Genomic DNA, 57671 nt, shown 5'->3' with positions numbered 1-57671 from the left:
GAAGCCGGTGTCCCAGGCGAGCCACTTCCATAGCATCACGTAGATGACGACAGGGGTGATGCGCGGCAGCAGCCAGATGCCGCGGAAGATCGAGGCTGGCGTCGGCGGCATGTAATGCGTCCAGATGGCCAGTAGCAGCGCATAGCCGACATTGAACAGCATCAGCACCAGCGCGACGTAGAGCACGGTATTCAAGAGCACGCGTGCCATGTCGGGTGAGGTGGTCATGCGCGAGAAATTGTCGGTCGTCCAGACCCAGCCGGTATACGTGGCCTTGGCGACCGTTTCCTTCTGCTCGGGTGTGAGTTTGAACCCCAGACCGTCCAGCGCCGAAAAGAGCTGCTCCTTGCTGTCGAAACGGGTGTTGAGAACAGAGCGGTTGAACTGTTCGGAAATCTGTTTGACGTCGCGCGTCGAAGGCCGGTCGGCGAGATCCTTGAGCATGCGCTCGACGTCGCGGCGTGCCGTGAACACCTCACCTGCATGTTTGGCGCGCAATTCCCCAGCAATCCCCGGCGCAAGCCCGAGTCCTTCGACGGCCTTGAGGCCCGCCTCGTCGATCGTGTAGCGCGGTTCGGCCATCTCGGCGGCAATGTCCGGTATTGCCGATTTTAGCGCAATCATGGAGTTGGGTGCGATCTGATAGACACCGCCGGAAATACCGGTCGCCGTCGTCATGCTGGTCATCGAAAAGACCGCCGTCAGAACGACCGGCATCAGGAAGAAAAGAACGATCATGATCGCCGCAGGCGCGATCATCACCAGTCCGAGCGTTCTGGACGATTTCATGGAAGCCTCCTCGCGGACCGACCGGGCAGCGTTGCCGCCGCCCGGAAGAGTGCTTCGATCCTAGAGCATGATGCCGAAAAGTGTGATCGGTTTTCGGACGACATCATGCTCTAACCCTTTAATTTAGAACAGGATTCAGATTTCAGGCCGCGTCGGCCTGACATCATCCTGTTCTAACGGATGACGATCTTGTCGCCGAGCGTGCTCTTCAGCTCGCTCTCTGCATCACCGACCGCGGCATCGACGGTCTTGGCGCCGGTCCAGGATGCCTCGAGGTTCTTCCACATGATGTTCCAATATTTGCCGAAATCGGAATTGTTCGGCATCGCATTGGCATGCGGCAGCAGGCGCTCGGTGGCTTCGCGCGTCCAGCGGTCTGCCGAGTAGAAGTCGACCGTCGATTCCGACTTGGAGATGCCGAGATGGGCCGATTTGACCGCATGCAGCGCGTTGGTGCGCGGCTCGGAAGCGATCTTGACCAGCTGGGCGGCGATCTCGGTGTCTTCCTGGTCGTGACCTGCAGTCAGCAGGTAGACGAGCGGATGGGTCAGCGTGTTGGCCTTGCCGCCCTCACCGGCGGGAATCAGCGTGAAGATCACGTTGCCGAAGAAGTCCTTCAGGCCTTCCTGGTTGACGAGGCGGGCATAGTGCCAGGTGCCGCCGTCCCAGATGCCGGCCTTGCCGGTGGCGACTTCCTTCCACCACTGGTCGCCCGGCATGCCGATGTGGTTCTTCTTGGTAACACCGGTCTTCACGGCATCGGCGAAGAACTGATAGGTGCGGGTCATCGCGGCCTTGTCGAAAACAAGCTTGCCGCCTTCTTCCATCGTGCCGCCGAAGCTGGTGTAGAACTGCCAGTAATCAGGGCCGTTGCTGGTGCGCGGATAAAAACCGTAGCCGGCCTGAACGAGGCCCTTGTCCTGCATCTTCTTGGCGTCTTCGAGCAGGTTCTTCATGGTGTACTTGCCGTCCTGGACACTCTGCGGCAGCGCATCCAGATCGGCGTCGCTGTAGCCGATCGCCTTCATGTAAGGCTTCCAGAAGAACATCGGACGGGATTCGGCGTCCTGCGGGATACCGTAGACGGTGCCGTTGTAGGAGGCGATCTGCAACAGGTTTTCATAGATGTCGCTGAGCGGCCAAGAGTCGAGATCGACATAATCCTCGATCGGTACGATCAGCCCGGCCTGCGACCAGGGTGCTATGTCTTCATGGCCGCTGACGACGATATTCGGAGCGGTCTTGGCTTCGGCGGCAAGGGTCAGCGCCTGCTTGAAGTCCTCCCAGGCCGAATAGGGCTTCTTCTCGACGGTGATCTTCAGCTCTTCGCCCTTGAGAGCGGCTTCACGCTGCAGCTGCTGGGCTGCGATCTCGATGGCGTCGAGGCGATAGACGTCGTTCGGGCCGGTGCCGCCGGCCCAGACGCTGATGTGAACGTCCTTGGCGAGTGCAATTGCGGAGGTCGACGCCAGGATGGCGGCTGCGACGGCAAGGGATTTCAATGTCGGCAAAATAGTCATCTTCTTCGTCTCCCTGGAAGAGCAGTGTGAGGCCTCTTGACGGGTCAGCACTGCTGATGATGACCGCTCCGAAACCCCACGAAAACGTGGCGTATCCCGCTCTAGGGGTTGAACGTAACGGCCGAATGACAAAATTGAGCACGTGTGCAAAATTATTATGACGATGTCCGCGCGACTTGCAAGCGGCGGTTTTTGACAAGCGTCTTTTACGCTTCAAATTGCGTATTTCCTGGGCTAGCATTGCGTCATGAGCCTTGAATCCGTCCGCGCTTTCCTCAGCGCCCACGCACCCGATATCGAAATCATCGAAACCGCCGAGAGTTCCTCGACGGTGGCGCTTGCCGCCGAAGCCCATGGCGTCGAGCCGGCCCAGATCGCCAAGACGATCTGTCTGCGTGTCGGCGAGCAGATGATGCTGGTCGTTGCCGGCGGCACGGCACGGCTCGACAATCGCAAGTTCAAGGACACGTTCGGAGCCAAGGGGCGCATGCTCGATGCCGAAGAGGTTGTGGCCGTCACCAGCCATCCGGTCGGCGGCGTCTGCCCCTTCGGCCTGCCTTCGCCGCTGCCTATCTATTGTGACATCTCGCTGAAACGCTTCGATGAAGTCGTGCCGGCGGCCGGCTCGACGAACTCGGCCGTGCGCATCGAAACCGGACGGCTGGCGGAGCTGACCGGCGCCAGCTGGGTCGACGTCTGCCAGTAATGGAGGCGAGGAGCTTCACACGGCGGAAAGAGTCCCTATATTACATCTCGACATGCCGTGATTGCGCATGACAGGAGATCAGGAATGCCGAGTGCCGTTTCGCGTTTTGCCAAGATCGCGGCCATCGCCGCTCTGACGAGCGCTACCGTTTTTGCTTCCCTTGACGATGCCGAGGCGCGCCGTGCCGGCAGCGGCGGTTTTGGCAGCCGCGGCACGCGCACCTTCCAGGCACCGCCTGTCACCAGCACCGCGCCTGGGACCGCAGCGCCGATCGAAAGGTCGATGACGCCACGTCAGACCACCGCACCTGCTACCGCGCAGCAGCCTCTCGGTGCCCAGCGCCCCGGTTTCTTCGGCGGCTTCGGCCGTTCGATGATCGGCGGCCTGATTGCCGGCGGCCTTCTCGGCATGCTGCTCGGCCACGGTTTCGGCGGCGGCTTCGGCTTGCTCGGCATGTTGCTGCAGATCGCGCTGATCGGCGGCGCTGTCATGCTCGCCATGCGTTATTTCGCCAACCGCCGCCAGCCTTCCTACGGCGTCGGAGGCCAGAGCCGGTCCTATAATATGTCGCCCACGAACAATTCGTCCTTCCAGATCCCGACGATCGGTTCGGGCGGCGGATTCGGCGGGCAGTCGCGCGGCAATCGGCCAAGCGACGAGATCGGGCTGGCGCAGGCCGATCTCGATCAGTTCGAGGAATTGCTGACCCAAGTGCAGACCGCTTACGGCGCAGAGGATTACGGCACCTTGCGCCGGCTGACGACGCCCGAGGCGATGTCCTATCTCGCCGAGGAGCTTGGCGAAAACGCCACCAACGGTGTGCGCAACAGCGTCTCCGACGTCAAGCTGCTGCAGGGCGATATTGCCGAGGCCTGGCGCGAGGACGGCCAGGAATATGCGACGCTTGCCATGCGTTATTCCTCGATCGACGCGATGGTCGAACGCGACAGCGGCCGCGTCGTTTCCGGCGACGACCGCCGTCCGAGCGAAAGCACCGAGGTTTGGACCTTCGTGCGCAAGTCCGGCGCCGACTGGAAGCTTGCGGCGATCCAGGGTGCCGAGCAGCGCGCCGCCTGAGGCGGCGCGTCACGTCGGCATTCTGTACTAATTCACTTCGACCGGTTTGGAACGCATGCGGGAAACCGTCTCGCGTTCCGCCCGCTTGCAGCGCATCGGCGGCAGGCCGCGATCCATCAGGTCCATGTCTTCGAGCACCATGTCGCCCATTTTCTTGAAGGCGCTGTCGAGCGCGCCAGCCCTATGCGCCGAGCGGATGAAACCTTTCAGCCCCCGCACCGGATGATCGGGCGGCAGCGGTTCCTCAGGGTAGACGTCGCTCGCTGCGACGATATGGCCTGACGAGACCGCCGCCATCAGCGCATCAAAATCGACGACATCGGCGCGGCTGAGCAGGATGAAGGCCGCGCCCCTGCGCATGCTGGCGAAGGCCTCGGCACCGAGAAATCTTCTGTTCTCGCTGGTGACGGCGGCGACAACGAAGACGAAATCACTCCTCGTCAGGACGTCCTCCATGCTTGCCGGCTCGACACCGTTTTCCTCAAGGATCGATTGCGGCAGCCAGGGGTCGAATACCCTGATGCGGGATCTGAAGCCGGAAAGCACCCGGCGCAGCGCCTTGCCGAGATCGCCGAAGCCGACGATGCCGATCTCTGAACCGGCGATCAGCCGCGCATTTGCATTCCCCTCCCCTCCCCAGAGTTCTTTGCCTTGGCGAAACGCGACATCCGCGTCGACGATGCCGCGCGCCAAGGCCAGGGCGAAACCGAGACCGATTTCGGCGACCGGTTCGGCAAAGACCTGCCCCGTCGTCACGACGTGGATACCGCGCTGGAAGAGCACCTGATAAGGCATGTTGTTGAGAAGATTGCTTTCGACGTTGAGGATGGAGCGCAAGGCCGGCATACGTCCCAGGGTTTCCACCGAAAGTGGCGGCTGGCCGATGATGTAACGCGCCTTGCCGAGGATTTCGTCGCCGAGACCGGCGATGTTCTCGGGATCGGCCTCGACGATCTCGTATTTGGCGTGCAATTCTGCGCGCGCCTTGTCGCTGAAAATCAGATCGAGCGTGCGCGGCTCGGGCGCGCTGATCGCCAGCGGCCGTTCGGTATTCGTCATGGGCGTCTCCTCCATCGCGGCGGCCTGCACCGTTTCTGCCGGACGATTGATAGCCCCTGTGCGGAGTTGTTTCCAGTGCGATCGTGAGGCGCGGCGCGTCGGGAGAAGCTATCGAAAGCGGCATCTGCCTATCAGATAAGCAGTTGAATTAGCTCGGTATTTCGTGGAGTTTTCGTTGACGGCGCGAATTCTTTGAACTAGCGTGATGCCCGCGACTTGGAACCATGAACGTGTTCTGCGGCCGCAGGATATTCGAAAACTCACGAGGGGAATGAGCAATGAAATCAGCACTCAAGAGCGGCCTGCTTGCCTTGGCTGCCGCAGCGCTTCCAGCCGTCGCCTCCGCCCATCCCGCGATCGGCGAAGCTGCCGGCTTCAGCCATGGTTTTGCCCATCCGATCTCTGGCCTCGATCATGTTCTCGCCATGGTGATGGTTGGTGTTTTCGCATTTCAGCTCGGCGGCCGCGCCACCTGGCTCGTGCCGACGACCTTCGTTCTGGTGATGGCGCTCGGCGGTGCCCTCGGCGTTGCCGGCATCAATGTTCCCTTCGTTGAAATCGGCATCGCGCTTTCCGTCGTCGTTCTCGGCGCCGTCGTCGCACTCAACGTCAAGGCGCCGCTGGCCGCAGCACTCGGCGTCGTCGGCCTCTTCGCCATCTTCCACGGTCATGCACATGGCGCCGAAATGCCGGAAAAAGCCGCCGGTGTCGCCTATGCCGCCGGCTTCATGATCGCAACCGCACTGCTGCATGTCGCCGGCCTAGCGCTTGGTTACCTCATCGGCCGCGCCGGTGAACGGCAGGGCATATTCGTGACGCGCACGGCTGGCGGCATTGCCGCCGTTGCCGGTGTCGGCCTTCTGGCCGGCTTGATCTGAACCTGACGGCAGTTCTGAGCAAAAACCAGGCAGCGGCCTAGGCATCTCAATTCGACAGAACGCCCGGCATGCGTAACGCATCGCCGGGCGTTTTTGCGTTGTCGCCGCAAAGCGCCACGGATTTGACCTAAGTCAAATTCAGCCACGTCGCGTCCGGCTATATCTAGCCAACGATCAACGAAGGGACATCCAAATTGACGCAGGCCAGCCTTGCCGATTGCCGGAGGAACGCGAAGGTCAGTATAGTGATTTCAGAAATATCTGAAATCACAGACGCAACGGAAACGACCATGAACCTCCCCCCTCTCGTCCAGTCCTTCGTTCTCCACTTCGGCGAAATGGGGTCGCGCTGGGGGATCAACCGCACGGTCGGCCAGATCTACGCCCTGCTCTTCGTCTCGCCCGCGTCGCTCTGCGCCGAGGAGATCGCCGAGTCGCTCGGCATCTCGCGCTCCAATGTGTCGATGAGCCTGCGCGAGTTGCAGGCCTGGAACCTTGTCATCCTGAAACACAAGCCGGACGACCGCCGCGATTTTTTCACCACGCCTGATGATGTCTGGCAGATATTGAGGACGCTTGCCGAGGAGCGAAAGAAGCGTGAAGTCGATCCGACGCTGTCGGTTCTGCGTGAGATCCTGATGCAGCGGCCGGCCAGCGACGCTGAGCGACATGCGCAGCAACGGATGAGCGAGATGCACACGCTGATCGAGCAGCTGACGCATTGGTATGAAGACGTAAAACAACTTGAAACAGAAAGGCTCGCAACGCTACTCTCGCTTGGCGCGAAAGTTACCAAGCTTCTGGAGGCCAAGGACCGGGTCGTTTCGCTCGGCCGCAGCCGCCGGCCAAATCCTGCGAACAAGAGTTAGCGCCATGGGCATTGCTTTCTTCGACGCGACGGACGGACGGGGCGCCGAGCCGATGCCGGTCGGCGATACAGTCTCGCCTGTCACCGGCCCCGATAATGTCAAAGGCGGGCTGCGCAGGGCGGCAATACTACAAGCGCTGGCCGCCGCCGTCTGGATCCCGCAGGCCGGGTTGCTGGCCGTCTCGGTCGGCCGCGTCGCCAATGGCGGCGGATTGCATGACGTTCTCTGGCCAGCTCTCGGCATCCTCGTCCTCGGATTTGCAAGAAGCTGTCTCGACGCGGCTGGCGGCCGCCTAGCCTTTCACGCCGCCCGCGCCGAGCTCAGCCGCAGGCGGCAGATTGCCGCCGCGGCACTTTCCATGTCGTCGCCCATCGATCGCGGCCGGCCTGCCTCCGGCAAAGCCGCAAGCGTGCTTGGCGAACAGGCCGAACTGATCGTGCCCTATCTCGCCCGTTTCCAGCCGGCACGGATGAAGGCGAGCCTCGTGCCGCTCATCATCCTTGCCTTCATCCTGCCGGTCTCCTGGATCGCCGCGCTGGTTTTGCTGTTTGTCGCGCCGCTGATTCCTATCTTCATGGCGCTGATCGGCTGGCGCGCCCAGGCGGCGAGCGAAAGGCAACTCGTCGCGACCGGCGGCCTAAACGGCTTCCTGCTCGATCGGCTGCGCGGACTGGCGACCATCCGTGCGCTCGACGCCGTCGATGCAACGGCACTGCGCCTGCGGTCGGAGGCGGAGTCGCTGCGTACGCGCACCATGGCGGTGCTGAAGATCGCCTTTCTGTCCTCGGCGGTGCTCGAGCTTTTCGCCGCACTCGGCGTGGCGATGATTGCCGTCTATGTCGGTTTCAGCCTGCTCGGTGAGATCCGCTTCGGCACCTGGGTCGGCCGGCTCGACCTGACCGAGGGGCTGTTCATCCTGCTGCTGGCACCGGCCTTCTTCGAGCCCCTGCGCGAACTCTCGGCCGTCTGGCACGATCGGGCGGCCGGCGAAGCGGCGCTGAAAGCGCTGGACTCCCTCGTTGGTGGTGGGGTGTCGATCCGAGGAACAGCCGAGGTCGCGCCAGCGGTATCTGCCGTCGCCGAGGCGCCGGCCATTCGTCTTGAGAATGTCGATTTCCGCTACAACGCCGACGAACCGTTGATCCTCGACGGTTTCAACCTCGATATCGCGGCCGGTGAACATCTGGCGCTTCTCGGCGCCAGCGGCTCCGGCAAGTCGACGCTTCTTTCGCTGATTTCAGGGCTGGCGCCCTGCACCGGTGGCCGCATCGTCATCGGCGGCATCGAACTTGTGGATGACAGCGCCCACGCCTTGCGCGCCAGCATGGCATGGATCGGCCAGAGACCGCATATTTTTGCTGGGACCATCGCCGGCAATATCGCGCTCGGCAGGCCCGGTATCCTGCGCGGCGATATCGAAGATGCGCTTGACGCCGCCAGGCTCGGAAAAGTCGCCGCCGCCTATGGCAACCGGCCGCTCGGCGAAGGCGGGATCGGACTTTCCGGCGGCGAGACGTTGCGGCTTGCGATCGCGCGGGCGGCCTGCAATCCGCATCTCCGGATCATCCTGGCCGACGAGCCGACCGCACATCTCGACGCTGCTACCGCCGCCGAGGTGACCGAGAGCCTGCTTTCGCTCGCCAGGGGTCGCACTTTGATCGTTGCGACCCACGATCCGCTGCTTGCTGCCCGCATGCATCGCGCCAAGCGCGTCGATGCCGGCATCGTTATGAGGGAGGCCGCCGAATGAGCAGATCTGTTGCGGACCTCAAGCCGATCCTGCGCCTGTTCCTTGCCGAGCGCCGGCATGCGCTGTTGCTCGGCGCAGCACTTTCAGCGGCGACGGTGACCGCCGGCATCGCCCTGCTCGGCCTGTCCGGCTGGTTCATCACCGCCACTTCGCTCGCCGGCCTTTCAGCCGCTGCCGCCATCACCTTCGACGTCTTTGCGCCGTCAGCCGGCATTCGCCTGCTCGCCATCGTCCGTACGGCCGCGCGCTACGGCGAAAGGCTTGCGACCCATGACGCAACGCTCGGCGTGCTCGCCGCGCTGCGCGAAAGGCTGTTTCGCGGCTTTGCCGAACCGGGTGCGGCTCGCATCCTGTTGCATCGTCCCGCACGGCTGCTTTTCCGGTTGACGGCCGATATCGATGCGCTCGATTCCCTCTACCTGCGAATCCTCGTGCCGGCTGCGGTGGCGATTGGCGCAGCACTGGCGGCAAGCCTCGTGCTGGGGCTGATGCATCCCGTGTTCGGCCTGTGTTTCGGCCTTTTTCTCGCCGGTGCCGGCCTCGGCCTGCCTGTCATCGCCGGGCGAGCGGCGCGCAAACATGCCCGCAGACGCGCCCATGGCATCGAGGCGCTGCGGTCGCGAACGATTGATCTCGTTGCCGGCCAGACCGATCTGCTGATGGCCGGTCGCCTTGCCGTGCAGAGGGAGACGATTGCCGCGGCAGACCATTACGCCGCCCGCGCCGACAATCGGTTGAACCGCGTCGAAACCGGCCTGACATTCGGCTTCGGCCTTGTCTCGACTCTGCTGCTGACCGCATCACTGCTTGCCGTTGCGGCACTTGCGGAAACGAAGGTAATTACCGCTCCTGTCGCCGCACTCGGCCTGCTCGTCGCCTTTGCGGCAGTCGAACCCTTCACAGCGCTACGCCGTGGTGCCTTGGAGCTCGGCAGGACGCTGCTTGCGGCACGGCGCATCGCGCCGCGGCTAGCCGTCGCGGCGGCACCCGAACCATTGCCGGCGCCGTTGCCGGGATGCGCTTTTTCGCTGGTGAAGGTGTCAGCTTTCCATGAAAATTCCGCCGTGCCGGCACTCGAGGATATCGAACTTACGCTTCAACAGGGCGACCACCTCGCCGTCATCGGCAGCAGCGGCGCCGGCAAGTCGAGCCTGCTTGCTCTCCTTTCCGGTGAATTGCCGGCAAAGACGGGAGATGTTGCCGCGCTGACGGCGACGCTGTTGACGCAACGGACGGAGCTCTTCGAGGACAGCCTGCGCGGCAACCTGCTCCTTGCGAACCCGGATGCGAACGAGGCCCGTCTTCGCGAAGCGCTCGCCGCCGCCGGCCTGCTTGCCGATATCGAGGCCATGCCGCGGGGGATCGATACGCGGCTTGGCGAAGGCGGGCTCGGTCTTTCGGGCGGCCAGTCGCGCCGGCTGGCGCTTGCCCGGCTCTTCCTGCGCGATACGCCGCTCTGGCTGCTCGATGAGCCGACCGAGGGACTTGACGGCGTCACCGCCCGCGACGTGCTCAGCCGGCTGTCGGCCATGGCGGCGGGCCGCTCGCTGGTGATCGCCACGCATATCCGCCGCGAGGCGGCGATCGCAGACCGCATCGCCGTCATCAACGGCGGTCGCATCACAGAGATTTCGCGCCGCGGAGAGGCGGCGTTCGAAAAGGCGCTCGACCGGCTTCGGCCGGACTAGAGCAAGATTGCATACCCTCACGCGCCGGCCGGTGCTGAGGAACGCCCTGTACCCCGTGGGACCGTGGGAGAAAGACAATGGAACTAGATATCGTCGCGTTATCGCGCTTCCAATTTGCGCTGACGGCGCTTTACCACTTCCTGTTCGTGCCTCTGACGCTCGGCTTGTCCGTGCTCTTGGCGATCATGGAAACCGTCTATGTCATGACCGGCCGCCAGATCTGGCGGCAGATGACCAAATTCTGGGGCGGGCTGTTCGGCATCAATTTCGTGCTCGGCGTCGCCACCGGCATCGTCATGGAATTCCAGTTCGGCATGAACTGGAGCTATTACAGCTATTATGTCGGCGACATCTTCGGCGCGCCGCTGGCGATCGAAGGCCTGATGGCCTTCTTCCTGGAGGCGACCTTCGTCGGGCTGTTTTTCTTCGGCTGGGACAAGCTCTCGAAGGTCGGCCATCTGGTCGCCACCTGGGCGGTGGCGCTCGGCTCGAACTTTTCCGCACTCTGGATCCTGATCGCCAATGGCTGGATGCAGAACCCTGTGGGATCGGCGCTCAATCCGCAGACGATGCGCATGGAGATCACAAGCTTCTTCGACGTGGTCTTCAATCCTGTGGCCCAGGCGAAATTCGTCCATACTGTATCGGCGGGCTATGTCTGCGCCTCGATCTTCGTGCTCGGCGTCTCGGCTTGGTATATCCTAAAGGGCCGGCACATCGAGCTTGCCAAGCGCTCGATGACGGTCGCCGCCTCCTTCGGCCTCGCTTCGGCTCTATCAGTCGTCGTGCTTGGCGACGAAAGCGGATATCTCGCCACCGAGAACCAGAAGATGAAGCTCGCCGCGATCGAGGGCATGTGGAAGACGGAACCGGCGCCGGCGGCCTTCACCGCCTTCGGCTTCCCCGATCAGGAGGCGCGCGAAACGCATTTTGCCGTGCACATTCCCTGGGTCATGGGACTGATCGGCACGCGGTCGCTGACGACCGAAATCCCCGGCATCGACAAGCTCGAACAGCAGGCCGAAACCCGGATCCGCGACGGCATCAAGGCTTACGACGCGCTTATGCAGATCCGTTCGGCACCGGCGCAGAACCAGGTTGCGCAGGTAGTGCGCAGCTCCTTCGAGGATCTCGGCCATGATCTCGGTTATGCTCTTCTTCTGAAGCGCTACGTCGACGATCCGCGCCAGGCGACCGACGAGCAGATCGTTCAGGCAGCACGCGATACGATCCCGCATGTGCCGACGCTCTTCTGGTCCTTCCGCATCATGGTTGCTCTCGGCATCTTCTTCATCCTGCTGACCGCCACCTTCTTCTGGCTGTCGGCGCGCCGCCACCTCGACAAATATCCGCTGCTTCTGCGGATCGCCGTGCTGGCGATCCCCCTGCCCTGGGTCGCCATAGAGCTCGGCTGGGTCGTCGCCGAGTTCGGCCGCCAGCCCTGGGTGATCGAAGGCGTGCTGCCGACGGCAGCAGCCGTCTCTAGCCTCGGCGCCGGCACCGTGCTTCTGACCATCATCGGTTTTGGCGCACTTTATACTGTGTTGATCGTCATCGAGATGGGCCTGATGATCAAGGCGATCAATCAAGGACCGGAGCCGGACGACGAGCCGGAAGCGATTCTGATTTCCGAAACCCTCGTCCCTGCCGCGGAGTGACCTGCCATGATCCTTCACGAACTCATCGACTATGAAACCCTGCGTCTCATCTGGTGGCTGCTGCTCGGCGTCCTGCTGATCGCTTTTGCGACGACCGGCGGCTTCGATCTCGGCGTCGGCACACTTCTACCTTTCGTTGCCCGGACCGATACGGAACGGCGCGTGGCGATCAACACCATCGGCGCCACCTGGGAAGGCAACCAGGTCTGGCTGATCCTCGGGGGCGGCGCCATCTTCGCCGCCTGGCCGCCGCTTTACGCTGTCTCCTTTTCGGGCTTCTATCTGGCGATGTTCGCGATCCTCTTCGCGCTCATCCTGCGTCCGGTCGGTTTCAAATATCGCTCGAAGCGGGAAAGCGCCCGCTGGCGCAACGGCTGGGACTGGGCGCTGTTCATCGGCGGTTTCGTGCCGTCGCTGATCTTCGGCGTTGCAGTTGGCAATGTGCTGCAGGGCGTGCCCTTCCGCTTCGCCGACGATATGCGGATCTTCTACGAAGGTTCGTTCTTCGCCCTGCTCAACCCCTATGCGCTGCTCTGCGGCCTGCTCTCGGTCGCCATGCTGACGATGCACGGTGCGGCCTGGCTGGTGCTGAAGGCGAGCGGTCCGGTCGCCGAGCGCGCCAGAAGCTACGGCGGCATTGCCGCCCTTGCCGTCATCGTGCTTTTCGCGCTTGGCGGCCTCTTTCTCTGGATCGGCGTCGGCGGCTATCGCATCACCAGCGATATCAGTCCGATCGGCCCCTCCAACCCGCTCTTGAAAACCGTGGCGCTTGAGAAGGGCGCATGGCTCACCAATTACGGCGCCCACTCGTGGATGATCATCGCGCCCGTCCTCGGCTTCGCAGGCGCAGCACTGGCCTTCCTTGCCATGCGGGCAAAACGCGAGATCATGACGCTGCTCTTCAGCAAACTCGCAATCTTCGGCATCATCTCGACGGTCGGCCTGTCGATGTTCCCGTTCATCCTGCCCTCTTCGCTTGATCCGCGATCGAGCCTGACGGTCTGGGATGCATCTTCCAGCCACATGACGCTGTTCATCATGCTTGTCGTGACGGTCATTTTCCTGCCGATCATCCTTGCCTACACAGCCTGGGTCTACAAGGTCCTGTGGGGCAAGGTCGACGAGAAATCCGTCACCGACAAGAACAGTCACGCCTACTAGAGCGATTCAGTAGAACCGCTCTAACCTTTTGTTTTACGCAATTCCGGACGGAAAACCGCTTCGCACTTTTGCTGGAATTGCTCTGAGGAGACGAAATGATGTGGTATTTTGCATGGATCCTCGGCCTGCCGCTGGCCGCCGCGTTCGCTGTCCTCAACGCCATGTGGTACGAACTGATGGACGACGCAGCCAGGAAGAAAGCTTCCGAGCCGCGCAAGTAGAAATGCAGGGGGCGCGGCTCAAACCGCGCCCCTTACCTAAATGTGTCATCGGCGGAATGGGCAGCATCGTCCTTCTCAGAACTTGGTGCCGCTGAAGCATCGCGCTACCGCGAGGCTCAAGGCGTCTTGACTTCGCCTGGGTTTGGGTTACCGTGTAATTCGCTGTATTACGGAGCGATAAATCATGCTGAACAGTGAAAAATCTCAGGTTTCTCTGAGGCTGCCCACGTCCCTGGTTTCGGAGTTCGATCGTATCGCCGCAATTCTCGAACGTGATCGTACCTGGGTAATGCAGAAGGCGCTCAGTCAATATCTTGCAATTGAAGGGGCCGAAATCCTTGCAGATGCTCAAGGTCTCGATGAACTGGATCGAGGGGACAGCGTCGATCTGGAGGACGTGCTTGAGAAGGCTCGCGCAATCGTCGATGCCGCCGAATATCGACGCCGTATGCGGGTGGGTTGATGCCTCGCATTCGCCTTTCCAAAAGTGCAGAACGTTGGTTTTTGAGCAGGATTGCTGAACTCGCAGAGGTTAACCCAGCTGCCGCAAAGAAACTCGTTGAACGCCTGGAAAGGCAAAGAGAGCTTCTTTCATCGTTTCCCCAAATGACCGAAAGGGGAACCCTGGAAGGAACGCGCAAGGTAAGTATGCCTCCCTTCGTGCTGACTATTCGCTCGCGAGACGGCGTTGTTGAAATTGCGGCAATCAGAGATGCACGGCAGAAGGATGCTTACGCTCCAGTCGAGATGCTGTCCGTAGACGACGATGATGAAATCCACCATGCGAAACACCCCTGATAACCGAGGTTACAAGGGGTGTTGATGAAGCAATGGCTAAGAGGGCTGCCGGCTCGCACCGCGCCCTTTGCCTGTCTCGTCAGCCTTCCAGCCACTTCACCTGCTCAGGCGTCAGCCTGACGTCGAGCGCCGAGAGGCTGTCTTCCAATTCGGCGACGGTGCGTGGCCCGATCAGCGGAATGACCGGGAAAGGCTGGGCGATCACATAGGCGAGCGCGATGTGGATCGGATTGCGGCCGAGTTTGTTGGCAAGCTCGATAGCGCGGTCGCGGCGTCCGAAGTTGCGCTCGGAATACCAGACCCGCACGATCTCCTCGTCATCTCGCTTGTCGCGACCGGCGCGGTCGGTAAAGAAGCCGCGGCCCTGGCTCGACCAGGCAAAGTTCGGGACCTGCTTCTCGTTCAGCCACTTTTTCCAGTCGTCATCAGAAGCGGCAACGCAGCCGGCCCAGATCGGGTCGAGCATCTCGGCGAGCGAGAAGTTGTTGGAGAGTGCTGCCGGCGCCGTCTTGCCCGTCTTTTCGGCATAGGCGATCGCCTCGTCGAAGCGCGCCCGCGTCCAGTTCGAGCCACCGAATATGCCGCGGATGCGCCCGCGCTTGACCTCGGCATCCATGGCGTCGACGAACTCGCCGACGGGCACGCCGGTATTGTCGCGATGCATGAAATAGATATCGACATAGTCGGTCTTCAGTCGGGAAAGCGACTGGTCGAGCTGCTTTGCGATCATATCGGGATAGCAGAGCGGCGAATGGGCGCCCTTGCCGATCAGCACGATCTCCTCGCGCGGCACCTTGCGGCTCGTGTGCCAGTCGCCGAAGATCGCTTCCGTCTTGCCGCCGCCATAGACATAGGCCGTGTCGAAGGCATTGCCGCCGGCTTCGTAGAAGGCGTCGAGCGTCAGCGAGGCAGAGGCAAAATTCGGGAAGAACTCGAAGCCGAGCGTCACCACCGAGGCCGGCTTGGAAATGCCGGGAATCTGACGCTGCGGAACGCTGTTGCCGCGCGCGACCGTGCCGCCGGCAATGTTTGCCGTGCGCTTGCTGGCTTTTTCCACGCCGTATTCGAGGCCGACCGAGGCACGCCACTGGTCGAGCACGCGCAGGTTACCGATCGAATCTGCCCAGCTCATGCCAGGAGAGCTGAATTCGGTCTTGCCGGCGCGGATGGCATCACCTGCCGCATCCACCTCGAACGAATAGAGCCAGCGATCCTCCCTGAGTTCGACGGTCTCCTGCTTGCCGCCCTTGAAGATCTCGATCTTGCCGACGCCGCCCTTGTGACCGGAGGCAAACCAGAAGTCCTGGACCTCGATACGGCCTTCCGAGCCGATGATGCGCAGCACATTGTCCTGCTGGGCCATGATCGAGCAGGAGACTTCGGCGATGATCTCGTTCGGGAATTTGAGCACGGCAGATGCCCATTCGTCGACGCCACTCTGGCCGAGATGGGCGACGCCCGAGACCTTCTCCGGTTCGAGGAAGGCCTTGCCCGCCGCGGCGCCTGATATCAGTCTGGCCATCGAGACCGGATAACCGCCGACATCGAGAATGCCGCCGCCGGCGGTGTCGTTGGCGAAAAGCCGGTGTTCCGGCTTGTAGCTGCCCATGTTGAAGCCGAAGCTCGAGCGGATGATGCGAACGGTGCCGATGACGCCGCTTTTGACGAGTTCGACCAGCTTCTCCGTCTGCGGATGCACGCGGTACATGAAGGCCTCGCCGGCGAAGACGCCGGCCTTTTTCGCCTCGTAATAAACCGCTTCGGCATCATAGGCCGAGAGCGCGATCGGCTTTTCCACCAGGATGTGCTTGCCGGCGCGTGCCGCCTTGATTGCCCATTCGGCATGGCCGGTGTGAGGGACGGCGATATAGATCGCATCGATCTCCTTGTCGGAGAGCAGCGCCTCGTAACCATCGACGATGCGGGCGCCGGGGAAACCTTCGGCAAGGCCCGGCTTTGCCGGATTGCGGGTGGCAATCGCCACCAGCTTCCCCGTGCGTGAATGAGCGACGCCGTCTGCAAAGGTGCGGGCGATGGTGCCGGGGCCGATGATGCCCCAGCGGATCGGTTGATCTGAAGTCATGGAAAATCCTCTTTCGTCTTTCTGTCCTGGGATTTGGTTCAGCGAAGCCGTTTACCGGCGCCGTCGAAAAGGAATGTGCGGTTGGCGGGAAGGCCGACCGTCAGCGTTTCGCGATTGCCGGCGACGCGCGATTCCGGCCGCTCGATGATCAGTTGCTCGGGGCCAATGGTGGCGTAGATGTAACTTGTATTGCCGAGATGTTCGGCGACGTCGATGGTGACGGTGAGGTCGGCATCGCCGGTGCCGGCATCGACGAAATGTTCGGGACGAATGCCGAGCGTCACCTTTGCGCCGGCTTCGATGGGATCGGCGACCGGCAGCGTCAGACGCGTATTGGCGTCACTTTCCAGCGCGATCACCGCCCTGCCCGGCTGCGTCTCCACCACCACGGCCTTGAGGAAATTCATCTTCGGCGAGCCGACGAAGCCGGCGACGAACTGATTGGCGGGATCGTCGTAGAGGTCGAGCGGCGCGCCGATCTGCTCGATATTGCCGGCGCGCAGCACGACAATCCTGTCGGCGAGCGTCATCGCTTCCGTCTGGTCGTGGGTGACGTAGATCATCGTCGTGCCGAGCTGTTTGTGCAGCCTGGAGATTTCGACACGCATCTGCACGCGCAGTTCGGCATCGAGATTCGATAAAGGTTCGTCGAACAGGAAGACCTGTGGTTCGCGGACGATGGCGCGGCCGATCGCGACACGCTGGCGCTGGCCGCCAGAAAGCTGCTTCGGCCGGCGCTTCATCAACTCGGTGATCTGCAGGATCTCGGCGACATGGCGCACGCGCCGCTCGGTGTCGGCCTTGGGATTGCCGTTCATGCGCAGGCCGAAGCTCAAATTTTCCTCGACGGTCAGGTGCGGATAGAGCGCATAGGACTGGAAGACCATAGCGATGCCGCGATCGGCCGGCTCGACGTCGTTGACGACCCTGCCGCCGATCTGAAGCTCGCCTGACGTAATATCCTCGAGGCCGGCGATCATCCTGAGCAGCGTGGACTTGCCGCAGCCGGAGGGGCCGACGAAGACAACGAATTCGCCGTCCTTCACCTCCAGATTGGCGCCGTGGATGATCTCAAAGCCGCCGAAGCGCTTGACGATGTTGCTGAGTGAAAGCTCTGCCATGCAGCCTCCCGATTATTTGATTGCGCCGGCCGCGATGCCGGCGATGAAATGGCGCTGAAGAGCCACGAAGATGACGAGGATCGGCGCCGTCAGCAGTACCGCGCCGGCCATGATGCCGCCCCAGGAGACCTTGGTGAGGCCGATCAGCGTTCCCAATGCCACAGGCGCCGTCATCATCCCTGGTCTGGAATTGATCAGCAGCGGCCAGAGGTAATTGTTCCACGAGTGCAGGAAGAGAATGATCGCCAATGCCGCCATGGTCGGGCGCGCCAGCGGCAAGGCGATGCGCAGGAAGATCTGCCATTCCTTGACGCCCTCGACCCGGGCCGCATCGAAGAGCTCGCCCGGCATCATCGAGAAGGATTGCCGCATGAACAGCACGCCGAGCGAATTGAACAGCGGCGGCACGATCAGAGCTACCCAGGTGTTTGCCAGCTTGAACTCGCGCGCCACCATGATGAATTGCGGGATGACGACCACGGAGAAGGGAAGTGTGATCGTGCCGAGGATGATGGCGATGACGACGGAGCGGCCGACGAAACGGTAACGTGCCAGTGCCCAGCCGGCCATCGAAGTCAGCAGCACCGAGAGCACTGTATAGATCAGCGCCACGCCGATGGAGATCACCATTGCCCCTATGAAATCGGTATCGGCCTGCAGGTTTTTGAAATTCTCGACGAAGTTGGTCGATGGCCAGAGCACGATGTCAGGGCTGAAGATGCCGTTGTCGGGCATGGTCGAGAAGACGAACATCATCCAGAGCGGAAACAACCAGATGAGAGCAAGGGGCGCCAGTGCAGCGTGCAACGCGATCTGGCGCAGCAGAAGCGATTGGGATTTGGATTTCATTTCGGATCCCTCCCGACCCAGAGATTGAGAAGCGAGATAGCCACGGCAAGGGCCGCCATCGTGTAGGCGATCGCCGAGGCATAGCCGAAGTTCAGCGAGGTGAAGCCCTGGCGATAAAGCAGCAGGCCGAGGGTCTCGGTGCCGCCGCCAGGACCGCCGCGATTGGTGATGAGGAAGGGCTCGGTGAAGAGCTGCATGGTGCCGATCACCGAGAGCACCACGCAAAATAGGATGATCGGTTTCAGGAGTGGCAGGGTGATGTGGAAGAACTGCTGGACCTTGCTCACCCGGTCGAGCGTCGCCGCCTCGTAGACATCATCGGGAATCGACTGCAGACCGGCGAGGATGATGATGGCGTTGTAGCCCGCCCAGCGCCATGTGACGGCGAGGATGATCAGCGCCATGGCGGCATTGGCATTGTCGAACCAGGAGACCGGGCTGAGACCGACGGCGGAGATCAGCTTGTTGATGATCCCGAAATCGAGGCTGAACATCAGCCGGAAGACGGCAGCATAGGCGACCTCGCCGACGACGACAGGCGCAAAGAAGGCAAAGCGGAAGAGCGGCCGCGCTTTCAGCAGCGGCGAATTGAGCATTACGGCCATGACCGTCGCGAGCGCGATCATGACAGGTACCTGGATCACCAGGATGATCAGCGTGTTGTAGAGGGCATTGTAGAAGGCCGGGTCGTAGAAGAGCCGGCCCCAATTGGCCTGGAAACTATATTTCCACGGGTTGATGCGGGTGTTCTGAAAGGAAATCAGGAACGAATTGATGATCGGCCAGACCCAGAAGGTGGCAAAGATCAGCAGATAAGGGGCGAGGAACGCATAAGCGCTCCGGGTTCTGAACGGCATCGAGCCTCCTCCTCACAAAAACCAATGAATGGTCGCCCGCCTCGCACGGCGGGGGGAAAGCCGGGCGCGCCAAGCGCCCGGCTTCGTCATTCACTGCGCGATCGGAAGGCCGGTCGCCGAAGCGATCTGGTTGGCGGCATCGTCGAGAGCCGCCTTCGCATCGGGATAGCCGCCGGAGAAGAACTTCGTCTGCGTCGCCTTGAAGATGGCTTCGGCATCGCTCTGGAAGGCGGTGCCGCGGCTCGGCACGATCTTCGGCAGCGTCGCCAGGATATCGGCCCAGACCTTCTGACCGCCCCAATAAGGCTGCGCTTCGTTGACGAAGGGATCTTGTACGGCCGAGAGCAACGATGGCACCAGACCGAATTCCTTCAGCATCGTAACCTGACCCTCATTCGTGCCGAGGGCGTAGTTGACGAATTTCCAGGCCGCTTCCTTGTTTGCGGAGGTCGCCGAAATAGCGAGCGACGAACCGCCGAGATTGGCGGCATGCGGGCCATCGGCCGTCAGGCTCGGCATTTTGTAGACGCCCCACTTGCCCTTGAGATCGGGCGAGGTCGAGCGGACGGTGCCCTCGTACCAACCGCCATACAACTGGCTCGCGGCCTTGCCGGCGGTATTGGCCTGGATCTTTTCGTCCCAATTGGCCGCCGTCAGCGTGCCGGCATCCTTCATTTCCTTCACCTTTTGCAGTGAGGAAACGCAGGCCGGCTGGTTGATGGTGATATTCTGGCCGTCGGCCGAGTAATAGCCGCAGCCCTGTTCATTGGCGATCATGCGAAACCATTCGCTGTCGCCATTGAAGTCCGCCTGCGCCATCACGGTGCCGGGGTTGGCGGCGGAAATCTTCTTGCCGGCGGCAATAAAGTCGTCCCAGGTATTGATCGTGCTCGGGTCGACGCCGGCCTTTTCGTAGAAATCGCGGCGATAGAAGACGGCGACAGGGCCGGAATCCCACGGCATGGCATAGGCGACGTCGCCGACCTCAAGCTCGGTGCGCTTGAATTCAGGGAATTTCGCCTGAATGTCGGCCGTGTAACCGAGCTCCTTCAGATTGGCGAAGCAATCCGGGAAACGGCTCCAGAAGATCTCGGCCTCGAAGTTTTCGATGGTGACGATGTCGGGCAAGCCGTCGCCTCCAGCGGCGCAGGCAGCCAGCGTCTTATCGAAGACCTGACTGTTGCCAAGATCCTCGACGGTGATCTTGATATCGGGAAACTGTTTGTTGAAGCCTGGAAGCGTGGACTTCAATGCCGACGCGGCGACATTCCAGCTCCAGATGGTGAGATTGGCCGACTGCGCGAATGCGGAGCCGTAAGCAAGCACTGCGACAGCTGCGGTCGCAGCGAGAAGTTTGAAGCGCATTGAAAATCCTCCCTTTTCAATTGCCGATCTTTCACGAACCCGGTTAGACTATCTGTAAGGGAGCGGGTGTCTCCTAAAAAGGGAACATGAATTTGGCGGAAAGTAAGGTCGGCACACGTGCAATCTATCAGCCCGGCGCGAGCAGCATCGAGGGTTTGCCGACAGCGCTGCAGATGTTTCATGCCCATCCGCCTGTTATGGCCATGCCGCACTGGCACGCGCAGGTCGAGGTCAACTACGTGATGCGCGGCACCGTGCACTACCGGATGAGCGATCACGAATTCCGGCTGAACGCCGGCGAAATGTGCCTGTTCTGGGGTGGCCAGCCGCATCAGATGGACGAATCCTCAGACGATTCGCTCTATGCCGGCGCCCATCTGCCGCTCGTCTATTTCTTCCGGCTGCGCTTGCCGATCAGCGTTTCCAGCCGGCTGATGAAGGGTGAGACGCTGCTGACCTCGGCAACGGATGCCGCCGACAACGAAAACTTCACCCGCTGGTTTCGCTATGCCAATTCCGGCGATCCCGCCAAGGCCCAGCACGCCGTCGACGAGCTGCTGCTGCGCATCGAGCGGATCGCGCTCGAACCGTATTCGATGACGTCGCAGGCGATAATCAGTCTCGAAGGCGATCACCCGCACCCGCATTCCTCGCGCAGCGTCGCGCGCATGTGTGATTTCATCGCCGCCAATTTCCTGCATGACATCGATTCGGTCGATATCGCCCGCGCCGCCGACCTACATCCGAAATATGCGATGAATCTGTTCAAGCGATCGACCGGCATGACGCTCAGCAAATACGTGACGCTGCTGCGGCTGTCGCGCGCCCAGGCGATGCTGATGAGCGAGGGCGCCAACGTGCTGCAGGTGGCGATGGACAGCGGCTTCGGCTCGATCAGTGCCTTCAACAAATCCTTCCGCCATATCGCCGGCATGTCGCCGTCGGACTTCCGCCGCGATATCCGGCTGGTGACGACGGTCCCGGCTGGGGCTTTCCGGAACTAGCTCAGGGCCAGCCGCAATTCGGCGACCTGTGCGTTCTGCCTGCTGCTTGTTTTTCATTGGGCAAAAAAGAACCAACGCCTAAGGTGGCGGCAGAATGCGCACATTTTCTGTGCAAGTGCATGCACTATTGCATTTGCCAGGGAACTGACGCCAGCGCACTCTCAATAAAATCAATGGTTTATAATTTGGCACGCACTTTGCTTCGATAGTTGCAGAGTTGGTGGCTAGGGTTCCGGCGTCGCAAGGCGTGACTGGTCCGAGAGCTGCCACCGGCGAGGGAGACATCCCGCCGGGTGCACGGCGGGACAAAAGCCCGGGAGACCTCGTAAGCCAAGGGATTGGCGGCACGATGGTCATTGCCGATCCCTTTTGAAGAAAAGCAAAAGGGGAATTTCAATGCAGACTTTTTCGAAGATTCTCTCGATTACCGCACTGACGGCGTCCCTGGCGCTGGGACTCGGCTCGATCGCCAAGGCCGAACAGAAGACTGACTTCAAGGTTGCCTGGTCGATCTATGTCGGCTGGATGCCCTGGGGCTACGCCGCCGATCACGGCATCGTCAAGAAATGGGCCGACAAATACGGCATCAAGATCGAGGTGACCCAGTTCAACGACTATGTCGAATCGATGAACCAGTATACCGCAGGCGCCTTCGACGCCGTGACGCTGACCAATATGGATGGCCTGTCGATCCCGGCTGCCGGCGGCGTCGATACGACAGCGGTCATCGTCGGCGACTTCTCGAACGGCAATGATGCGGTCATCCTCAAGGACAAAGCGAGCCTTGCCGACATCAAGGGGCAGAACGTCAATCTCGTCGAATTTTCCGTCTCGCATTATCTGCTGGCCCGCGCGCTCGAAAGCATCAAGCTGACTGAGCGCGACGTGAAAGTGGTCAACACTTCCGACGCCGATATGGTTGCCGCCTACAAGACGGCAGATGTCACCGCCGTCGTCACCTGGAACCCGCTGGTCTCGACCATTCTCGAAGATCCTACGGCCAAGAAGGTCTTCGACAGCTCGCAGGTGCCGGGCGAGATCATCGACCTGATGGTCGCCAACACAGGCGTGCTGAAGGACAATCCGAATTTCGGCAAGGCGCTCGCCGGCATCTGGTATGAAACTGCGGCGCTGCTGACCGCCGACAGCGCCGACGGCAAGGCCGCCCGCGAGGCGATGGGCCAGGCATCGGGCACCGATCTCAAGGGCTACGAGTCCCAGCTTGCCGTCACCAAGCTGTTTGCCAAGCCGTCCGATGCCGTTGCTTTCACAGCCTCGGACGGCCTGCCGAAAACGATGGATCTCGTCCGCAACTTCCTGTTCGAGAAGGGCCTGCTCGGCAATGGTGCGCCGTCTGCTGACGTCATCGGCATCGAAATGCCGGATGGCAAGATCCTCGGCGATAGCGGCAACGTCAAGCTGCGCTTCACCGAGGCCTACATGAAGGCAGCCGCCGACGGTTCGCTCTGAGCGATGTCAAAGCAGCGGTGCGGTCCTGACCGCGCCGCCCACCCTTCATCAGCGGAGCTTTCCTCATGCGCTGGATCAACACGAGGCCGAGCCGGGGCGCGCAGCTTGCCTTGACGCTGGTGCCCTTCGTGCTGCTGATCGTTGCCTACACGGTCGGCTCGGCAGCACGGCTGGCGGAAAACGCCAACGACAAGCTGCTGCCCGGTCTTGCCGGTTTTGCCGATGCGATCGACCGCTTTGCCTTCATCGCCGATCCGCGCACCGGACAATATCTGCTCTGGTCCGATACCGGGGCGAGCCTGGTCCGGCTGTTCGCCGGCCTCGGCATCTCGACGCTTACCGCGCTCGTCATCGGCATGCTGATTGGCATGTTGCCTTATCTGAGAGCCCTGCTCTCGCCCTTCGTCGCCGTCATCTCGATGGTGCCGCCGCTGGCGCTGCTGCCGATCCTGTTCATCGTCATGGGGCTTGGCGAAGCCTCGAAGATCGCGCTTATCGTCATCGGCGTTGCGCCGACGATGATCCGCGACCTTGCGCTGAAGGCGCTGGAACTACCGCGCGAGCAGATCGTCAAGGCTGAAACGCTCGGCGGCTCTTCCTGGCAGATCGGCCTTCGCGTCGTGCTGCCGCAGATCCTGCCGCGGCTGATCACCTGCCTCAGGCTTCAGCTCGGTCCGGCCTGGCTGTTCCTGATCGCGGCCGAGGCGATCTCATCGGATTCCGGCCTCGGCTACCGCATCTTCCTCGTCCGCCGTTATCTCTCGATGGATATCATCTTTCCCTATGTCGTCTGGATCACGCTGCTCGCCGTGATCATGAATTATATCCTCGATCGCATCCGCATCGCCGTCTTCCCCTGGTCTGAGCTGGAGAAGCAGGCATGAGCGAGTTGGTGATCGAAAGGGTCTGGAAAGAGTATGGCGACCAGATCGTCCTCGAAGACGTGTCGCTGACTGTCGCTTCACGCGCCTTCGTCGCCCTTGTCGGCCCGTCCGGCTGCGGCAAGTCGACGTTCCTGCGTATGCTGCTCGGCCAGGAGCGGCCGACGCGAGGAACGATCCTGCTCGACGGGCAAGCCCTGCCCCAGGAGCCGGGGCCGGATCGCGGCGTCGTCTTCCAACGTTACTCCGTCTTCCCGCATCTGACCGTCCTCGGAAACGTGTTGCTCGGGCGGGAACTCTCGGCGTCCCGCTACAAGGCCAAGCTTTTCGGCGCCGCCCGCCGCGACGCCATCGACGAAGCCCGGCGGCTGATTGCCGAAGTCGGCCTTTCCGGCGCCGAGGACAAATATCCAGCACAACTATCAGGCGGCATGCAGCAGCGCCTGGCGCTGGCGCAGGCCCTGATCATGAAGCCGAAGGTGCTGCTGCTCGACGAGCCCTTCGGCGCGCTCGATCCCGGCATCCGCGCCGAGATCCACACCTTGATGAAGCGGCTCTGGCACGAAACACAGATGACCGTCGTCATGGTGACGCACGACATGCGCGAGGCCTTCACGCTGGCGACGCGCGTCGTCGCCTTTGAGCGCAAGCGTGACCGCCCGGAGGAAAAGGAGCGCTACGGCGCGACGATCACCAAGGACATTTCGATCTGGCCGCCCAGGCTTGCCGGCGCGCCCTCCATCTTCAGCCCCGACCGGGACGGCCCGGTCATTTCTCTGGGCCTTCGCCGGGACGACCCGGCTTCCAGTCCGTCAGGAGAAAAACCATGATGCATGTCAGACGTTCGCCCGAGGAGATCGCTGCCAACCGGCAGCGCTACGAGGAACATCAGAAGAAGGGGCTGGAATTTGCCCCGAAGGCCCTGCCGGCGCCGAGCCCCCTTCCCGCCCCCGCCGTCGATGCTACCGCGATCATCCATCAGGAAACCATCCCCGGCGGCTGGTACTGGTCGACCGCGCTGAAGCGCGGCGAGGCTCTCCGCATCGATCAGGGCGAAGGCGGATCGACTGTGGCGCTCGTCGCCTGGAATGCCGCCGACACCAGCGAACGGCTCAATCTCGTCGATACGGTCAAGGTGCAGTGGACGACCGCCCTCGGCAAGGGCCGTGTCATCTTCTCGGATATGGGCCGGGTGATGTTTTCGCTGATCGAGGATAGTTCCGGCGCCCATGACTGCCTGATGGGGGGCTCGACGGCAGCTTCGAACGCTGCAAAATATCCTGGCGCGAAGACCCGCAACACCCGCGACAATTTCGTGCTCGTCGCCGGCAAGCTTGGTCTCGAACGACGCGACATTCCTGCGATTCTCAATCTTTTCGCCCCCGTCCGCGTCGACGATGACGGCGGCTTCCACTGGCGCGGCAAGCTTTCCAACAGCGGCGACTATGCCGAGCTGCGCGCCGAGATGGACATGATCGTCGGCTTCTCCAATTGCCCGCATCCGCTCGATCCCGATCCGGTCTATGCGCCGAAGCCGGTCATCGTCACGCGCTTTCGTGCGCCTGCGCCCGCAGCCGACGACCTCTCGCACACGGCAACCGCCGAAGCCCTTCGCGGCTTCGAGAACAACGCCTCGATGCTGGCCTGAGGAGAATGACGATGACCGATTTCATCAAGACTTCAGCTTCGCACAGCCTCGAAAACGCCGTGCAGGATCATTTCATTCCGGCCGAAGCGCCATGGTCCGGCATCGTCCGCAAGGGCCAGACCATCCGCATCGAGGACAGCTACGGCCAGCAGGCGATCGACACGCTGTTTTATCGTGCCGACGACTTTGCCGAGCGTTATTCCAACCAGGATACGATGCGGGCTCAAGGCGGCGCCTATATCGGCACCGGCACGAAGATCATCTCGAACGAAGGCAACGTCATGCTGGTCATGACGGCCGACAGCTGCGGCCGCCACGACACATCCGCCGGCGCCTGTTCCTGCGAAAGCAACACGGTGCGCTTCGGCCACGGCACCAAATACCTGCATGCCTGCCGCGACAATTTCGTGATCGAGGTGACCAAACACGGCATGAGCAAGCGCGACATCGTGCCGAACATCAATTTCTTCATGAACGTGCCGATCAAGCCGAATGGCGAGATGACCATCGTCGACGGCATTTCCGCGCCCGGCGACTATGTCGAGCTGGTGGCGGAGATGGACGTGCTCTGCGTCATCTCCAACTGCCCGCAGATCAACAATCCCTGCAACGGCTTCGATCCGACGCCGATCCGGGTGCTGATCTGGGACGGCGAGGATTGATCGATGTTCACCAAGGTCCTTATCGCCAATCGCGGCGAAATCGCCGTCCGCGTTATCCGGACATTGGAGAGGATGGGCATCGCCTCGGTCGCCGTCTATTCCGATGCCGACCGGTTCTCGATGCCGGCGCTGACCGCCGACGAGGCCGTACGCCTCGGCCCGGCGCCACCCGCTGAGAGCTATCTCAACGTCGATGCCGTCATCGCCGCCTGCAAGGCGACGGGGGCGCAGGCCGTGCACCCAGGCTACGGTTTCCTCTCGGAGAATATCGGCTTTGCCGAGCGGCTCGCCGCCGAGGGTATCGCCTTCATCGGCCCGCGCCCAGAGCATCTGTCGGCCTTCGGCCTGAAGCATACGGCGCGCGAATTGGCGAAAGCGAGCGGCGTGCCGCTGCTGCCCGGCACCGATCTCTTGCAGAGCGTCGAGGATGCGCTTTCGGCTGCAGAGACCGTCGGTTATCCCGTCATGCTGAAAAGCACGGCCGGCGGCGGCGGCATCGGCATGCAGCTCTGCGCCGATGCGGCAAGCCTCAAGGCCTCCTTCGAGAGCGTGCAGCGGACCGCCCGCGCCAGCTTCGGCGATGCGCGCGTCTATATCGAGCGCTTCGTTGCCGAAGCCCGCCATGTCGAGGTGCAGATCTTCGGCGACGGCAAGGGCGGCGTGATCGCGCTCGGCGAACGAGATTGCTCGCTGCAACGGCGAAACCAGAAGGTCGTCGAGGAGACCCCTGCCCCCGGCCTTTCCTCGGAAACACGGGCGCGGCTGCACAAGGCGGCGGTCGATTTGGGAAGTTCGGTCTCCTATGAATCGGCCGGCACCGTCGAATTCATTTATGATCCCCAGCGCGAGGAATTCTATTTCCTTGAGGTCAACACCCGCCTTCAGGTCGAGCACCCGGTGACGGAAGCCGTCTTCGGCATCGATCTCGTCGAATGGATGATCCGGCAGGCGGCGGGCGAGGACGTGCTCTCGGGTGCGAATGCCCTGACGCCGAAGGGTGCGGCGATCGAGATGCGCATCTACGCCGAGATGCCGCATGCCGATTTCCGCCCGAGCGCTGGCCTGCTGACCGAGGTTGTCTTCCCTGATAATGCTCGCGTCGACGGCTGGATCGAGACGGGAACCGAGGTCACGCCCTTCTATGATCCGATGCTCGCCAAGCTGATCGTGGCGGCGGGAGACCGGCCGGCGGCGATCGAGAAGCTGAAGGCAGCACTCGCCGAAACGTCGATATCAGGCATCGAGACCAATCTCGATTATTTGAGAACGATCGCCGCTTCCGAGCTGCTCGCCGGCGCCAAGGTGGCGACGACGGCGCTGCGCGACTTCACCTTCGTTCCCGATGTCGTCGAGGTGCTTGCGCCGGGTGCCCAATCGAGCATTCAGGAACTGCCGGGCCGGCTCGGCCTTTGGCATGTCGGCGTGCCGCCGAGCGGCCCGATGGACGAACGCTCCTTCCGCCATGCCAATCGGCTGGCCGGCAATGCCGACGTGACGGCTGCGCTTGAATTGACGGTTTCCGGCCCGACATTGCGGTTTTATGCCGATCAGACGATCGCGCTTGCCGGCGCGCGGATGGCGATGACATGCGACGGGACACAGTTGCCGCATGGCGAGCCGGTGCTGATCCGGGCAGGCCAGGTGCTGTCGATCGGGACGATCGAAGGGCCGGGGCAGCGCGCCTATCTCGCTGTCGCCGGTGGTTTTGCGGCACCCGTCGTGCTCGGCTCGCGGGCGACGTTCGGCCTCGGCCAATTCGGCGGCAACGCCACAGGCACGTTGAAGACGGGGCATGTGCTTCATTTTGCCCGGCAGGTGGCAACCGAACCGGCGACGCCCGCAAAGGAGCCGGCCACCTTGACGCGCGAATGGGATGTCGGCGTCGTCTACGGCCCGCACGGCGCGCCAGATTTCTTCGAGGATAACGATATCGAGACGCTGTTCTCGACGGCCTACGAGGTGCATTTCAACAGCGCCCGCACCGGCGTTCGCCTCATCGGCCCTGCCCCGGTTTGGGCACGCCACGATGGCGGCGAGGCGGGGCTGCACCCCTCCAACCTGCACGACAATGCCTATGCGATCGGGGCGATCGATTTCACCGGCGACATGCCGATCATTCTCGGCCCTGACGGCCCGAGCCTTGGCGGCTTCGTCTGCCCGGCGGTGATTGCCCGCGACGAGCAGTGGAAGATGGGCCAGTTCAAGCCCGGCGACCGCATCCGTTTTCATGCCATGGCGCGGCCGGAAGACCCGGTCGCTGGTCCAGCGGTGCGGCGGGTCGCGGAAGAGACGGGTTCGCCGATCGTCGGCATCCGCGAGGACGGACCGGTTTCGGTCGTCTATCGCCGCCAAGGCGACGACAACCTGCTCGTCGAATACGGGCCGATGACGCTTGATATCGCGCTCCGACTGCGGGTGCATCTGCTGATGCAGGCCGTTGTCGAGGCTCGCCTTCCGGGCATCGTCGACCTTACCCCCGGCATCCGCTCGCTGCAGATCCATTATGACGGCACGCAGCTGACGCGCCGGCGCCTGCTCGGGCTGCTCTCCGAGATCGAGGCGACGCTGCCGGCGGCACAGGAAGTCACCGTGCCGAGCCGCATCCTTCATCTGCCGCTTTCCTGGAACGATCCGGATGCGGAGCTTGCGATGCGCAAATATCAGGAGCTCGTGCGCCCAAATGCGCCCTGGTGCCCGTCGAATATCGAGTTCATCCGCCGCATCAACGGCCTTCCTGACGAACAGGCCGTTCGCGATATCGTCTTCGATGCGAGCTACCTCGTGCTCGGTCTCGGCGACGTCTATCTCGGCGCGCCGGTTGCGACCCCTGTTGATCCGCGCCATCGCCTCGTGACGACGAAATACAATCCGGCCCGCACCTGGACGCCTGAGAACGCCGTCGGCATCGGCGGCGCCTATATGTGCATCTACGGCATGGAAGGACCGGGCGGCTACCAGCTCTTCGGTCGCACCATCCAGGTCTGGAACACCTGGCGGGAGACACCGGCCTTTGCCAGGGGCAAACCCTGGCTGCTGAACTTCTTCGACCAGATCCGTTTCTTCCCTGTTAGTAACCAGGAATTGACGGAGGCGCGCGCCGCCTTCCCGCATGGCGGCTATCCGATCAGGATCGAGGAGACGGAATTCTCCTATGCCGCCTACGAGAAGGAATTGCAGGCGAACGCGGCGTCGATCGGCCGTTTCAAGGTAACGCAGCAGGCCGCCTTCGATACTGAGCGCCAGCGTTGGAAGGAAGCCGGGCTCGACAGCTTCGTCACCGACGAAGGCACGGGCGAAAGTCCGGATGGGGATATTCCCGACGGTTGCTTCGGTGTTGCCAGCGCCGTGCCCGGCAATATCTGGAAATTGCTGGTCGAGCCGGGCGCCTCGGTTGCGGCCGGCGATACACTCGCCATCATCGAATCGATGAAAATGGAAATCAACGTCACCGCCCATGCGGCAGGCCGCGTCCGCGATCTGCGCGCCGGGCCGGGAAGAAACGTCAAAGCCGGCGATATCATCGTCGTTCTGGAGGAATGCTGACATGCTGCCGACCATCCTCGATCTCTCAAGCCTTCGCGCCGCCTATCAATCCGGCCTGACGCCGCTCAACGCCATCGAAGAGGTGATCGCGCGGCGTGCCGCCTCGAAGGATCCGGCAATCTTCATCACGCCGGTGCCGGATGACGAGCTGCGCGCTGCCGCGAAAGCGCTGATGGTACGCGCGCCTGAGGCAAACAGCCTTCCGCTCTGGGGCGTTCCCTTCGCTGTCAAAGACAATATCGATGCCGCCGGCCTGCCGACGACTGCCGCCTGCCCGGCCTATGCGTATCGGCCGGAAGCGGACTCCACCGTCGTTGCCCGGTTGAAGGCGGCCGGCGCCATCATCATCGGCAAGACCAATCTCGACCAGTTCGCGACCGGCCTCAACGGCACGCGCTCGCCCTATGGCGCGCCGCGTTCGGTATTCGATGCGGCCTATATCTCCGGCGGATCGAGTTCCGGATCATCAGTCACGGTTGCTTCCGGCCTCGCCGCCTTCGCACTCGGCACCGATACGGCGGGCTCCGGCCGGGTGCCGGCTGCCTTCAACAATCTGGTCGGCATCAAGCCGACGCCGGGTCTCTTGCCGAATACCGGCGCCATACCGGCCTGCAAGAGCGTCGATTGCATCACGATCTTTGCCGCGACCGTCGGCGACGGTGTCGCGATCCGCAAGGTCGCCGAAGGCTTCGATGCCGCCGATGCTTTCTCGCGTCGCGCCACGCCGGCGAACCTGCCGGTATCGGGCTTGCGCATCGGCGTTCTCACCGATGCCGAACGGGAATTCTTCGGCGACAAGGAGGTGGAGGCGCTCTACGACCAGGCGATCGAGCGGGCCAGAGGGCTCGGCGCCACCATCGTGCCTTTCGATTACGCCCCATTCCGCGAGGCGGCCGCCCTTCTCTATGACGGGCCGTGGGTCGCCGAACGTCTGGCGGCGGTGGAGACCTTCCTCGCCACCAACGCCGCCGATTTCGATCCAACCGTCAGAGGGATCATCGAGGGCGCCAAGGGCAAGACCGCGGTCGAGGCTTTCAACGGCCGATACCGGCTCGAGGAACTGCGCCGTAAGACCGAGGCCGAATGGGAAAAGGCCGACGTGCTTCTGCTGCCGACGGCGCCGACCACCTACACGGTCGCCGACATGCTGGCCAATCCCGTCGTGCTCAACGGCCGCCTCGGTCGCTACACCAATTTCGTCAACCTGCTCGATTGCGCGGCGATCGCCGTTCCGGCCGGCTTCGGAAAAGGTGGCCTGCCGGGCGGGGTGACGGTGATTGCGCCTGCCTTCACCGACGATGCTCTGGCGCCGCTTGCCGATGCGCTGCACCGTGCAGCAGGTTCCGGCATGGGCATCGACCGGCAGGCGGCAATACCGGAAGCGAGCCGTGTCGTGCCTGGCGATGACGGTTTCATCGAAATCGCGGTCGTCGGTGCGCATCTGACCGGCATGCCGCTCAATCACGAACTGGCAGGCTCGGGCGGGCGTCTGGTCAAGACCTGCCGCACGGCCGGGGATTATCGCCTCTTCGTTCTGCCCAATACCACGCCGCCGAAACCGGGGCTGCTGCGCGAACCCGGGCACAAGGGTCAGGGGCTGGAGGTCGAGGTCTGGGCACTGCCGGCCGATGCTTTCGGCAGGTTCGTCCAGAAGATTCCGGCACCCCTCGGCATCGGTAAGCTTACGCTCGAAGACGGTTCCAGCGTCTCCGGCTTCGTCTGCGAGGCGCATGCGGTGAAAGGTGCCGAGGAAATCACCGCGCTTGGCGGCTGGCGCAACTATATCAGCGCCAAGCTGGCGAGCTGAGGAGAGTCTTGCATGGCGGCAAAACTCATCCGGCGCCTGATCGATCTGCTGCGGGACGGTCTGACCGCCCGCAGCGAAGCGATCGGCAGCACCTGTGTCAGCCCTGGCGGTTCAGAGAACGTTCGGCAAGCTCGACGATAATGCCGTCGGGATCGCGAACGAAGGCGATCTTGTTCAGCATCTCGGAGTGGACGGCGAAGCGCGGCCGCTCCTTGATCTCGATGCCCGCCTGTTCAAGGCGGGCGAAGGTCTCTTCGACATTGTCGAAACAGAAGGTGAGGTGCCGGACGCCGGCCGTATCGTCAGGCACGTCCACCGCCGTCGACGCGCCGCCTGGCGGCGCAAAGACCTCCAGCATGCCGCCGCCTGCATCGAGGAACGCGACCCGCATGCCATTCGCCATTGTCTTGCGCAGCACGAGGCTGAGGCCGAGCAGGCCACAGTAGAAATCGATGGTGCGGTCCATGTCGCTGACCGTCATGCCGACATGCTCGAAGGATTTCAGCATGGGAGCGCCCTTCCCGGTTCAGACGGTGGCAGCAGCCCGCCATTCTCCTGCCGGAAGCCAGGAGCGATAGAGCGGATGATCGGCGGCGATCGGCATCGGCGTCGGTTGTCCGGTTCGCTGCGAGAAGTAGGCGGCCGTTACCAGTTCCAGCGAATTGCGGGCATCCTGCAGCGTCACCGGTGGGTCGGTGTCCTCGACAATCGCCTTGTGGAAGAGCTCGAACTGACGGGTGTAGCCATCCTCGCCAGGCACATAGGCGGCGAGCACTTCGTCGATCCGCGCCTGATGTTCCTCCGTCCCGGCGACGAACGTCCACGGATCACGGCCCATCGTATAGGGTTCGATGATGCTTTCGGCGACGAGGTCGTTGAAGCAGAAGCGCAGCCGCGAGATTTCCTTGCGCGAGCCGAGCGTCATCGACAGCGTCGCCAGCGAGCCGTTCTGCATCTTCACCGAAAGGGCTGCCGTGTCCTCGACCTCGATCGGATTGACCAGCGTCGCCCCATAGGAAAACACCTCGGCGCAGGGACCGTGCACATAATTCAACATGTCATGGGCGTGGATGGCGTGGCCGAGAAGGCCGCCGCCGAGTTCGCTCGCCCATTTGCCGCGCCATGGCACGGCATAATAATCCGGGCCGCGCCACCAATGTGTCTCGATCGTCGTCAGGAACGGCTTGCCGGCAAGGCCGCGCTCGATCAGCAGTTTCAGTTTCTGCAGACCGGAACCGTAGCGATACTGGAAGATCGGCATCAGCTTCTTGCTGGGGAAGCGGGCAAGGATACGCCCCATCTCGTCGACCTCGGCGATCGAGCCGAAGAGCGGCTTCTCGCAGATCACGTGCTTGCCTGACTCGATACCCTTGCGGCAGAGTTCGAAATGCGAACTCGGCGGCGTCGAAATGTCGATGATGTCGAGATCGTCGCGGGCAAACAGCGAATCCGCATCCTGCGTGTATTCGGCAATGCCGAACTCCTCGCACAGCGCTCTGCCGCGTTCCTCGTCGAGCGAGCAGAGCACGGGGACTTCGAAAAGCTCCTTGTTCCAGCCGAAGCCGGCCAGATGCCGCGCAGCGATGCCTGCGCCGATGACGCCGACGCGCAATTTCCTGGTCATGATTTCCTCCTCAGCGAGCGCCGATGCGCGCGGCTTTCGCCTGGGCTTCGAGCGAAAGACGGCAGACTTCAAAAACGTGATCCTGGGTCATCGCCGTCTGTGTGCGGTTGCCGACGTCGGCGGTGAAAGCGTCGAAATAGTCGAGTTTTTCGCCACTGCAATCGATATGGGTCATTTCCTTGCCGTTGACCAGGAAGAGGTGATCCTTGCCCGGCCGGCCGGCGATATCGATATATTTGCGCAGTTCGATGTAGCCTTCGGTGCCGAGGATGGTCAGGCGCCCGTCACCCCAGGTCGGCAGCGCCTCCGGCGTGAACCAGTCGACTCGCACATAGCCCGCCGCCTTGTCGGAGCGCAGAAGCACCTCGCCGAAATCCTCGAAAGCGGGCTTGTCGGGCATGCCGAAATTGCCGATCGAGCTTGCGATGACCTCGCCTGTGGTCGAGCCGGTATAAAACAGGAACTGGTCGACCTGGTGCGAAGCGATATCGACGATGATGCCGCCGAAGGCTTCGGGATCGAAGAACCAGTCCGGCCGGGTCGGCAGTTGCAGCCGGTGTGGACCGACGCCGAGCGTCTGGATCACCTTGCCGATCGCGCCTTCAGCGACGAGCTTGCCGGCCTTGACGGCGGAGCGGACGCAGTGGCGCTCGGAAAAGCAGATCGAGAAGATCTTGCCGGTCTCGGCAACGGTACGCCTGACGTCCTCGAGTTGGGCGAAGGTCGTCACGCCCGGCTTGTCGGTCATCACATCCTTGCCCGACCTCATTGCGCGGATGGCAAGCCCGGCACGATCACGCGGAATCGCGGAAATGCAGATGACATCGATCGACGGATCGTCGAACAGCTTTTGCCTGTCGATCTGCGGCGCGTCAGGATAGGTCTTCTCGAAGGCCTCGCGCAACGCCGGCACTGAGGTCTGCGGGCAATAGCCGACGAACTCGCCACCTGCGGCCAGCAATCCCTTTACGTGATCGAACGTGTGCCCATGGTCGATTCCGACGACGGCAAATCTCAACATCGCTGCAATATCCTCCTGGGATTTTCGTGTGGCCGGCTGATGCCAGCCTCCTCCATGTTGGGCAAAACAGATAACGAAAGCCGGCTCCTGTCAAGGCGAGATGAAGGGCAAAATCGTCACAGCGTGTATTTAAATATCTGAAATATAACAGTTATTTTGTATCTAAATAGTTATTTTGTGAGCTTTTGCAATTGGATTCCCGAGGAAGTCAGCCGCCCGAGCCGATCAGGCGAAAGTCTTTTTCCCCGACGCATCTTGCCCCTTCTCCATGAATGTGATCGATTTCGGCTGCCGCCGGGCTGGAGGGCGGCAACACCCCGCAATGTTTTGAAGAGCGCTCCCCGCTCGCCTGTGACGGAAGATCACCATGTCTCAACCTCTGCTCGATGTCGCCGCTTCGGATGGTCTTTTTGTCGGTCGCATCTGGAATCCCGAAGTGCAGGGACCGAGCATTGTGATGTTACGCGAGGGTATGCTGGTCGACATCACGTCGCGCGAGGCGCCGACGCTGAGCGCCCTGCTCGAGCTGCAGGATGCCGCCGCCTTCGTCCGTGCCGCAAGCGGCAAGGCGATCGGCTCGCTGGCGGACATCGCCGCTAACAGTACCGGAGCTCCGGATCAAACGCGCCCTTATCTCCTTGCGCCCGTCGACCTGCAGGCAGTCAAGGCCTGCGGCGTTACCTTTGCGCAGTCGATGATCGAGCGCGTCATTGAGGAGAAGGCCGCCGGCAGTCCGGAACGCGCCGCATCGATCCGCGAGCGTGTCAGCACGCTGATCGGCGGCAGCCTCACCAATCTGAAGGCCGGTTCGCCGGAGGCCGCCAAGGTCAAGCAGGCATTGATCGACGAGGGCATGTGGTCGCAATATCTCGAGGTGGGCATCGGGCCTGATGCCGAAGTCTTCACCAAGGCGCCGGTGCTTTCCTCCGTCGGCTGGGGTGCCGATGTCGGCCTGCATCCGATCTCGACTTGGAACAATCCCGAGCCGGAAGTCGTGCTCGCGGTCAATAGCCGCGGCGAAATCAAGGGCGCGACGCTCGGCAACGACGTCAATCTGCGTGACGTCGAGGGCCGCTCGGCACTGCTGCTCGGCAAGGCCAAGGATAACAACGCCTCCTGCTCGATCGGTCCTTTCATCCGCCTGTTCGATGCCGATTACAGCCTGGATGACGTACGCAAGGTCGAACTCGACCTAAAAGTCACCGGCCAAGATGGTTTCGTGCTGCATGGCAAGAGTTCGATGTCACAGATCAGCCGCGACCCGACCGATCTCGTCAAGCAGACTGTCGGCGCCCATCATCAATATCCTGACGGTTTCATGCTTTTCCTCGGCACGCTGTTTGCGCCAACGCAGGACCGCGACGCGCCGAAGCAAGGCTTCACCCACAAGATCGGCGATGTCGTCGAGATTTCCTCGGCAGGCCTCGGCGCCCTCGTCAACACCGTGCGCCTTTCCACCGAATGCCCGCCCTGGACCTTCGGCATTTCGGCGCTGATGAGCAATCTGGCAAAGCGCGGTCTTCTCTAAATTACTGATTCCGTCGCCTGCCCTGCAGCAAGTCAAGGACGGAGTTTGCCGCCTCGAGAACATTTGTACCCGGGCCGAATACGGCTGCAACGCCGTGTTCATGCAGGAATTCATAGTCCTGCCGCGGGATGACACCGCCGCAGACGACAATGATATCACCACCGCCCTGTTCCCTCAGCCTGTCGATCAGCTGCGGCAGCAGCGTCCTGTGACCGGCCGCCAATGACGAGACGCCGACGACATTGACCTTTTCGCTGAGCGCGACGCCGGCGGCTTCCTCCGGTGTCTGGAAGAGAGGACCGGCGAGCACATCGAAGCCGATATCGCCGAAGGCCGAGGCGATCACCTTGGCGCCTCGGTCGTGTCCGTCCTGGCCGAGCTTGGCGACCATGATCTTCGGCCGGTGCCCCATGGCTTCCGTCACCTCCGTCATACGAGTCTTGAGCACGGCGAGTTCCGGCTCATTTTCATACGCTTGGCCATAGACGCCCTTGATCACCACAGGCGTGGCGGCGTGATCGCCGAAGGCATCGCGCATCGCGTCCGATATCTCGCCGACCGTGGCGCGGGCGCGGGCCGCCTCGATGGCGGCTTCCAGCAGGTTGCCCTTGCCGTTCTGTGCGATCTCCGCCAGGGCGGCCAGCGTCTCGCGCACGGTTCCGCCGTCGCGGCGCCGCTTGGTTTCCTCGATACGTCTGATCTGCGCTTTGCGTACTGCGCTATTGTCGATCTCCAGAATGTCGATCGGCTGCTCGTTGTCGAGCCTGTAGCGGTTGACGCCGACGATGACCTCCTCGCCCTTGTCGACGGCTGCCTGGCGGCGCGCGGCCGCTTCCTCGATCAACCGTTTCGGCAGGCCTTCATTGACGGCTTTCGTCATGCCGCCGAGTGCTTCCACCTCCTCGATCAACGCCCAGGCTTTGTCGGCAAGCTCCTTCGTCAGGCTCTCGACGTAATAGGAGCCCGCCAGCGGATCGATCACCTTGGTGACGCCGGTTTCGTGGCTCAGGATCAACTGCGTGTTGCGGGCGATGCGGGCGGAAAATTCCGTCGGCAGCGCGATTGCCTCGTCGAAGGAGTTGGTATGCAGCGACTGCGTGCCGCCGAGCACGGCCGACATGGCCTCGAAAGCGGTGCGGATGATGTTGTTATAGGGATCCTGTTCCTGCAACGAGACGCCGGAGGTCTGGCAATGGGTGCGCAGCATCAGCGAGGAAGCCTTCTTCGGCTCGAACTCCTCCATGATGCGGGTCCAGAGCAGCCGGGCGGCGCGAAGCTTGGCCGCCTCCATGAAGAAGTTCATGCCGATCGCAAAGAAGAAGGAGAGCCTGCCGGCGAAATCATCGACATTGAGGCCCTTGGCGATCGCCGCCCTGACATATTCGCGACCGTCGGCCAGCGTGAAGGCCAGTTCCTGCACCAGCGTCGCGCCGGCTTCCTGCATGTGATAGCCGGAGATCGAGATCGAGTTGAATTTCGGCATCTCCTTGGCCGTATATTCGATGATGTCGGCAACGATCCGCATCGACGGTTCGGGCGGATAGATATAGGTGTTGCGGACCATGAACTCCTTGAGGATGTCGTTTTGGATGGTCCCCGAAAGGTCGGCTCGTGGAACGCCCTGCTCCTCGCCGGCCACGATGAAGGAGGCGAGGATCGGGATGACGGCGCCGTTCATGGTCATCGACACCGACATTTCGCCGAGCGGAATGCCGTCGAACAGGATCTTCATGTCTTCGACGCTGTCGATGGCCACACCCGCCTTGCCGACATCGCCCTCGACGCGCGGATGGTCGCTGTCATAACCACGGTGGGTGGCAAGATCGAAGGCGACCGACAGGCCCTTCTGGCCGGCGGCGAGATTGCGGCGATAAAAGGCGTTCGATTCCTCTGCCGTCGAGAAGCCGGCATATTGGCGGATCGTCCAAGGCCGGCCGGCATACATCGTCGCGCGCGGGCCGCGGGTGAAAGGCGAAAAACCAGGAAGCGAACCAAGGTGCCCGGCGCCGTCGAGATCCTCGGCCGTATAGAGCGGCTTGACGGCAATGCCTTCCGGCGTCTGCCAGGTCAGCGTTTCGGGCGAGGTGCGCAGTTCCTTTTGCGCAAGCTCCGCCCAATCCGACAGCGTCTTCTTCGTCATGTGGTTCCTCCGGCTTTTTTCATCCCCACCCTACCATTTCACAGGCTCATCGTGCGATAGAGCCCGAAGAGGATGATTTTAGGCCGAGCCGGCTAAAATCTGAATCCTGTTCTACATTATATAGTTAGAGCATGACGTCGTCCGAAAACCGCTCACACTTTTCGGCATCATGCTCCAGGATAATTAATGCGGCAAATCCTTGATTTCTATTGCCGGCTTTGGGAACCGCCTCATGAAGACAATGCAGATCTATGCCTTCGACATGAACTGCGTCGGGCACATCAACCACGGTCTGTGGACGCATCCGCGCGACCGCTCAGCGCACTATACCGATCTCGACTACTGGACGGAGTTTGCCAAGACCGCGGAACGCGGCAAGCTGGACGGCATCTTCCTGGCCGATATCGTCGGTGTCTATGACGTCTACAGGGGCAGTCCGGCGCCGGTGATCGAGACGGGCGTACAGATCCCGGTCAATGATCCGCTGATCCCGATTTCGGCGATGGCCTATGTTACGAAACATCTGGGTTTCGGCGTGACCGTCAACACCACCTATGAGCCACCCTTCCTGCTGGCGCGCCGCATGTCGACGCTCGACCATCTGACCAAGGGGCGGATCGGCTGGAACATCGTCACCGGTTATCTCGACAGTGCGGCCCGCAGCATGGGTTTCGACAAGCTGCCGGAACATGATGCGCGTTACGACGCAGCCGAAGAATATCTCGAAATTCTCTACAAGCTCTGGGAAGGCAGTTGGGACGACGATGCGGTGCTGCGTGACAACGCGGGCGGCACCTATGCGGATCCCTCCAAAGTGCGCTCTGTCCGTCACGACGGTAAATATTACCGGATGGAGGGCATTCATCTTTCCGAGCCCTCTCCGCAGCGCACGCCCCTGCTCTTCCAGGCCGGCGCCTCGGCACGCGGGCAGGATTTCGCCGCACGTCACGCCGAATGCGTCTTCATTGCCGGGCCGAATCCCAAGGCGGCCAAGCCGACCGTCGATGCGCTGCGGGCGAAGGCGACGGAATTCGGCCGCGGCGCCGACGCATTGAAGATCCTGAGCCTGATCACCGTCGTCGTCGGGCGGACGGAGAAGGAAGCACGGGACAGACTGGAGGACTACCGCCGCCATGCGAGCGTCGAGGCTTCGCTTGCGCATTACTCCGCTTCGACAGGCATCGACTTTTCGAAGTATGGATTGGACGACGTCATCGACCAGAGCTCGACCAACGCCAATCAATCCGCACTTGCGGCCATCACGAAACAGGCGCCAAAGCCGGTGACGCTGCGTGACATCATCGACCAGATGGTGCTCGGCAGCCGGATGAAGCCGATAGTGGGTTCGCCGGAGCAGATCGCCGATCATCTCGCGACATGGATCGAGGAGGGTGGCATCGACGGCTTCAATCTGGCGCGGACAGTGGCGCCGGAAAGCCTGCGCGATTTCGTCGACCTGGTGGTGCCGGTGCTGCAGGAGCGCGGCGTCTTCAAGGCGGACTATGCTGCAGGACCCTTGCGGCAGAAGCTTTTCGGCAGCGGGAACGGCAGGTTGCCCGCTGCTCATCCCGCTGCCCAGTTCCGGCGCTGACTTATCGGTGGTCCAGCCTGGCGACCAGCCGGTCGCCAAGCCACTGGATGCCGCAGACGAGCACGATGAGGACGGCCACCACCGCGATCATCACACTGGTTTCGAAACGTTGATAGCCATAGCGGATGGCGAGGTCGCCGAGGCCGCCGGCGCCGATCGCACCCGCCATGGCCGAGGCGCCGATCAGCGTTACCAGCGTGACGGTGAAACCGGCGACGATGCCCGGCAGCGCTTCAGGCACCAGCACCTCGCGGATGATCGTCCAGCGGTTGCCGCCCATGGCGCGCACGGCGTCAATCAGCCCGCGGTCGACCTCGCGCAGCGATACTTCGGCGATACGGGCGTAGTAGGGCGTTGCAGCGATGGCGAGCGGCACGATGGCCGCCCAGGTGCCGAGCGCCGTGCCGACGATCAGCCGCGTCAGCGGGATCAGCGCTACCAGCAGGATGATGAAAGGCACTGAGCGAAAGCCGTTGATAACTGCGCCGAGTACGCGATTGATCCAGAGGTTTTCGGCGATGCCGCCGCGCGCCGTCGCCACCAGAGCAAGACCGAGTGGCAGGCCGGCGACGAGCGAGATCAATCCCGAGGCGAGGGTCATCAAGACCGTCTCCCAAAGAGAGCGAATAAGCAGTTCAAGCATGATCGGTGTCATAACCAAGCACCTCCACCCGGGCGGACCGGGCCGTCAGGAATTGTTCGACCTTCCCGGCAAGCGCAGGGTCGCGCGCGGGAACGGCGATGAAGAACCGCGCCACCGGCTGGTTCTGGATATGGTCGATGCCGCCATGGACGAGGCGGAAGGAATGCGGCAATGCTGCCGAGAGTTCGGCAAATAGCGCGCCCTGCGCCTGCGGTCCGGCGAGATCGACGCTGAGGATCGCTTCGCTGCCCGCCGTCGCCGACAGCCGACTGGCGATATGCTCAGGAAGCTGCGGGCGGATGCCGCCAAGCAGGCTCCCGGTGATTTCAGCCTGGGGATTGGCGAAGACCGACCAGACCTGCCCTTCCTCGACGATCCGCCCGGCATCGATGACCGCGACGCGATCGGCAATGCCGCGTACCACTTCCATCTCGTGGGTGATGAGCAGAATGGTCAGTCCGAGCTTACGGTTGATGTCCTTCAGCAATACCAGGATCGACCGGGTCGTTTCCGGATCGAGCGCCGATGTCGCCTCGTCGGACAACAAAAGTGCCGGGCGTGCCGCCAGCGCCCGGGCGATGCCGACGCGTTGTTTCTGGCCGCCGGACAGCGATGCGGGATAAGCCTTCGCCTTGTCTGCAAGGCCGACGAGTTCGAGCAGCTCATGCGCCCGTTTCAGGCGCTCGCTCTTTGCAAGACCCTCGATCTTCAGAGGCAGCGCGACGTTTTCCTCGACGGTCTTGGCAGAAAGCAGATTGAAGTGCTGAAAGATCATGCCGATGCGGCGGCGCAGAGGCTGCAATTCCTGTTCTGAAAGTCCGGTGATATCTCGGCCTTCGATGAGAATCTCGCCGCTATCGGCGCGCTCCAGGCCGTTCAGGCAGCGGATAAGCGTCGATTTGCCGGCGCCGCTGCGGCCGATGATGCCGAGGATCTCGCCTCTCTTCACCGTCAGCGAAATACCGTCGAGGGCTGCAGTGGCTCCGAACCGCCGTTTCACGTCGGTCAGCCTCACCACCTCGTCGGAAGCCGCCGCTTGCGACTGTGCTTCGATCACCGTGGTGGAAACAAGGGAATTCATGTGTTTTTCCTTACAAATACTGAAGGCGGTCCGGGCAGAGAACGCCCGGACCGCCTCTCGGCAGGCCTTAGAGCCCTGCCCCGGATCAATAGGCACTGAGACCGGTGCCCTTGTAGACCTTTTCGAATTCGGCCTTGACGGTGTCGTTCTGATAAGAAGACACAAGCGTCTTGACCCATTCGGCATCCTTGTTGTCGTCCTTGACGGCGATGAAGTTGCGGTATGGATTATCAGCGATGGGCTCCTGGGCAATGCGTTCGGCCGGCGAAAGACCGCTCTTCAGCGCCCAGTCGGTGTTGACGATACCGGCATCCAGATCGTCGATCGAACGGCCGACGATGCCGGCGTCGAGTTCCTTGATCTCGATCTTCTTCGGATTGTCGATGACGTCGGCGACGGTCGCGAGAATACCGGCGCCCTCCTTCAGTTTGATCAGGCCTTCGCTCTGGAGAACCCACAGCGCACGGCCTTCGTTCGAGGGATCGTTCGGCACGCCGATGACGGCACCTTCCGGGATCTCGGCGACGGACTTGTATTTCTTGGTGTAAAGGCCGATCGGCCAGACTCCGGTATAACCGACGCGAACGATGTGATAGCCGTGCTGCTGGATCTGGTTGTCGAGATAGGGCTGGTGCTGGAAGGCGTTGGCATCGATTTCGCCGCGCTCCAGCGCTTCATTCGGCTGGGTGTAGTCGTTGAAGATGACGGTTTCGATCTTGAGACCCTTCTTGCCCGCCTCGCTCGCGACCACGCGCCAAATGTCCTCCTCCTCGCCGGCCATGATGCCGACCTTGATCGACTTGTCCTCGGCATGGGAAGGAGCGGGTGCTGCAAAGGAAAAGACTGCGGCCGCCGAAATGGCGACGGCGGCAAGAGCCGCCCGGCGCGAGAGATTGAAGCCGTAAAGATTTTTGTTCTTGGTCATTGTATATCCCGTCTGACTGAATGAGGCCGAACGCCCCGAGCAGGCCGATCATGGCAAATGCGCGGATCGGGAGCGAAGCACGAATGTCTGATGTGGAGGAAGGGCCGGAAAAACTCTTGCCCTGCCATCGATATCGGCAGGATAAATTTCCATCAATTTTGTGGACTATATTTAGTTGAGAGGGATGGCCGAAATGAAAACGGCGCCTCCGCGGCGCCGTTTCAAGCCTATCCCGCACGCTTCACTCGGCGGCAATAAGCGCTTGATTCCGGCTGGGAAAGAAGGCCGCGAGCTCGCTGATGACCTCCCCGATCCGCTTGGAAAGCGGGTCGGATGAGACACGGTAATCGGTGAAGTCACGGTCGGACGCGTAAACGGCGGTCGGCAGCGTGTGTGACATGAAAAAACCGAAGAGCGGGCGAAGCTGGTGCTCGACCATCAGCGCATGGCGGTCGCCGCCGCCGGTCGCGGTGATGATGATCGGCTTGGCGCGCAGCTCATGCGGGTCTATCAAGTCGATCAGATGCTTGAAGAGGCCGGGATAGCTGCCCTTGTAAGTCGGTGCTCCGATGACCAGCACATCGGCATTGACGATGTCGTCGATGACTTCCCTGGCGCGACTGTCGAGATCGTCACGGCGCAGCGCCTGGCCAAGCGAGGGGCCGACATCGGTCAGATCGTAGATGGTGTTGTCGAAGCCGTATTTCTCACCGGCGAGACCGGCAACGTTTTCGACAAGCGCAAAGGTCTTCGAGGGGCGGTTGAAGCTACCCGCAAGGCCGACCAGTTTGTGAGCAGACATGCCATTTCCTTCCAATATCGTGCCGAGACCGACGTCATCATTCTCACGAATATTATCTATAAAAATAGTGGATTAAAGGAATGGTGATCCCTCTTCCCCATAGGAGGAGAAAAATACGTTCGGGCCTATGGGCGAAGGCGATGTACGAAATCGAGCCGGAGTGTGGTGACATTCCGGCTCGATCGATTGTCCGTAAGCGATGTCGCCTCAGGCTGGTTTCTGCTTGGGAATACGCGGCAGGAAGACTGTGAGAAGACCGAGCAGCGGCAGGTAGGAGCAGATGCGGTAGACGAAATCGATGCCATGGGTGTCGGCGAAACTGCCGAGCAGGGCGGCACCAAGCCCCCCTGCCCCGAATGCGAAGCCGAAGAAGACCCCGGCAATCAGCCCGACGCGCCCCGGCACCAGTTCCTGCGCAAAGACGACGATTGCCGAGAAGGCCGAAGCGAAGATCAGGCCGATGACGACGCTGAGCACACCCGTCCAGAAAAGGTTCGCATAGGGAAGCAGGAGCGCGAAGGGAATGACCCCGAGGATCGAGAACCAGATGACGAAACGCGCGCCGAAGCGGTCACCGATCGGCCCACCGAGGAACGTGCCGACGGCAACCGAGCCGAGGAACAGAAAGAGCATCAGCTGTGCCTGCTGCACGCTGAGCTCGAATTTGTCGATGACATAGAAGGTGAAGTAGCTCGATACGCTGGCCATGTAGACATTCTTCGTTGCCGTCAGCAGCACGAGAATCAGCAGCGCCCAGACGACCCGGTTCTGCGGCAGCGGCAGGGTCCGGCTTATTGCCGGCTTACTGGCATTCTGGCGCCTGTGGCTGATGTACCAGTTGCCGACCCAACTCAGCACCACCATGCCGACCATGGCGATGGCGGCGAACCAGGAGACGCTGTGCTGGCCGAGCGGCAGCACGATGAAGGCGGCAAGCAGCGGACCGATTGCCTGGCCGGCATTGCCGCCGACCTGGAAGAAGGATTGCGCGAAACCGTGGCGACCGCCGGAGGCAAGACGGGCAACGCGCGAAGATTCCGGGTGGAAGACCGCCGAGCCGAAGCCGATCAGGCTGGCGGCAACCAGCAGCAGGGTGAAACTGCCGGCATTACCGAGCAGAATGAGGCCGCAAAAGGTGCTCGCCATGCCGACCGGCAGCGAATAGGGCATCGGCCAGCGGTCGGTGACGATGCCGACGAGCGGCTGCAGCAGCGAAGCCGTGACCTGGAAAGTCATGGTGAGGAGACCGATCTGCACGAAATCGAGATCGTAGTTCGCCTTGAACAGCGGATAGAGTGAGGCGAGCAGCGACTGCATGATGTCGTTCAGCATGTGGCAGAAGCTGACCGCCATGAGGATAGACATCGTCGTCTTTTCGAAACGAGGCGGGCTCTCGGCAACGGTTGCCATCAATACTTCTCCTGCACAGGCACGGCCGGTGCCATGCCACGTCGCTTTTGTTCGATGGATTTTCGGGCGATCGGGGCTGGGAAGACTCTCGTGCGACGGTCGCTGAACTGCATTTAGCGTAAGCCGGGACGCAATTACAGCCCAGTTTTATCCGTATTGGTACGGCTTTTGTTCGATTTGCGCTTCCGCCGAGTGATTTCTGCGTGATTTCACGTCTTTCCCGGCGAGGGCTTTCATATCACAGTCAGCAGCGATGATCACATATCCAGTGGGCTATGTGAAAACAACCATGGAAAAGCCATGCAGGGGATACTACAGCTGCACCGATTGAAAATGCGATCGAGGCTGAAAACACACGATGAATGTCAAGACAGCGAATGCGATAGACAGCTATGTCGGAGCGCGCATTAGATTGCGCCGGCAGTTGCTCGGGATGAGCCAGGAACGGCTTGCCGAGCAGATCGGCGTGACCTTTCAGCAGGTTCAGAAATACGAGAAGGGCATCAACCGCATCGGCGCGAGCCGGCTGCAGCGGATCGCCGAGGTGCTACACACGTCGCCGAGCTTCTTCTTCGAACAGGAGAATTCCGAGCCGTTGACGCTGCAAGGGCTGGATCTATCCGCGAATATGGACCCGGTCGCCGAATTCCTGCGAACGAAAGAGGGATTGGTGCTCAATCGCGCCTTTCTAAAGATCGCCGACAGCAATATCCGCGAAACGGTCATCGCGCTGGTGAAGGCGATGGCGCAGGCGGAAAGTCGCGGTCTGGCATTGGGAACCTCCAAAGCGGATATCACTCATCCGCTCGGAGAGTAGTCAGGCACACCGAGAGGCGATAGCCGCATGGAGCTCGGGCTCGCGTTATTTGGCGAGTTGCGGCTGATCGACCCGGATGCGCGAGCTTCCTCCACGAAAGCGCCCGCGACGGTTCCTTACCTCGCAACGCGGCAATCAATGACACTGGCTGGCGGGGTGCTTTGCCACTATGGCTCGAAACGCATCTTGCGAGGACTTTCGCACGATGAAGTGGTTGCTCACTCTGGCGCGCTTCTGCATCCCCTCTTGTCAGCAGACTTTTACAACGGCCAGATCCAGCAGCTTTCCAAGCTTCTCGATGCGCCCGGCAATATGTCCGACGCCAACGGCGAAATGGTGTGCGGGTCCCTGTGCGTTCCACGCCTCGACAAAGCGCCGGGCTCCAAGTGGAAATCGATAACGGCTGTTAGTGTTGCCGATTTCGAGGATCGGGCCGGCCACAGAGGCGCCTTCGGTGCAGAGCAGCTTGATGGTACCGGCGTCTTCGACGATTGAGAGCAGCGTGACCGGTCCCTGCTGAACCGACATTTCAACGCTGACGCCGGAGCCGACCTTGCCGTGAAAAACGTTGAGGGGCCGGATCTTGTTCGGCCCTGAGCAATTTTAGTATGCCCCGGCCCGTCCGCTCGACGGAAGACATTGGCGATTTCGGGGACGGGGCAGGCAGAGCAATGCGCCAGCCATTCGCCGGTCATCGGTATCCGATCGCCGAGGGCGTTGAAAGTGGCATAGTCGATGGCTACGGTCGGCTGCAGATTGAGGATGATCACCGGCCGTGGGGCTGTACGGCCATCTCCACTGGGTACACCGAGATCGGATCGAATTCCAACTACCCACCGAGTCGTCATCCGGACGACCACCATTTCAGCAGGTCGCGATCGCCGGCGGCTCGATTTTCCTGCTCTTTCCCGGCGTATGGCACCGCATTGACGTTCACACTTCTCGGATTTGGCGATACGAACCAGGCTTGGCCGGCTCGCACCGTTCGACGGAGTAGCTACCTGTCAGACGTAGCAGCTAATAGCCGGTCATTTCAAGATATCCGACACCTGACGTGGAGCCTGTGAAGTTGATCGGCCCCTCCCAATAGGGCGTAGAGGTCGCCATCCAGGACTGCTCGTTCAGCGGTTTCGTCGTAATATCAAGTGACTTACCCGGTACGCGTATACGCCACCCTACCGGCATCCGGCGCCCATCGACCGTTGCCTTCCGCGTCGGCTCCAGTTGAACGTCGTCTTTCGACAGAGGTGTCGTCCGTCCATCCGCGGATATCCAGTTCGCGGAGATGAACCCGTCCTTGTCATCACGAAGGCGAAAAGCCATCAGCTTATCGCCGGAATTCAGATGCAGCGAGAACCAGTCCCAGCCGGTCTGATTAGACGCAAGCGGCTGCGACGACCACTCCCGATCCAGCCAGGCTTTGCCGGTGACCTTGATCGGCGCTCCGAACGTCGTGATCGTTCCCGCCACCTCATAGAAAGGCTGTGAGTAATAGTAGCTCGCCTGTCCGTTCGCCGACTTCAAGGAGAAACCGTTGTCTCCCTGAAGAACGAGCGGGCCGTCGGCCTTGAGGTCTAAGGTGTAGCTGAAGTCCGGCCCGCCGGCGGAGACAGAAAGGTTGCCAAAGGCGTCCGAGCCGGTCGGCTCGCTACCCTCCATCCGCCAGTCGTCTATCCAAGCCCGAAATGGTGCCGCAGCAACGCCCGCCTGCCCGACGCCTCCCCGCCCTAAGCGCTCTGCGACATACTGATGGTCCTGAGTGGTGATCGCTGCGTGCCCGATCCAGATCTGTGGATCCGCGAAACCTGCCCTGTCTCCCGGAGCCAGCGCAGAGCGAAACAGCGTCCACTGCGCTCCATATTGCTCGCCATCCTCATCCTTGAGGTTGGCGGTCACATACCACCACTCAATGCGATAATCAGGATGAGCGCCATGATCGGTGGGGAAAGAAAGAGCCGTGCCCCGCTCCGGGATCGCAAAACCTTGCGCATCCGATCCCAATCCGGCGAAGCCTTGCGCAAATGTCTGATCACTCGCACAGATCATAGCCGCCGCTATCAGGACAGATGCCGACTTTCTACCGTTCATTGGCGAAAATCCTCAGCAGGTCCGCAGGATTGATCGAGGCCAGACGTCGAACCGGAACCAGCACCGACAACAATGCAGCAATAAGAGCGATTGCTCCTAGCCAAAGCCAATCCATTGGAAACACCATCATCGGCAATCGCCAACCAAAGGCCTCCACGTTCACGATCGCAAGCAGGACCCACGCCAGGGCAAGACCGACCGGGATCGCAGCCACAAATGTTGCCAGCCAGAGTGCAAGTGTCCGGGCAACTTCGTAGAGCGCCAGATCCCGTCGCCGTATACCCATTGCCCACACCGGCGCGAGCTGTGGAAGGCGAATACCAGACAGTGTCAGGAGACTTGAGAACATGGCAAATCCTGCCACACCAAGGGTGAGGACGTTCAACGCGCCGGTCACCTTGAATGTCTGATCGAAGATGGCTCTCGATTGCCGCTTAAGCGAAGCCTGGTCAACAATCGCGCTATCCGGGAGGCCAAACTCCTCGATTAACCGACGCTTGAGTTCCTGGGCTTGCTCGGGAACAACGCGGACACCGAAGCGAAGTTTCGGAACATCGGGGTAATGATCGACCAGCGATTTGATCCCGATTATCGCTTGCCCATTCGGATTTCCATAGTCCGAGTATACGCCGACCACGGTTGCGCTCCAGCCTCCAGGCATGACCAATGGCTGGCCGATCTTGGCTTCGCCGCGACGCCACATCTGTTCATTGATGAGAGCGCCCTGACCGGCAGCGATCTTATCCCAAACGTCATTGTCGGAAGCGATTAAGGGCCAGTTCTCCCGGTAGGTCGAATCGTCCGCGACACCAAAGATCTGGATCTGTTCGCCAAGCACCTCGCCGTCGACGCTCCAGATGGGCAAGACCGCCCTCGAGCGTTGTGGAAGCCAGACTCTAAGCCGCGCAGCTTGCTTCTCATCCTTGGCAGTCACGTAAAGCTCGGCGGCGAGGCGTTGATCGAGCCATCCGATGAAAGTCAGCCGGAAGCTCGATACCATCGTGCCGACGCCGATGTTCGCCGACAATGCCAGCAGCAGAGCCATCAAAGCCAATGACAGGCCGGGAATCTGAATGCGGGTGTCGGCCCAGAACCATTCCATGAGGGCGCTCCGTGCCAATCGCTGCGCTTTGGTCACGATGATGGCAAGAAGTCCAGGTAGCACCAGAGCTGTTCCAAGCAGCAGGCAGCCAAGTACCGCAAAACCCGCCACCAGCCCGGACGCAGCAGTCGCCAGGACAGCAGCCAAGATCAGCAGAATTCCACCCGTTCCGGCTTGAAAGGCAAGCGATCTGGCCGACTCTCTTTCCCACGCTCGCGGCTGGGCGGCGGCCAAAATCGGCAGCTTCCAAACCCGCCACAGGCTCTGAGCTGACGAGACAGCGGTTCCTCCGAGAGCAATCGCCAGTCCAGCCAGCCACCACTCCGGCCGAATGGATAGCGAGCCTGACACATCGGCGCCGTAGAGGCCCCTGAGGGTCGCGGCGACGCCCGGCATCAGGAGCCATGCTATGACGTAGCCGAGTATGACGCCGATCAAGCCGGCTATCAGCGCCAGCATCGAAAGCTCGATCAGGAGCATAGTGGTCAAGGCTCGAAGCGAGACACCAAGCGATCTGAGTGTACGAAAAGTGCCTCGACGCTGTTCGAAGGTCAGGCCCGTGGCGGAATACACGATGAAGAGCCCGACGATGAACGAAAGGAAGCCGAAGGCGGTCAAGTTGAGGTGGAAGCTCTCTGTGAGGCGAGCGACGTCTGGTTGTTCAGCCGGTTCGCGGATCGTCAATCCCGCCTGATCGATTGCTTCGGCGGAAATCTTTTGATCGGCTGCGACCACCAGGCGGTCAATCTTCCCGTGCTTGTCGAGCAATCGATCAGCGACCGATATGTCGACGAAGGCAGCACCGTCGGGAACCTTACCATCGACTTTGATGTTCATGTCCGTGGCGCCACGGAGCCGCTCGGCAGTGGCGCTCGACACAAGCAACTGTCCGCTGCCTGAAAAGAAGCCGGATAGGTCTGGACGGCTGGCGACGGTCTCGTTCCGGGTGTCCGTTGGCATTGTCAGAGGTTCGATACCAACCAATCTGATCCTTGTGCTTCCGAAGCGGTAGTTGCCTTCAATCACGGGCGAAACATTCAGACCCGCTCGACGCAGGCTGCCATAGACCTCAGTCGCTATGCCATCACCGTCCTTGGCGACGATCTGCCGGAGGTTGCCTTGCTCCAGGACCGAAGCCGCCCGGGCATAGCTCGCCCTCGCCTCGGCGTTGATAGCCTGAACGCCGGACCAGAGAGCCGTCGCAAGCGCAATCCCCATGACCAGCGTCAGAAGCTGGAGAGGTCTCCGACGCCAGTGTGACAGCAGGGCTGCGAATGCAACGAAGTTCATTCGGCAATCTTCCCACCGCGAAGGACCACCGTTCGGTCCAGACGAGCTGCAAGCCTAGTGGAGTGAGTGACGAGAAGCAGAGCCGATCCCACTGTCCGGGCCAGGCTGAGCATCAGATCGAGGACCGCATCGCCTGTTTGCTCATCCAGGTTGCCGGTTGGTTCGTCCGCAAGGATGAGAGGAGGTCGAGCAGCCAAGGTTCGTCCGATTGCAACGCGCTGCTGTTGGCCTCCGGAAAGCTGTTCGGGATATCGGGCGGTGTATTCTTCCAGCCCCAGTTTCTCGACCAACTGCGCTTCCCAAGCGTGATCGTACCGGTTTGCAAGCTTGGCGTGGAACGAGATATTGGCTGCGACGCTCAGTGATGGAATGAGGTTAAACTGTTGAAAAACAAGGCCGACCATCTTTCTCCGGTATTGGGACCGTTCTTTTTCTGCAAATCGCGCCAGATCGCTGCCATCCATCACGATCGAGCCGCTGTCTGCACGGTCGAGCCCGCCTGCCAAATGCAGCAATGTGCTTTTGCCACTGCCTGACTCTCCGGTTAACGCAACACTTTCGCCCGCAGCGACTTCCAGATCGATGCCCTTCAGGATTTCGATCGGGCCCTCGGCAGTGGAATAGGATTTTCTAACGCCTCCGAGGGTGAGGATCATGTCGGCCTTCTCGAACACGGAGTTGCAGAATGCAAAAACCTCCGGTGACCTAAGAACTTTCGAGAGGGATCGCAAGATCCGTGCGGCAGCACAAGAACAGGAGATTGCGTATCATTGCTTGATCACTGGCCAGTACAAGCCTGAAACTTGGACCTTGCGAGAACCAACCACCGGAGGCTTAGCCAAGATGGGGCAATCGGCTTCGTGCCCCATCTCCACCGATCGGAAAGGAAGGTGCTGCGCTCCGAGTTGATGATAAAACGTGGCGAAACACTCACAAGCATCAGAAAGAGGAAGCGCAGCCATGAAACATCACGCCGGCCTCGACGTCTCTGTCAAAGAAACCAGCGTTTATATTCTCGATGCAGGCGGGACGATCTGCCGCGAGAAGAGGCAGTGGCTCACCCGGAAGATTTGGTCGCCATCCTAAGTGATCCCGCAGTGGCCCTGACAAGCTCGGAAATCTCGCGGAACGACTGCGGCTGCGTTCTAAGCCCCGGACCGATTATGAAAGCCTCGGGGCTGATCCCCTTCTGTCCGGGTCCTATGTCGATCGCACCCGTGACCCGATGGGCAGCGCACCTCGGAAACAACCCATCTCAGTTGAGCGCCAGGATTGCCGCGTTCAATGCGGAAGCATAGCACAGCCAGACAAGATACGGTGCGAAACACCAGAACGCCCACCGGTCACGAGCCTTGGCCATAAAAAATATAGCAACCGCCGACAAGCTCAGGATCGTTACCAGGCCAAGCGAGATAGAATGAGCACCAAAGAAGATCGGGGTCCACGCCCAATTCAGGACCATCTGCAATCCCCAAAGACGGAACGCTGCCGAGCTGAAACCTTCGCTCAACGCTACGCGCCAGCCCGCTATCGCGATCAGCACATATACGACTGTCCACACTGGACCGAACACCCAGTTTGGAGGAGTGAAGAACGGCTTCTCAAGCGACTCGTACCACGCGCCCGGCCTGATGGTTAGACCGATCGCGAATCCGACACCCACGACGCCGATGACAAAAAACGCCAGAAGAGGCGGCCGAACCTTGATACTGCTCACTAGCCTGAGCCTCCATGCTTGATGTCTTCAGTGGTTATTTTCCCGAATAAATCGCCGTGCAAGTGCGATCAGGATCCGGTGGCGGATTTTCGAGCGGCGGTACATACGGCGGCGGGAGATTGAAATGAGGGTTCTCCTCGGTTCAACCGAACGCCAAACACTTCGCGCGGGTCCGGCCGTCACCTTTGTGCGCGGTAGGAGACTTCGCTTCGTTCAGCTCACTTCAGCCAAGAGCTGCTCGGCTTTTCTAACGTCCGCCGTCTCCATTCCTTCAACAAAGTGATCGACAACAGGTTGAAGCACTTCCCGAGCGGCGCCATGGTTTCCACTTTTGCTCATCATGCTTGCAAAGTCAGTCGCCGCCCTCAGTTCCCAGCCGCGTGCACCCTGAAGACGGCTCATGTCGATTGAGCGCTGGAAGCATGCCTGCGCTTCGTCGCGTAGTTCTGGTACGGCTAGAAGAACGTTTCCCTTCACCCGGAGAAGCTCCGGCATGTAGAGGTCATCGCCGTTGGTGTCTATATTTCGAATGGTGCGCTCCATCAGTTCCCTGGCTTCGGTCACCCGGCCGACTGCATGCAGTCCTCGAATGAGCGAGATATTGAACTCAGTCGTCAGCACTTCGTAACCGATCGATTGAATTGTCGCCAAACCGGCTCGCAACTCGAGGATCCCCGCTTTTGCTGCGCCTCGAAGAATGGCGAGTTCACCGCGGCGAGCCCGCCCCGCGGCGATGAACGGTCCCAGCGAATTGGTCTCGGCCTGATACACGAGCGCTTCGACGTATTCCTGAGCGTTCTCCCAATCGCCGTTCCAAATAAAAACGGAGACGGCCCACCCCAAGGCGACCACCAAAGCGGCGGCCCGGTCGGTCCGCACCGCGCTCTCGATAACCTTATGGGCGCATTCCGCTGCCTGATCGGGAAACCCACGCAGCCATAGGTTTCTCGCCATCGTCACTTCACTGGGGAAATGCAGTTCATGAGACAGATAGATCGTTGTCCGACCTGCTCGCGACCAGTCGACCAGGCTTGCCTCAAGCTCGACATGTGCGGCCGCCAAGTCGCCAGCCAGGTGGAGCGATCTTCCTAGGATTGATCGCGCTTGTGCCGAGGCAGCGAAATCCCGGATCGTGTCGGCTACAGTCTTGCAGCGGCGCGCGTATACGTAGGCCGTCCTGAAGTCGCCGCTTCGGAAGTAGTAGGTCCGTAACATGCTCAGGAGCCCGACCTGATTGACGACGTCGTCCATTTTCTCGGCGATCTCCAGCCCCCGGCTCAAGGCGATCAGCGCAGCGTCGATCTTTCCCTGGAGATGCGTTGCCGCAATGCCGAACACTGCTTGGAGGTGCATCTCATCGACGCCTCCCCGCGTGCTGTCGTCGAGTGCCAGGATGGCACGTTGCGACCAGCGAAAGGCTTCGGGCATCAATGACATCGCAAGCAAGGCGGGGCCGGCCGCAGCCGCGAGCCTCACGCCGACTTCCATTTCGCCTTTGTCGCCGAAACACCACTCAAGAGCCGCGCGAACGTTATTCAGTGCGGCGAAATAGGACGCGCGTTCGGAGCCTGTCTTCCTAGTTGCCCAGTCTCCGGCACTCTGGCCAAGCCAGCGCCCGAAATAGTCGGCGTGTCGAACCGCGAGATCCGCATGTTCGTCAATCTCGAGCGGGATCGCCAAGGCATAGGCTCGCGTCGTGTCGAGGAGCCGGTAGCGCAGCATCGCCCCGATGGGACGAGCCGCGACCATCGACTTTGCGACAAGGCTGTCGATCGCTCCGAACACGTCGGAACGCGCTAGGCCATCGCCAGCCACGACTTCCACCGCGGCGTCGAGGGTGAAATGGCCCGTGAATACCGCAAGGCGTCGAAGCACGGTGCGCTCAAGGGGAGCGAGGAGGTCATAGCTCCAGTCGAGGGTGGCCTGAAGCGTCCTGTGCCGCGGCTGCGCGGTGCGGGCACCCGTCCATTGGAGCGCCAGGTGCTGATCGATGAGTTCGGCCGTCTGCCGAAGACCAAAGGCTTCAACTCGCCTTGCGGTCAGTTCTATCGCCAGGGCGACCCCACCGAGCTTGCGGCAAATGTCCGCAACGATGGGCGCCTCCATCTCGTCGATATCGAGATGGGCGTCGTTGGCCACCGCGCGCTCGATGAATAACCGGGTGGCGGGAAATTGCCGGACCGTCTCCGCCGAGGCCATACGATCATCACGCGGGCAAGCAAGAGGCTCGAGACGGTAGACTCTTTCTCCTTCAACCTGGAGGGCTTCGCGACTGGTCGCGAGGATGCGAACGTGAGGCGCTGCCGTGATGAGGGAGGAGGAAAGCCGCGCCACCGCCTCGACGAGGTGTTCGCACGTATCGAGGACTATGAGCGCACGTTTGTCGCGCAGGAATGCGATCAGGCTGGCCTCCGCATCGCCCGCACCGACCTGTAATCCCAACATGGATGCGATCGCCGTCGTCACAAGGCGGGCATCGCTCAGCATTCCCAGGTCGACGAACAGGACGGTGCCCGCGAATTCACTGTTCAGGCCCTGTGCTACAGCGATGGCGACCGTCGTCTTTCCCATTCCGCCTGCGCCGACGATCGTGACCAGACCTGATGCGTCGAGCTGTGCAGAGATTTGAACTACGTCCTCATCCCTTCCGATGACCCGGTTCACAGGGCTCGGAAGGTTTGCATGCGGGAAATCGACCGGGGCGGGCACAATCGGAAGGCGCGGGTGCGTGGCTCGTGTAATGGCCGCGACGAAACAATATCCGCGCCCCGACAGGGTCTTGATGAACCGAGCACCATCCTTGCCGTCGCCGAGTGCCTTGCGAAGGCTGGTCATATGGAACCTGAGGCTTCCCTCCTCGACTACGACATGGGGCCAAACGCGGGCGATCAGGTCCTGCTTGCTCATGACCTCGTTAGGACAGGACGTGAGAGCGATTAAAATGTCATAGGCTCGTCCTCCCAGTTCGACGACGGCCCCCTCCCTGGTCAGAAGACGCTCGTTCGCTCTCAACTGGAATGGACCGAACGATATCTCGTCGGTGGCCGGACCGCCCCCTGCTGTCATGGCGCTGACCTTTCATGGTCCTTCTCATGATAGCTGAGACAGTCGACCATCGCCACGCATCAGTGCGTGCGAGCACTTCGGCGGCCGCTAACAAAATCTAACAATGCATAACGGGCGGTCTCCGGCGCGCGGGAGTAGTTATTTGCCAGCACAGAGGCGCAGCCGCTCACCCGCTACTCCCGAGGAGAAAATCATGCCTAAGGTGACATCGGACACAGTCGACAAAAATCGGCGCACGCTCTTGGGCGCGGCCGCAAGCGGCATCACCGTCGCAAGCGCGGCAAGTCTGTTCCCGGTGGGGCCCGCTGTGGCCGCTTCCGGCGGAGATGCCATCCGTCCGTTTAAGGTCAACATTCCGGAGGCCGACGTCACCGACCTCCGTCGCAGGCTGGCCCACGCTCGGCTTCCGGAGCAGGAGACTGTTTCCGATAAGACGCAGGGCGTCCAGCTCAAGACCATCAAGCAGCTCCTGCGCTACTGGGAGAAGGACTACGACTGGCGCAAGATCGAAGCGCGCATCAATTCGGTGCCGAATTTTGTCACCGAGATCGGCGGTCTCGACATCCATTTTATGCATATACGCTCCAAGCACGAAGACGCTCTGCCTCTCATCGTGACGCATGGATGGCCAGGTTCGATCATCGAACAGATGAAGATCATCGGTCCCCTCACCGATCCGACCGCACATGGCGGCACTGCCGCGGACGCCTTCCACCTCGTGATACCTTCGATGCCGGGCTACGGCTTCTCGGGCAAGCCGACGGAAACGGGCTGGGGTCCCGAGCGGATCGCCAACGCATGGATCGTGCTCATGCGGCGCCTTGGTTACAACCGCTATGCGGCTCAGGGCGGCGACTGGGGCGCCGTCGTCACCGAGATGATCGGCGTACAGGCGCCAAAGGAGTTGGTCGGCATCCACGTCAATATGCCCGGTGCCATACCGGCAGAAATCGATGAGGCTTCGTTCTCCGGCGCTCCGGCCCCATCAGGTCTCTCCGACGAAGAGAGAAGTTCGTATGACCAGCTCGTCTTCTTCTACAGGCATGTATATTACGCGCTCTGGATGGGCACGAGGCCGCAGACGGCGGCAGCGTTCGCGGATTCCCCGATCGGACTTGCGACCTTCATGATCGACCACGACGCCCGCAGTCTGGAGCTGATCGCTAGGTCGTTCGACGGAATGCCTGAAGGCCTGACCCCCGACGACGTGCTCGACAATGTGACGCTGTTTTGGTTGACCAACACCGGCGTCTCGGCGGCTCGTCTCTACTGGGAAAACAAGCTGGCCTTCTTCAGCCCCAAGGGGGTGAATGTTCCCGTTGCCGTCAGCGTTTTCCCCGACGAGCTATACCAGACTCCGCGGAGCTGGGCGGAGAAGGCCTATCCCAATCTTATCCACTACAACAAGCTCGCCAAGGGCGGGCACTTCGCCGCCTGGGAACAGCCGATGCTCTTCACCGAAGAACTGCGTGTTGGCCTGAAGACGCTCCGCACGAGTTAGGGTGTTCGAAACCGGCTGAGCTGCCACCGATCAATGCCGTGACGCCTGGCGCAAGCGCCGACGTCAGGTGCAGACCCCATAAGGAAACGGAAAATGAGCGACAACCATGCAGCAGCAACCAGTACAAGAATGGACATGAAGCTGGAGATCGTCGTGTTGCCGGTTTCCGACGTCGATCGAGCGAAGACGTTCTACGCAAAGCTCGGTTGGCGGCTCGATGCCGATTACGCATCCGACGTCGGCGATTTCCGGGTGTTGCAATTCACTCCACCTGGCTCTGGTTGCTCGGTGATATTCGGAAGGAACGTGACGTCTGCCGCACCCGGCTCCGCTCAAGGGCTGTACCTGATCGTCTCCGACGTCGTCGCGGCCCGCGAGAAGCTGCTGGCAGAGGGATTGGAGATCAGTGAGGTCTTTCATGATGCTGCCGGTGTCTATGTCGGTGAGGACGAGCACTACCTCTTTGGAAGCCTCAGGGCTGCAGGCCGGGATCCAGATGGTCGCAGCTATCGTTCATTCGCCTCGTTCACGGATCCCGATGGCAATCGCTGGCTGTTCCAGGAGATCACAACGCGTCAGCCAGGGCGGATTGAAGCCGCGGCCACAACCTTCAACTCGGCGGCCGAGCTCGCAGCCACGCTTCGCCGTGCAGGCGCGGCACACGGTGTGCACGAAAAGGCCACCGGAGGCGAATACGACGTCAACTGGCCGGACTGGTATGCCGAATATATCGTGCAGGAGCAGGCCGGAGGCGCGCTTCCATCGTAACTTCACGAATGGTGAAATGTGAGGTCAGCCTCACGCGGCGCATCGCTCCACGATGGGTTGATGACGCTGACCGACTGGAAATACCGGTGAGCAACACTCAAAGGGTGATCTACACTGCGATCACTGACACGATCGGCGGTCGCGAAAGCGGTGTCGCGCGAAGCTCGGATGGAGTCCTCGACATAAGGTTTTCCGCGCCTGGCTCGCCTCGAATAGGTACGAACCCTGAGCAGCTTCTTTCAGCCGGGTGGTCGGCGTCCTTCGCGAGCGCGATCGCGCTTGCCGCCTTCAATAGGAACATAGCTTTTGCAGGCGAAGTCAGCATCCACGCCGAAGTCGAAATAGAAATTGACCCGGTCAGCTACACCCTCTCCGTTCGGCTGCACGTCAGGTTGCCGGGCATCGAGAGGGCCCTTGCACAACTTTTGACGGCGGAGGCACGGCGACTTTGCCCGTTCTCAAGCACGATTGGTCGCGGTCTGGCTGTGGCGGTCGATTTGGACTGATGCGGGTCGCACCCGTTGCGGATTCGGAATGCCGTGACCTCTAGTGGACGACGACTGAGAACGGCAGGATACCGAGCCTGATCATTCGACCTCGCTGGGATTGGATCAGTGACATGTCGTGATCCTTCCAGCACGCCTGGAGGGACTGGAAGCGCTCGACGATCTGCATGATGCCGTTAGACAATCGTCCTTTCCTGTTCAGCAATGACGCGTCTTTCGTCCGCGCTCGCCCTCTTGCACGGAGGAACATATACGGCAACGGCATCACCCAATGCCATAGCCACCGTCAACCGGCAGGGTCACACCCGTGATGAACGCTGAGCGATCGGATCGAGCCGTGAGTTTGGTTCGCCAGCAAGAAGTAGATCTGGCTCGAACAGCAAGACGCGGGCCATAGCCAACCGCTGGGCTTGACCCCTGAAATCGCTGACGAGTAGCAATGAAGCAATTGCTGGCCAACCGTTAGCCGATCCAGAATCCAAGCACGGCAAAATCAAGAACAAATAGCAAGGCAAAGGTGGCAAAACCCGAGTCAATCGATATTGCCACATCGCTTGAGAGCATGCCGACGTCGGAAGCCAGCCGCA

Annotated in this window: 48 protein-coding genes, 2 pseudogenes and 1 riboswitch (1 of these 51 running past the window's edge); of the genes and pseudogenes, 26 read left to right on the top strand and 24 right to left on the bottom strand. The window is 61.4% G+C overall.

Annotated elements, in window-relative coordinates; genetic code table 11:
• Positions 1 to 789, bottom strand: partial view of a carbohydrate ABC transporter permease gene (locus OLZ32_RS26115; RefSeq protein ID WP_264398475.1) — the 5' portion only. 513 nt of this gene lie to the left of the window's left edge; 789 of the gene's 1302 nt are visible here — the first part of the coding sequence; the start codon lies at positions 787 to 789; the stop codon falls past the left edge of the window.
• Between the two features lie 173 nt (positions 790 to 962).
• On the bottom strand, positions 963 to 2309 hold the full coding sequence (locus OLZ32_RS26110) for an extracellular solute-binding protein (protein WP_011649786.1): 1347 nt from the start codon (positions 2307 to 2309) through the stop codon (positions 963 to 965).
• A gap of 247 nt (positions 2310 to 2556) precedes the next feature.
• On the opposite strand from OLZ32_RS26110, the gene OLZ32_RS26105 reads away from it, so the two are divergent.
• Both OLZ32_RS26105 and OLZ32_RS26100 read left to right on the top strand, forming a co-directional pair.
• On the top strand, positions 2557 to 3015 hold the full coding sequence (locus tag OLZ32_RS26105) for a YbaK/EbsC family protein (protein WP_003549231.1): 459 nt from the start codon (positions 2557 to 2559) through the stop codon (positions 3013 to 3015).
• 84 nt (positions 3016 to 3099) lie between these two features.
• Positions 3100 to 4092 (top strand): Tim44 domain-containing protein, encoded by a 993-nt coding sequence (locus tag OLZ32_RS26100; RefSeq protein ID WP_003549228.1) that lies wholly within the window; start codon positions 3100 to 3102, stop codon positions 4090 to 4092.
• Between the two features lie 27 nt (positions 4093 to 4119).
• On the opposite strand, the gene OLZ32_RS26095 is transcribed toward OLZ32_RS26100, so the two are convergent.
• Positions 4120 to 5151: a hydroxyacid dehydrogenase gene (locus OLZ32_RS26095; RefSeq protein WP_264398474.1), complete on the bottom strand. Its 1032-nt coding sequence runs from the start codon at positions 5149 to 5151 to the stop codon at positions 4120 to 4122.
• 278 nt (positions 5152 to 5429) lie between these two features.
• On the opposite strand from OLZ32_RS26095, the gene OLZ32_RS26090 reads away from it, so the two are divergent.
• The 9 genes from OLZ32_RS26090 (at position 5430) to OLZ32_RS26050 (ending at position 14174) form a co-directional block, all read left to right on the top strand.
• Positions 5430 to 6029: a HupE/UreJ family protein gene (locus OLZ32_RS26090; protein WP_003549223.1), complete on the top strand. Its 600-nt coding sequence runs from the start codon at positions 5430 to 5432 to the stop codon at positions 6027 to 6029.
• 290 nt (positions 6030 to 6319) lie between these two features.
• A complete protein-coding gene (locus OLZ32_RS26085; protein ID WP_003549222.1) occupies positions 6320 to 6898 on the top strand; it encodes a GbsR/MarR family transcriptional regulator in 579 nt (192 codons plus the stop codon).
• Between the two features lie 4 nt (positions 6899 to 6902).
• A complete protein-coding gene (gene cydD / locus OLZ32_RS26080; RefSeq protein WP_264398473.1) occupies positions 6903 to 8648 on the top strand; it encodes a thiol reductant ABC exporter subunit CydD in 1746 nt (581 codons plus the stop codon).
• A complete protein-coding gene (locus OLZ32_RS26075; RefSeq protein ID WP_264398472.1) occupies positions 8645 to 10336 on the top strand; it encodes an amino acid ABC transporter ATP-binding/permease protein in 1692 nt (563 codons plus the stop codon). Before cydD ends, OLZ32_RS26075 begins: the two co-directional genes overlap by 4 nt.
• Positions 10337 to 10413: 77 nt before the next feature.
• Entirely contained in the window at positions 10414 to 11994 is a 1581-nt protein-coding gene (locus tag OLZ32_RS26070) for a cytochrome ubiquinol oxidase subunit I (protein WP_003549211.1), read from the top strand.
• Positions 11995 to 12000: 6 nt separating this feature from the next.
• Positions 12001 to 13155 carry a cytochrome d ubiquinol oxidase subunit II gene (gene cydB, locus OLZ32_RS26065; RefSeq protein WP_003549210.1) on the top strand — a complete coding sequence of 385 codons (1155 nt, stop codon included), beginning with the start codon at positions 12001 to 12003 and terminating at the stop codon, positions 13153 to 13155.
• 98 nt (positions 13156 to 13253) lie between these two features.
• Positions 13254 to 13376, top strand: coding sequence for a cytochrome bd-I oxidase subunit CydX (cydX, locus tag OLZ32_RS26060; protein WP_017957645.1), 123 nt, complete (start codon positions 13254 to 13256; stop codon positions 13374 to 13376).
• A 184-nt stretch (positions 13377 to 13560) separates the two neighbouring features.
• Positions 13561 to 13839: a CopG family ribbon-helix-helix protein gene (locus OLZ32_RS26055; protein ID WP_130704395.1), complete on the top strand. Its 279-nt coding sequence runs from the start codon at positions 13561 to 13563 to the stop codon at positions 13837 to 13839.
• Positions 13839 to 14174, top strand: coding sequence for a type II toxin-antitoxin system RelE/ParE family toxin (locus tag OLZ32_RS26050; RefSeq protein ID WP_264398470.1), 336 nt, complete (start codon positions 13839 to 13841; stop codon positions 14172 to 14174). The genes OLZ32_RS26055 and OLZ32_RS26050 overlap by 1 nt, the downstream gene beginning before the upstream one ends.
• A 79-nt stretch (positions 14175 to 14253) precedes the next feature.
• On the opposite strand, the gene OLZ32_RS26045 is transcribed toward OLZ32_RS26050, so the two are convergent.
• The 5 genes from OLZ32_RS26045 to OLZ32_RS26025 form a co-directional block, all read right to left on the bottom strand.
• Positions 14254 to 16257, bottom strand: coding sequence for an aldo/keto reductase (locus OLZ32_RS26045; protein ID WP_264398469.1), 2004 nt, complete (start codon positions 16255 to 16257; stop codon positions 14254 to 14256).
• A gap of 38 nt (positions 16258 to 16295) precedes the next feature.
• Positions 16296 to 17378: an ABC transporter ATP-binding protein gene (locus OLZ32_RS26040; protein WP_062941848.1), complete on the bottom strand. Its 1083-nt coding sequence runs from the start codon at positions 17376 to 17378 to the stop codon at positions 16296 to 16298.
• A 12-nt stretch (positions 17379 to 17390) separates the two neighbouring features.
• A complete protein-coding gene (locus OLZ32_RS26035) occupies positions 17391 to 18227 on the bottom strand; it encodes a carbohydrate ABC transporter permease (RefSeq protein ID WP_011649800.1) in 837 nt (278 codons plus the stop codon).
• The gene (locus tag OLZ32_RS26030; protein WP_020047639.1) at positions 18224 to 19084 is read right to left on the bottom strand and encodes a carbohydrate ABC transporter permease; all 861 of its coding nucleotides are present in this window, start codon (positions 19082 to 19084) and stop codon (positions 18224 to 18226) included. Before OLZ32_RS26030 ends, OLZ32_RS26035 begins: the two co-directional genes overlap by 4 nt.
• 90 nt (positions 19085 to 19174) lie before the next feature.
• Positions 19175 to 20449 (bottom strand): extracellular solute-binding protein, encoded by a 1275-nt coding sequence (locus OLZ32_RS26025; protein ID WP_264398468.1) that lies wholly within the window; start codon positions 20447 to 20449, stop codon positions 19175 to 19177.
• 86 nt (positions 20450 to 20535) lie between these two features.
• On the opposite strand from OLZ32_RS26025, the gene OLZ32_RS26020 reads away from it, so the two are divergent.
• The 8 genes from OLZ32_RS26020 to atzF all read left to right on the top strand — a co-directional run bounded on the left by OLZ32_RS26020 (position 20536) and on the right by atzF (position 31464).
• Positions 20536 to 21453 (top strand): helix-turn-helix domain-containing protein, encoded by a 918-nt coding sequence (locus tag OLZ32_RS26020; protein ID WP_264398467.1) that lies wholly within the window; start codon positions 20536 to 20538, stop codon positions 21451 to 21453.
• A 213-nt stretch (positions 21454 to 21666) separates the two neighbouring features.
• A riboswitch (guanidine-I (ykkC/yxkD leader) is annotated at positions 21667 to 21775 on the top strand.
• A 74-nt stretch (positions 21776 to 21849) separates the two neighbouring features.
• Complete coding sequence (locus OLZ32_RS26015; protein WP_264398466.1) at positions 21850 to 22923, top strand: putative urea ABC transporter substrate-binding protein; 1074 nt, start codon at positions 21850 to 21852, stop codon at positions 22921 to 22923.
• Between the two features lie 65 nt (positions 22924 to 22988).
• Positions 22989 to 23807, top strand: coding sequence for an ABC transporter permease (locus tag OLZ32_RS26010; RefSeq protein WP_264398465.1), 819 nt, complete (start codon positions 22989 to 22991; stop codon positions 23805 to 23807).
• Complete coding sequence (locus OLZ32_RS26005) at positions 23804 to 24634, top strand: ABC transporter ATP-binding protein (protein ID WP_003549187.1); 831 nt, start codon at positions 23804 to 23806, stop codon at positions 24632 to 24634. The genes OLZ32_RS26010 and OLZ32_RS26005 overlap by 4 nt, the downstream gene beginning before the upstream one ends.
• Complete coding sequence (locus tag OLZ32_RS26000) at positions 24631 to 25452, top strand: urea amidolyase associated protein UAAP1 (protein WP_264398464.1); 822 nt, start codon at positions 24631 to 24633, stop codon at positions 25450 to 25452. The genes OLZ32_RS26005 and OLZ32_RS26000 overlap by 4 nt, the downstream gene beginning before the upstream one ends.
• An 11-nt stretch (positions 25453 to 25463) precedes the next feature.
• Entirely contained in the window at positions 25464 to 26114 is a 651-nt protein-coding gene (locus OLZ32_RS25995) for an urea amidolyase associated protein UAAP2 (protein WP_164024627.1), read from the top strand.
• 3 nt (positions 26115 to 26117) lie between these two features.
• Positions 26118 to 29657: an urea carboxylase gene (gene uca, locus OLZ32_RS25990; protein WP_264398463.1), complete on the top strand. Its 3540-nt coding sequence runs from the start codon at positions 26118 to 26120 to the stop codon at positions 29655 to 29657.
• Position 29658: 1 nt separating this feature from the next.
• Entirely contained in the window at positions 29659 to 31464 is a 1806-nt protein-coding gene (atzF, locus tag OLZ32_RS25985) for an allophanate hydrolase (protein ID WP_003549183.1), read from the top strand.
• Positions 31465 to 31561: 97 nt separating this feature from the next.
• Here the strand turns inward: atzF and OLZ32_RS25980 are convergent, their stop codons facing one another.
• Genes OLZ32_RS25980 through OLZ32_RS25970 form a run of 3 tightly spaced genes read right to left on the bottom strand, consistent with a single transcriptional unit; the run spans position 31562 to position 34109 of the window.
• A complete protein-coding gene (locus OLZ32_RS25980; protein WP_003549182.1) occupies positions 31562 to 31972 on the bottom strand; it encodes a VOC family protein in 411 nt (136 codons plus the stop codon).
• Positions 31973 to 31990: 18 nt separating this feature from the next.
• Entirely contained in the window at positions 31991 to 33088 is a 1098-nt protein-coding gene (locus OLZ32_RS25975; protein WP_181292293.1) for a Gfo/Idh/MocA family protein, read from the bottom strand.
• Positions 33089 to 33098: 10 nt separating this feature from the next.
• Positions 33099 to 34109: a Gfo/Idh/MocA family protein gene (locus OLZ32_RS25970; RefSeq protein WP_003549180.1), complete on the bottom strand. Its 1011-nt coding sequence runs from the start codon at positions 34107 to 34109 to the stop codon at positions 33099 to 33101.
• Positions 34110 to 34476: 367 nt separating this feature from the next.
• Between OLZ32_RS25970 and OLZ32_RS25965 the strand changes: the two genes are divergently transcribed.
• A complete protein-coding gene (locus tag OLZ32_RS25965) occupies positions 34477 to 35637 on the top strand; it encodes a fumarylacetoacetate hydrolase family protein (RefSeq protein WP_222271830.1) in 1161 nt (386 codons plus the stop codon).
• Position 35638: 1 nt separating this feature from the next.
• Here the strand turns inward: OLZ32_RS25965 and scpA are convergent, their stop codons facing one another.
• Complete coding sequence (scpA, locus tag OLZ32_RS25960; RefSeq protein WP_264398462.1) at positions 35639 to 37777, bottom strand: methylmalonyl-CoA mutase; 2139 nt, start codon at positions 37775 to 37777, stop codon at positions 35639 to 35641.
• Positions 37778 to 38009: 232 nt separating this feature from the next.
• On the opposite strand from scpA, the gene OLZ32_RS25955 reads away from it, so the two are divergent.
• The gene (locus tag OLZ32_RS25955; RefSeq protein WP_264423503.1) at positions 38010 to 39368 is read left to right on the top strand and encodes an LLM class flavin-dependent oxidoreductase; all 1359 of its coding nucleotides are present in this window, start codon (positions 38010 to 38012) and stop codon (positions 39366 to 39368) included.
• A gap of 1 nt (position 39369) precedes the next feature.
• Here the strand turns inward: OLZ32_RS25955 and OLZ32_RS25950 are convergent, their stop codons facing one another.
• The 5 genes from OLZ32_RS25950 to OLZ32_RS25930 form a co-directional block, all read right to left on the bottom strand.
• Positions 39370 to 40023, bottom strand: a complete 654-nt coding sequence (locus OLZ32_RS25950; RefSeq protein ID WP_043294227.1) for a methionine ABC transporter permease — start codon at positions 40021 to 40023, stop codon at positions 39370 to 39372.
• Positions 40004 to 41092 (bottom strand): methionine ABC transporter ATP-binding protein, encoded by a 1089-nt coding sequence (locus OLZ32_RS25945; protein WP_264398460.1) that lies wholly within the window; start codon positions 41090 to 41092, stop codon positions 40004 to 40006. Before OLZ32_RS25945 ends, OLZ32_RS25950 begins: the two co-directional genes overlap by 20 nt.
• Before the next feature lie 85 nt (positions 41093 to 41177).
• Positions 41178 to 42017, bottom strand: coding sequence for a MetQ/NlpA family lipoprotein (locus OLZ32_RS25940; RefSeq protein WP_264398459.1), 840 nt, complete (start codon positions 42015 to 42017; stop codon positions 41178 to 41180).
• 241 nt (positions 42018 to 42258) lie between these two features.
• Positions 42259 to 42819 (bottom strand): FMN reductase, encoded by a 561-nt coding sequence (gene msuE / locus OLZ32_RS25935; protein ID WP_222363729.1) that lies wholly within the window; start codon positions 42817 to 42819, stop codon positions 42259 to 42261.
• 207 nt (positions 42820 to 43026) lie between these two features.
• Positions 43027 to 44229, bottom strand: coding sequence for an MFS transporter (locus OLZ32_RS25930; RefSeq protein WP_264398458.1), 1203 nt, complete (start codon positions 44227 to 44229; stop codon positions 43027 to 43029).
• A 358-nt stretch (positions 44230 to 44587) separates the two neighbouring features.
• Between OLZ32_RS25930 and OLZ32_RS25925 the strand changes: the two genes are divergently transcribed.
• A complete protein-coding gene (locus OLZ32_RS25925; protein WP_264398457.1) occupies positions 44588 to 45046 on the top strand; it encodes a helix-turn-helix domain-containing protein in 459 nt (152 codons plus the stop codon).
• Between the two features lie 249 nt (positions 45047 to 45295).
• Here the strand turns inward: OLZ32_RS25925 and OLZ32_RS39270 are convergent.
• The 4 genes and pseudogenes from OLZ32_RS39270 to OLZ32_RS25905 all read right to left on the bottom strand — a co-directional run.
• A pseudogene (locus tag OLZ32_RS39270) lies at positions 45296 to 45834 on the bottom strand (arabinose isomerase); the annotation flags it as partial.
• A gap of 229 nt (positions 45835 to 46063) precedes the next feature.
• Entirely contained in the window at positions 46064 to 47134 is a 1071-nt protein-coding gene (locus tag OLZ32_RS25915; protein ID WP_264398455.1) for a lipocalin-like domain-containing protein, read from the bottom strand.
• Positions 47124 to 49526: an FtsX-like permease family protein gene (locus OLZ32_RS25910; RefSeq protein ID WP_264423501.1), complete on the bottom strand. Its 2403-nt coding sequence runs from the start codon at positions 49524 to 49526 to the stop codon at positions 47124 to 47126. Before OLZ32_RS25910 ends, OLZ32_RS25915 begins: the two co-directional genes overlap by 11 nt.
• The gene (locus OLZ32_RS25905; RefSeq protein ID WP_264398453.1) at positions 49523 to 50182 is read right to left on the bottom strand and encodes an ABC transporter ATP-binding protein; all 660 of its coding nucleotides are present in this window, start codon (positions 50180 to 50182) and stop codon (positions 49523 to 49525) included. The genes OLZ32_RS25910 and OLZ32_RS25905 overlap by 4 nt, the downstream gene beginning before the upstream one ends.
• 304 nt (positions 50183 to 50486) lie before the next feature.
• Between OLZ32_RS25905 and OLZ32_RS25900 the strand changes: the two are divergent.
• Positions 50487 to 50623 (top strand): annotated as a pseudogene (locus OLZ32_RS25900) (IS110 family transposase); the annotation flags it as partial.
• Positions 50624 to 50781: 158 nt separating this feature from the next.
• On the opposite strand, the gene OLZ32_RS25895 reads toward OLZ32_RS25900, so the two are convergent.
• Together OLZ32_RS25895 and OLZ32_RS25890 are read right to left on the bottom strand one after the other, a co-directional pair.
• A complete protein-coding gene (locus OLZ32_RS25895; protein ID WP_003549153.1) occupies positions 50782 to 51243 on the bottom strand; it encodes a TspO/MBR family protein in 462 nt (153 codons plus the stop codon).
• Positions 51244 to 51456: 213 nt separating this feature from the next.
• A complete protein-coding gene (locus OLZ32_RS25890; protein ID WP_264398452.1) occupies positions 51457 to 54309 on the bottom strand; it encodes an ATP-binding protein in 2853 nt (950 codons plus the stop codon).
• Between the two features lie 193 nt (positions 54310 to 54502).
• On the opposite strand from OLZ32_RS25890, the gene OLZ32_RS25885 reads away from it, so the two are divergent.
• From OLZ32_RS25885 to OLZ32_RS25875, 3 genes are all read left to right on the top strand, one after another.
• Complete coding sequence (locus OLZ32_RS25885) at positions 54503 to 55810, top strand: epoxide hydrolase family protein (protein WP_264398451.1); 1308 nt, start codon at positions 54503 to 54505, stop codon at positions 55808 to 55810.
• A 93-nt stretch (positions 55811 to 55903) separates the two neighbouring features.
• The gene (locus tag OLZ32_RS25880; RefSeq protein WP_264398450.1) at positions 55904 to 56578 is read left to right on the top strand and encodes a VOC family protein; all 675 of its coding nucleotides are present in this window, start codon (positions 55904 to 55906) and stop codon (positions 56576 to 56578) included.
• Between the two features lie 86 nt (positions 56579 to 56664).
• The gene (locus OLZ32_RS25875) at positions 56665 to 57084 is read left to right on the top strand and encodes an Ohr family peroxiredoxin (RefSeq protein ID WP_028744101.1); all 420 of its coding nucleotides are present in this window, start codon (positions 56665 to 56667) and stop codon (positions 57082 to 57084) included.
• A 40-nt stretch (positions 57085 to 57124) separates the two neighbouring features.
• On the opposite strand, the gene OLZ32_RS25870 is transcribed toward OLZ32_RS25875, so the two are convergent.
• On the bottom strand, positions 57125 to 57268 hold the full coding sequence (locus tag OLZ32_RS25870) for a hypothetical protein (protein WP_264398449.1): 144 nt from the start codon (positions 57266 to 57268) through the stop codon (positions 57125 to 57127).
• Between the last annotated feature and the right edge of the window lie 403 nt (positions 57269 to 57671).

This window comes from Rhizobium acaciae (assembly GCF_025941625.1).
Lineage (GTDB): Bacteria > Pseudomonadota > Alphaproteobacteria > Rhizobiales > Rhizobiaceae > Rhizobium > Rhizobium acaciae.
Note: the sequence above shows the minus strand (reverse complement) of the source record. Positions and strands in the feature narration are given on the sequence as shown.

Excerpts from the sequence above, each read along its gene's own strand:
- OLZ32_RS25890 (WP_264398452.1), bottom strand. The coding sequence starts at position 54,309 with ATGACAGCAGGGGGCGGTCCGGCCACCGACGAGATATCGTTCGGTCCA.
- msuE (WP_222363729.1), bottom strand. The coding sequence starts at position 42,819 with ATGTCTGCTCACAAACTGGTCGGCCTTGCGGGTAGCTTCAACCGCCCC.
- cydB (WP_003549210.1), top strand. The coding sequence starts at position 12,001 with ATGATCCTTCACGAACTCATCGACTATGAAACCCTGCGTCTCATCTGG.
- OLZ32_RS26055 (WP_130704395.1), top strand. The coding sequence starts at position 13,561 with ATGCTGAACAGTGAAAAATCTCAGGTTTCTCTGAGGCTGCCCACGTCC.
- OLZ32_RS26070 (WP_003549211.1), top strand. The coding sequence starts at position 10,414 with ATGGAACTAGATATCGTCGCGTTATCGCGCTTCCAATTTGCGCTGACG.
- OLZ32_RS25925 (WP_264398457.1), top strand. The coding sequence starts at position 44,588 with ATGAATGTCAAGACAGCGAATGCGATAGACAGCTATGTCGGAGCGCGC.
- OLZ32_RS25905 (WP_264398453.1), bottom strand. The coding sequence starts at position 50,182 with ATGATCCTCACCCTCGGAGGCGTTAGAAAATCCTATTCCACTGCCGAG.
- OLZ32_RS26040 (WP_062941848.1), bottom strand. The coding sequence starts at position 17,378 with ATGGCAGAGCTTTCACTCAGCAACATCGTCAAGCGCTTCGGCGGCTTT.
- OLZ32_RS25970 (WP_003549180.1), bottom strand. The coding sequence starts at position 34,109 with ATGTTGAGATTTGCCGTCGTCGGAATCGACCATGGGCACACGTTCGAT.
- OLZ32_RS25955 (WP_264423503.1), top strand. The coding sequence starts at position 38,010 with ATGAAGACAATGCAGATCTATGCCTTCGACATGAACTGCGTCGGGCAC.
- OLZ32_RS26035 (WP_011649800.1), bottom strand. The coding sequence starts at position 18,227 with ATGAAATCCAAATCCCAATCGCTTCTGCTGCGCCAGATCGCGTTGCAC.
- OLZ32_RS26000 (WP_264398464.1), top strand. The coding sequence starts at position 24,631 with ATGATGCATGTCAGACGTTCGCCCGAGGAGATCGCTGCCAACCGGCAG.
- OLZ32_RS26030 (WP_020047639.1), bottom strand. The coding sequence starts at position 19,084 with ATGCCGTTCAGAACCCGGAGCGCTTATGCGTTCCTCGCCCCTTATCTG.
- OLZ32_RS26085 (WP_003549222.1), top strand. The coding sequence starts at position 6,320 with ATGAACCTCCCCCCTCTCGTCCAGTCCTTCGTTCTCCACTTCGGCGAA.
- atzF (WP_003549183.1), top strand. The coding sequence starts at position 29,659 with ATGCTGCCGACCATCCTCGATCTCTCAAGCCTTCGCGCCGCCTATCAA.
- OLZ32_RS25910 (WP_264423501.1), bottom strand. The coding sequence starts at position 49,526 with ATGAACTTCGTTGCATTCGCAGCCCTGCTGTCACACTGGCGTCGGAGA.
- OLZ32_RS26090 (WP_003549223.1), top strand. The coding sequence starts at position 5,430 with ATGAAATCAGCACTCAAGAGCGGCCTGCTTGCCTTGGCTGCCGCAGCG.
- cydD (WP_264398473.1), top strand. The coding sequence starts at position 6,903 with ATGGGCATTGCTTTCTTCGACGCGACGGACGGACGGGGCGCCGAGCCG.
- scpA (WP_264398462.1), bottom strand. The coding sequence starts at position 37,777 with ATGACGAAGAAGACGCTGTCGGATTGGGCGGAGCTTGCGCAAAAGGAA.
- OLZ32_RS26105 (WP_003549231.1), top strand. The coding sequence starts at position 2,557 with ATGAGCCTTGAATCCGTCCGCGCTTTCCTCAGCGCCCACGCACCCGAT.
- OLZ32_RS25975 (WP_181292293.1), bottom strand. The coding sequence starts at position 33,088 with ATGACCAGGAAATTGCGCGTCGGCGTCATCGGCGCAGGCATCGCTGCG.
- cydX (WP_017957645.1), top strand. The coding sequence starts at position 13,254 with ATGTGGTATTTTGCATGGATCCTCGGCCTGCCGCTGGCCGCCGCGTTC.
- OLZ32_RS26095 (WP_264398474.1), bottom strand. The coding sequence starts at position 5,151 with ATGACGAATACCGAACGGCCGCTGGCGATCAGCGCGCCCGAGCCGCGC.
- OLZ32_RS25980 (WP_003549182.1), bottom strand. The coding sequence starts at position 31,972 with ATGCTGAAATCCTTCGAGCATGTCGGCATGACGGTCAGCGACATGGAC.
- OLZ32_RS26005 (WP_003549187.1), top strand. The coding sequence starts at position 23,804 with ATGAGCGAGTTGGTGATCGAAAGGGTCTGGAAAGAGTATGGCGACCAG.
- OLZ32_RS25880 (WP_264398450.1), top strand. The coding sequence starts at position 55,904 with ATGAGCGACAACCATGCAGCAGCAACCAGTACAAGAATGGACATGAAG.
- OLZ32_RS25950 (WP_043294227.1), bottom strand. The coding sequence starts at position 40,023 with ATGACACCGATCATGCTTGAACTGCTTATTCGCTCTCTTTGGGAGACG.
- OLZ32_RS25940 (WP_264398459.1), bottom strand. The coding sequence starts at position 42,017 with ATGACCAAGAACAAAAATCTTTACGGCTTCAATCTCTCGCGCCGGGCG.
- OLZ32_RS26025 (WP_264398468.1), bottom strand. The coding sequence starts at position 20,449 with ATGCGCTTCAAACTTCTCGCTGCGACCGCAGCTGTCGCAGTGCTTGCT.
- OLZ32_RS26015 (WP_264398466.1), top strand. The coding sequence starts at position 21,850 with ATGCAGACTTTTTCGAAGATTCTCTCGATTACCGCACTGACGGCGTCC.
- OLZ32_RS26100 (WP_003549228.1), top strand. The coding sequence starts at position 3,100 with ATGCCGAGTGCCGTTTCGCGTTTTGCCAAGATCGCGGCCATCGCCGCT.
- OLZ32_RS25995 (WP_164024627.1), top strand. The coding sequence starts at position 25,464 with ATGACCGATTTCATCAAGACTTCAGCTTCGCACAGCCTCGAAAACGCC.
- OLZ32_RS26110 (WP_011649786.1), bottom strand. The coding sequence starts at position 2,309 with ATGACTATTTTGCCGACATTGAAATCCCTTGCCGTCGCAGCCGCCATC.
- OLZ32_RS25945 (WP_264398460.1), bottom strand. The coding sequence starts at position 41,092 with ATGAATTCCCTTGTTTCCACCACGGTGATCGAAGCACAGTCGCAAGCG.
- OLZ32_RS26075 (WP_264398472.1), top strand. The coding sequence starts at position 8,645 with ATGAGCAGATCTGTTGCGGACCTCAAGCCGATCCTGCGCCTGTTCCTT.
- OLZ32_RS25965 (WP_222271830.1), top strand. The coding sequence starts at position 34,477 with ATGTCTCAACCTCTGCTCGATGTCGCCGCTTCGGATGGTCTTTTTGTC.
- OLZ32_RS26045 (WP_264398469.1), bottom strand. The coding sequence starts at position 16,257 with ATGACTTCAGATCAACCGATCCGCTGGGGCATCATCGGCCCCGGCACC.
- uca (WP_264398463.1), top strand. The coding sequence starts at position 26,118 with ATGTTCACCAAGGTCCTTATCGCCAATCGCGGCGAAATCGCCGTCCGC.
- OLZ32_RS25930 (WP_264398458.1), bottom strand. The coding sequence starts at position 44,229 with ATGGCAACCGTTGCCGAGAGCCCGCCTCGTTTCGAAAAGACGACGATG.
- OLZ32_RS25915 (WP_264398455.1), bottom strand. The coding sequence starts at position 47,134 with ATGAACGGTAGAAAGTCGGCATCTGTCCTGATAGCGGCGGCTATGATC.
- OLZ32_RS26010 (WP_264398465.1), top strand. The coding sequence starts at position 22,989 with ATGCGCTGGATCAACACGAGGCCGAGCCGGGGCGCGCAGCTTGCCTTG.
- OLZ32_RS26050 (WP_264398470.1), top strand. The coding sequence starts at position 13,839 with ATGCCTCGCATTCGCCTTTCCAAAAGTGCAGAACGTTGGTTTTTGAGC.
- OLZ32_RS26020 (WP_264398467.1), top strand. The coding sequence starts at position 20,536 with ATGAATTTGGCGGAAAGTAAGGTCGGCACACGTGCAATCTATCAGCCC.
- OLZ32_RS25885 (WP_264398451.1), top strand. The coding sequence starts at position 54,503 with ATGCCTAAGGTGACATCGGACACAGTCGACAAAAATCGGCGCACGCTC.